The sequence below is a fragment of the Mesorhizobium sp. WSM4829 genome (genome assembly GCF_055811475.1).
Genome location: NZ_JBVVQJ010000018.1, coordinates 1 through 44,733 on the forward strand (window position 1 = coordinate 1; position 44,733 = coordinate 44,733).

Below are 44,733 nucleotides of genomic sequence, written 5' to 3' on the forward strand. Positions count from 1 at the left end.
GGGGGGGGGGGGGTGTGTTTTGGGTGGTGGGGGGGGGGTGTGGGTTTTTTCTTCGCTCCCCCCCCCCGGGGGGGGGGGGGGGGCGGCGGGCGGGGGGGGGGGGGGGGGCCGCTGCGGCAGTGCTCGACGTTCTTGTGGTGCCGTCTGAGGCGACCCCACCCGGCGGCTTCGCCGCCACCCTCCCCTCGAGGGGGAGGGAAAAGACCGGCGTCACCACCGTAATGTCAGGCAGATGTGTGCCGCCATTATAAGGCGCATTCAGTGCGAAGACGTCGCCGGGGTGGATGTCGCCGGAGTTCAGCCGGATGATGGTTTCCACCGAACGGTCCATGGAGCCGAGATGCACCGGCATGTGCGGCGCATTGGCGACCAGCGCGCCATTGCGGTCGAAGACGGCACAGGAGAAATCCAGCCGTTCCTTGATGTTGACCGAATAGGCGGTGTTTTGCAGCGTCACGCCCATCTGTTCGGCGATCGACATGAACAGGTTGTTGAACACCTCCAGCATGACCGGATCGGCCTCGGTGCCGAGTGCCGCCAGCCGGCGCTTTTTCTCGATGCGACGCAGGAGCACGTGGTTCCTGGCGGTGATTTCGGCCTGCCAGCCCGGCTCGACGACGATGGTCTGGTTCGGTTCGATGACCAGGGCCGGGCCGCCTAGCTTGTGCCCCGGTTTAAGCGCCTCGCGGCGGAAAATGCCGGCGTCTTGCCAGGTGCTGTCGATGAAGATTTGCCGATTTTCCGAAGGGCTTGCGGCGATGTCCTCAAGGATTGAATCACTTTCCTCGCGGCCGGCGGCGCCGCTGTCGATACCTTCGACGCCGACCGATTCCACGATCATCGGCTTGTCGTCATAGACGAAGCCGAACTGCGCCTTGTGGGCGGCTTCGAAATCCGCCTTGGCCCGTGCGATCGAACCGTGCCCGAAATTCACCGGCAGCGCGGTGTCGGTGCCGTCGTAGCGGATCTGCAGCACCGGTTTCGAGGCGACGGCGTCCTCGGCAATGCCTTGCGCGGCAAGTTCGTCGATGACGGCTTTGCGCAGCGTCGCGATGAGCTCGTCGATTGCCGGCCTGGACACTTCCGCCAGCGGTTTCAGCAGCGCCTGCTGGCGCGACGAAAAAATCGAGGACAATCCAATGCCATAGGCCGACAGCAGGCCGGAGAAGGGATGGATCAGCACCGCCTCCATGCCGAGTGCGTCGGCAACGAGGCAGGCGTGCTGGCCGCCGGCGCCGCCAAAACAGTTCAGGAGATACTCGGTGACGTCGTAGCCGCGCTGCACGGAAATCTTCTTGATGGCGTTGGCCATGTTTTCGACGGCGATGGTGACGAACCCTTCGGCGACCGCCTCCGGCGCGCGGCCGTCGCCGATTTCGGCGGCGAGTGCGGCGAATTTCTCGCGCACGGTTTGCACGTCGAGCGGCTCGTCCTGGCCGGGTCCAAAAATGGCCGGGAAGAAGTCGGGCTGCAGCTTGCCCAGCATGACATTGGCGTCGGTGACGGCCAGCGGGCCGCCGCGTCGGTAGGCGGCCGGGCCGGGATTGGCGCCGGCCGATTCCGGCCCGGCGCGAAAACGGCCGGCCTCGTAGTGCAGGATGGAGCCGCCGCCGGCGGCGACGGTGTGAATGCGCATCATCGGCGCGCGGATGCGCACGCCGGCAACCTCGGTGTCGAAGGCGCGCTCATAGTCGCCGTCATAATGGGCGACGTCGGTTGAGGTGCCGCCCATGTCGAAGCCGATGACCTTGTCGAAACCGGCGAGCTTTGCTGTCTCGACCATGCCGACGACGCCGCCGGCCGGACCGGACAGCAATGCGTCCTTGCCCTGGAACATATCGGCGGCGGTAAGGCCGCCGGACGACATCATGAACATCAGGCGGGGAGATTCCCTCCCCCTCGAGGGGAGGGTGGCGGCGAAGCCGCCGGGTGGGGTCGGCTCGACTGGATTCGACGCTCTGGCGGTGCCTTCTGAGATGACACTCTCTGGCTGCTGCGCAGCCTGCCCTTCGCTATGGCTCCGGGCGTTCGTCGCTGAAAAAGCCAAATCGTTGGCTTTTTCTCGGCCTTTGGCCGACCGCTCCTCACCCCCCTCGAGGGGGGAGAGGACGCCCAGCTCTTCCGCCACCCCCTGCACATAGCGCGACAGAATCGGCGACAAATAGGCGTCGACCACGGTCGTGTCGCCGCGGCCGACCAGCTTGATGAGCGGCGAGACCTCATGACTGACCGAGACCTGCGAAAACCCCAGTTTCCTGCAGACTTTTGCAACCGCTATTTCGTGGTCGGGATATTTCCAGGCATGCATGAACACGATCGCCACCGCGTCGATGCCGTCGGCCCTGGCTTGTTCGATGGCCGGGCGCATGGCGGCGATGTCGAGCAGCCTTTCGACGCGGCCGTCGGCGCGCACGCGCTCATCGACCTCGATGACGCGCTCGTTGAGCTGTTCGGGAAGGATGATCTGCTTGGCGAAGATATCGAGCCGCGCCTGATAGGCGATCCTCAGCGCGTCGCGAAATCCCCTGGTGATGAGCAGCAGCACACGGTCGCCCTTGCGCTCCAGAAGCGCGTTGGTGGCAACGGTGGTGCCCATCTTGATGTCGCCGATCAGGCCGGATGGGATCGGCGCGCCGGATTTTAGCCCGAGCAGATCGCGAATGCCCTGGATGGCGGCGTCGGCATAGGCTTCGGGATTTTCGGATAGCAGCTTGCGCGGGTGCAGCCCGCCTTGCGGGTCCCGGCCGATGACATCGGTGAAGGTGCCGCCGCGGTCGATCCAGAAATCCCATTTGACGGTCACGGCAGCTCTCCCGGGCATTTTATTGATTCAAATATGCTAATTCGCCATGGTCTGGTGTTAATTCGCCATGGCTTCGCCGGCAACGCAAAAGCAGATGATGTTACATACGGAAATGCAACGTTATGAAACCCATGGGGCATTTGGTGCATTCTGTCCTCGATCGTCACCGGTAGCGGGGGCGTGATCAGAGGAGAGATGTCATGAAGAAACTCATTCTTGCGTCGGTTTCGGCGCTTGCCCTGCTTGGCGTTGCTGCTTGCAGCGACAGCGGCACGGGCGGGGACGCCACCACCACGCAGAGCACCAATCCGCCGGCGAACGAACAGCCGATGCAGCCGGCTCCCGACGCGACCAAGCCGGCCGAGCCGGCTCCGGCACAGCCATCTGCGCCGGCGCAGTAATTCTTATGTGATGAACAGAAGGCCGGCATCCTGTCGGCCTTCTGACTTGAGGACAGTCTTCTTGCGGCCGCCGCCGCAAGCTCGGTTTCGCCTGTCACTTTTTGGCCCAGCAGAAGGGGCCGAAATGGCGAGGTGACGAAGGCTTGCAGTTTCGCGCGCCATGGCCGTTGCTGCCTGCCAATTTCCATGATCGACGGTTGTGCCAGCTGCTCAGGGAGGCCGCCTGCTCAGGAGGGCGCGAAATCGGCTGGGCCGGCCCTGCGGCATTGTCTTCCGCTTATAGCTGTGGGCTTGATAGCGGCGGCCAGTTAGCCCTAATAGGTGCCCATGTCGATTTGGGATCGCCTCGGCGACTTCATCACCCGCGTTTCGTCCTCAACCTCGTCCGGCGTCGCCGACGTGGTCGAGGCTGTGCGCACGGTTTTCTCCGGCGACCCCGACCTGCGCCGGCGCGTCGCTTTCTCGGTGGCGATGATCGCGCTGTCGGCCAAGATGGCCAAGGCCGACGGCATCGTCACCCAGGACGAGGTGCGCGCCTTCCAGCAGATATTCGAAGTGCCGAAGGAGCAGACGCGCAATGTGGCGCGGCTCTACGATCTGGCCAAGCGCGACATCGCCGGCTTCGAGACCTATGCCGCGCGCATGGCGCAGCTTTGCGGCTCCGGCCATTCGAACTGCGCGATGCTGGAGGACATTCTCGACGGGCTGTTCCATATCGCCAAGGCCGACGGGCTGGTCCACGAGCGCGAAGGTCAGTTCCTGCATCGCATCGCCGAGATCTTCCGGATCGAGGAGGCGCATTACCAGAGCATTCTGGCCCGGCACGTCGATCTGGGTGCGGCCGATCCCTATGTCGTGCTCGGCATCGAGCGGGGAAAAACCTTCGAGGAGGTCAGGAAGCGTTACCGCAAGCTGGTTTCGGACAACCATCCCGACCGGCTGATCGCACGCGGCCTGCCGCAGGAATTCATCAAGATCGCAACCAGCAGGATAGCGGCGATCAACGCGGCCTATGAGATGATCGAACGGGGCCTGCGGCACGCATGAGCGGCTTCCTGCCCGACGAGCCGAGCGCCGAGGTCAGGGTATCGCCGAATTTCGGTCCACGACGCGAGACGGTCGACATGATCGTGCTGCACTACACCGGCATGGAGACCGGCGCCGGCGCCGAAGCATGGCTGTGCGATCCCGCCAGCGAGGTTTCGTCGCACTACCTCGTCCATGAGGACGGCCGCATCGTCCAGATGGTCAGGGAAAGCGACCGTGCCTGGCATGCCGGCAAGAGTTCCTGGTTCGGACGTAGCGACATCAACTCCTGTTCGGTCGGCATCGAGATCGTCAATCCGGGACATTCGCTGGGCTACCGGAATTTTCCGAAACGGCAGATCGAAGCCCTGATCGGCCTGTGCAAGGGGATTGTTCAGCGCCATTCCATCCCGGCTCAACGGGTGCTCGCCCATTCCGACGTTGCGCCGGGACGCAAGATCGACCCGGGCGAGAGATTCCCCTGGAAGGCCCTGTTCGAGGCCGGTGTCGGCCATCTTGTCGAAGCGGCACCCGTCAGGCGCGGCGCGGTGCTGAAGGCCGGCGACGCGTCTGCCGAGGTCGAGGCGTTGCAGTCGATGCTGGCGCTCTACGGTTATGGCGTGGAGATATCAGGCGCTTTCGATCGGCAAACCGAAATCGTGGTCGAGGCTTTCCAGAGGCATTTCCGGCAACGCAAAGTGGATAGCGTGGCCGACGGATCGACAATTCGCACGCTGGAACGGCTGCTTGGCTCGGTGAGGGCAGTTCCGTCCAAGTAGTCTTTTCCTGGCTGTAAGTTACAGCCTGTCATTTAAAGTGACTTGCCCCGCCTTTTTTGCCACCAATTCGACCGTCAAAGGCGATCCGTGCAAATCGTCGGACCTACAGCCTCCCAAATGTTCCGACGTTGATTGGCGTAGCTGCGTGAAGTTCTTCGCGCGGTTCAAACAGAACAGGATACCATGCAGAAATTGACCGTTTTAACGGCAGCTGTTGCTGCCGGCGTAATGACTTTTGCCATCGGTGCGGCCAATGGCGCGCCTTTGAGCCAGCGGGCCGACCAGGGTTTCATGACCGCGTCCGATAAGACTGCCACGCCGAAAGCCGGGCAAGATGCCGGAGAAAAAAGGACAGCCTCCGCAAAGGCGAAAAAAGTTGCTGCGGTGAAAGCGAAAAAGCCAGCATCCGCAAAGGCGGAAAAGGTCTCTGCAAAGAAGGCAGTCGTTGCAAAGAAGGCAGTTCTTGCAAAGAAGCCAGTCCTTGCAAAGAAGCCAGTCCTTGCAAAGAAGGCAGTCTCCAAGCGGCATGTGAAGCGCAACAGGACCCGCATCGACCAGGCGACGACGGCGTCGATCGGCCGGCAAAGCCGGGCGGCAGCGCCGAAGCCGGCGGCCGCTGGCGATAGCGGCCAGTATTCGACGATCATCGAGCGTCATGCGGCCAGCAATGGTGTGCCGGTCTCGCTCGCCAAGGCCGTCATCATGATCGAGAGCAGGTTTCAGCCGAACCAGGTCGGCCGCGCCGGTGAGATCGGCCTGATGCAGATCAAGCCGTCGACGGCGCGGATGATGGGTTACAGCGGCTCGATCAAGGGTCTCCACGATCCCGAGACCAACATCAAATACGGCATGAAATACCTCGCCATGGCGCGCAACCTCGGCGACGGCACGACCTGCGGCACGATCCTGAAGTACAATGCCGGCCATGGCGCCAAGCGGATGAACCCGATTTCCGCGGCCTATTGCGGCAAGGTCAAAGTGCAGCTGGCCGCGCTTGGAGCGCCGGCGTAATAGACGTAATAGATCGTAATAGACTGGGACCTGCTTTTTTGTTTGCGTTTTCGAATGTGAATCCCTTTATACGCCTTGCCAGCTGGCCGGGCGGCCGCACCCGCGAAGCCGAAAGGCTGCGGGTGAGGAAAGTCCGGGCTCCATGGAGACACGGTGCCGGTTAATGGCCGGCGGGGGCGACCCTAGGGAAAGTGCCACAGAAAGCAAACCGCCACGATCCGTCGTGGTAAGGGTGAAAGGGTGGGGTAAGAGCCCACCGCGCGACTGGCAACAGGAGCGGCACGGTAAACCCCACCGGGAGCAAGACCGAATAGGGGCGGTGCGAGGGGAAACCCTCGAGGGCTGTTTCCGGCTCACCGCCCGGGTAGGTTGCGTGAGGCGCATGGCAACATGCGCCCAAGATGAATGGCCGCCACGTTCTCGCGCCGCAAGGGGCGAGGGCCATACAGAACCCGGCTTACAGGCCAGCTGGCAATTTTCGTCCAGATTTTTACAAGGAAATTCCCTGATATCAGCAGGTTGCGTCTTCGGGCGTGCTTGCTGGTTCAGGCGCTTGATTGACTGAATCAGCTTTCACTGGCTGTGCGTAAAGCATGCGTTTCTTGAAACTGGTACGATTAAATCGTACCTTCCTAGGTGCGGGTGATATCAGGAGCGCACCATGGGTCAGGTCGACAAACGCAGCATCACGCTTTCGCCGGAATTGGCGGCGGCGGTCGACGATGTGGTCGCCGCCGGCGAATATGCTTCGGCGAGCGAGGTGATCCGCGACGCACTCAGGCAATGGAAGGACCGCCGTGACTTGCACGGCTACACGGTCGAGGAGTTGCGCAAGCTGGTGCAGGAGGGGATCGACAGCGGACCGGCGCTGGACGGCCCGCCAATCATGGAACGACTGCGCGCCAAATATCTGAAAATGGCTGAGGCCAAAGGCCTTGAGGAGTGAAATACCGCCTGCTTCCCCAAGCAGTAATCGACCTCGAACGTATCGGCGACTACATTGCCGAACACAACCCTGATGCGGCGATCCGCCTCGTGAATATCCTGGAGAGGCGCTGGGATTTGCTGACCCTGCATCCTTTCTCCGGCGCACCGCGCGAAGACATTGCGCCCGGCATCCGCCATCTGGTCGTCGGCGAATACCTCACACTGTACCGTGTCGGCGAGGATGCAGTCGAGATCCTGCGTGTGCTGCATGGCCGGCGCAATATCGAAGCCGACGATCTCGCTTCGTGATCGGTTCGCTCAACCGTCGACGCTGTCTAGCCCCCGGGCCAGCGACGCATCGATCGCCTGCCAAAGCGCTTCCACCGGCTCGCAGCCGACCGACAGGCGAACAAAGCCGGGCGGCACCGCATCACCCCAACGGGCGCGCCGCTCGGCCGAAGAGTGGACGCCGCCGAAGGAGGTCGCCGGCTGGATCAGCGCGCAGGCGCCGATGAACGCTTCGGCCCTGGCTTCACTCCCCAGGTCGAGGCCGACAAGGAAGCCGAAACGTTGCATCTGGGTGGTCGCCAGATTGTGCGAAGGGTCATCCTCCAGTCCAGGAAAGCGGACGGATTCACGGCCCGATGATTTGTCAGGCGTCGGGCGATCAGCTCGGCCGATTTGCACATGCGCTCGAAGCGGACTTCCAGCGTCTCGAGGCCTCGATGGACCAGCCAGGCTTCGAATGGTCCGGGGATCGAGCCCGACAGTTTGCGCCACTCGCGGATGGCGGAGATGATGCCGGCGTCACGGCTGGCGACATGGCCGAACAGCGCGTCGGAATGGCCATTGGGCGCCTTGGTGTCAGCGGCAACGACGATATCGGCGCCGAGGTCGAGCGGGCGCTGACCGTAAGGCGTCATCGTGGTGTTGTCGGCGACGACCAGCGCGCCGGCCTCGTGCGCAAGGCGCGCCACGCCGGCCAGGTCGCAAATGTCCAGCCCAGGATTGGATGGGGTCTCGACGAACACCAGCCGGTAGCCGGAAAAACCGCCATCCACAAAGGACTTGGTCGGTCGTGTGTCGAACGGGAGGTCGAAAGGTTTGAGGAAGCGCTCGGCAAGCAGGCGCGGCGTGTAGTAACCATCGGACGGCAACAGGATGCGATCGCCCGCCTTGAGCAGCGCGAAGAAGACCGCAGCGATCGCAGCCATGCCCGACGGGAACGCTACGGACGGCGCGTCCTCGAGGTGGCCGAGCATGTCTTCCACCGCTTCCCACGTCGGATTGTCGTAGCGCCCGTACTGGCTGACGCCGGCCGGATTGCCGGGCAGATGGAAAGTGGTCGTCATTGTCAGCGGCAGCGAGACCGGATCGCCCTTGGCGAGCTTGACGCCACGCAAATGGGCGAGGGTGGCGGCGCGCGACTTGGCTGTTTCGGACATGTATTTTCAACCTTCTGACCGAGAAAAGAACCTGTTTCTGACCGAGAAAAGACAGGCCAACGCTATGCGTGGTGGCGCTCCGCGGCAAGTCGCCTCCGGTTAGGCCAATCGGCTCTAAACGGTTCGTTAGGCTTAATGGAGCATAAACACGGGAGTGCCGTCAAAGCTGCCCTCATCGGTTGTGGCGCGCGTTTTGTGAAGCCTGTTCCCGTTGACGCCCATAGTGCCCCATGATATCCCATTCAGATATTCAAGCCTTCGTTCCGCGTCAGGGTGAAGCGTACGCCAATCGGGCAGCCGCGGCGGCTGCGCGTTCGCCTGTTTTTGCCATCTGGAACGAAGTGAGTTTTGGGCAGGGACCGCGCTGCGGCGGCGCGGGCGGGAAGATGCAGAGGGGTGCGGCGGCGCAAGCGGCCGTAACGCGTAATGGACCGGTTTCTGTCAAGCGCGGTGAACAGGATCGATGCGAAGGGGCGGGTGTCCGTTCCAGCGCATTTCCGTGCGGTTGTGCAGAAGCGCGGTTATTCGGAACTCTATGCGCTGCGCTGCCTGGACCGTCCGGCGATGGATGTCGGCGGGCTCGACCTGCTCGACCGCTACGAGCAGCGCATCGCGCAGGAAGACCCCTTCCTGCAGACCTCGGACGACATGTCGTTCTTCTGCCATGGCGATGGAACCTTTCTCAAGCTCGATCAGGACGGCCGCATCTCGATGACCGATTTCATCCGCGAGCATACCGGCATTTCCGCGGAAGTGGCTTTTGTCGGCCGCGGCAATTTCTTTCAGATCTGGGAACCTGGACGGCTCACCGCCTATGGGGCGGAAGCACGCGCCCGGCTTTTGCAGCTTCGGCAGGGGACGAAGCCTGGGGAGCGGCCGGAATGATGGCGGGCTACGGCGATGACCCTCACGCCGTTGGCGGACCAGCCCGTCACATTCCGGTCCTCCTTGCCGAAGTGCTGGAGGCGCTTTCGCCCAAGACGGGCGAGGTGGTCGTCGACGGCACATTCGGCGCCGGCGGCTACTCCAAAGCCATTCTGGCGAGCGGCGCCTCGGTTGTCGCGATCGACCGCGATCCGGATGCGATTGCTGCCGGTCGTGTTCTCGAGCAACAATCGGGCGGCAGGCTCCGGCTTGTCCAGGCGCCGTTCTCGACATTGGACGAGCATGTCGAAAGCGCTGACGGCGTCGTGCTCGACATCGGCATCTCCTCCATGCAGATCGATCAGGCGGAGCGCGGTTTTTCGTTCCGTGCCGACGGACCGCTCGATATGCGCATGGCGCAGGCTGGCCTCAGCGCCGCCGATGTCGTCAACTCTTTCAAGGTGGGCGATCTTGCCCGCATCTTCGGGTTTCTTGGCGAAGAGCGCCATGCCGGCCGCATCGCCCGCATGATTGAAAGCCGTCGCGAAAAACATCCGTTCGAGCGCACGCTCGACCTTGCAGACGCCATTGAGACGCATATCGGCCGCGCGCCGAAGGACAAGATCCATCCAGCGACCCGCGTCTTCCAGGCGCTGCGCATTTTCGTCAATGACGAACTCGGCGAACTGGCCAAAGCGCTGTTTGCGGCTGAACGCGTGCTGAAACCGGGCGGACGGCTGGCCGTGGTGACGTTCCATTCCCTGGAAGACCGCATCGTCAAGCGCTTCATCGCCGATCGCGCCGATGCGGCGACCGGATCGCGGCACCTGCCCGAGGCGCAGGCGCGCAGCGCCACCTTCAACAAGGTGGGCAGCGGCGTGACGCCCGGTGAGGCCGAGATATCGGCCAATCCGCGGGCGCGCTCGGCAAGGCTGCGCGCGGCGATCCGCACCGACGCGCCGGCGCGCGCCGGCGATTTTTCGATTTTCGGGCTTCCAAAACTTCCTGATCCAAAACTTCCCGGTGCCGAGCGGCCGAGAGAGAGGTGAGCACGTGTTTCGTACCAGCGACATAGTCCTTATCGCCGTCATGGTTTCGGCCGCGGCCTTGACCTTCAAGACCAAGCGCGAGGCCGAGGAACAATTGGCGGCGGTGCACAAGATCCAGGCGCAGATCCGCTACGAGGAGGATACGATCGATCTCCTCAAGGCGGACTGGAGCCTGCTTACCCAACCGTCGCGCCTGCAAAAGCTGGCCGAGACCTATAAATCGCAACTCGAGCTCGAGCCGGTCAGCGCCCGCCAGATCATCGGGCTGGACGATCTTCCGGCAAAACCCCTCACCATCGAGGACCTTTCGTCCGAGCGGCTGGGCGGCATGGCCGACAGTTCCAGCAAGGAACCGATGGGCAACGACCCCGTGGTCACCGGAGGCATCGTCCAATGATCGCCAGACTTCCAGTGATCACCAGTCTGCTGACGCGCCGCGCCAAGTCCGGCGACGACGGATCGATTGTGGTCGAAGGCGCCCGCAAGGCGACCGGCGGCAAGGGCAGGACCCGCGTCGTGATGACGATGGCGGTGTTTTTGGGCATCTATCTGACCATCACCGGGCGGCTGGTCTATCTCGGTTTCCAGAACCCCGACCTGTCCGGCGGTCCGCAGAGCCGGGTGACGGCGTCGCGGCCCGACATCGTCGACCGCAACGGCGAAGTTCTGGCGACCGACATCAAGACGGCGTCGCTGTTTGCCGAACCGCGCCGCATTGTCGACGCCGACGAGGCGATCGAAAAACTGGCGACGGTGCTTCCCGAAATCGACTACGAGCAGACCTATCACAAGCTGAAGAGCGGCGCCGGCTTCGTCTGGCTGCAGCGGCAACTGACGCCCAAGCAACAATCGGAGATTCTGCAGCTCGGCATTCCCGGCATCGGCTTCCGCACTGAAAAGCGCCGCTTCTACCCGGCCGGCGAAACCTCGTCCTACATTGTCGGCCTCACCAACATCGACAACCAGGGCATCTCCGGCATGGAGAAATACATCGACGAACAGGGGCTGAGCGATCTTCAGGCGTCCGGTCTGGCGGTGGCCAAGGATCTGAAGCCGGTGCAGCTCTCGATCGACCTGCGCGTCCAGCATATCGTGCGTGACGAGGTCGCCAGCGGCATGGAAAAATACCGCGCAATCGCGGCGGGCGCCGTCGTTCTCAACGTCAAGACCGGCGAAGTGGTCGCGATGGCCTCGGTTCCGGATTTCGATCCGAACAACCCCTATAATGCGCACGACAAGGACCGCTTGAACCGCATGTCGGCCGGGCTCTACGAGATGGGCTCGACCTTGAAGAGCTTTACCACCGCCATGGCGCTCGATTCCGGCAAAGTGACGCTGGAAAGTCGTTTCGACGCTACGCGCCCGATCAGGATCGGCCGCCAGACCATCCATGATTTTCATGGCAAGTCCCGCGTGCTGTCGGTGCCCGAAGTGTTCATCTATTCGTCCAACATCGGTTCGGCCAAGGAAGCCGAAGCGGTCGGCATCGAGGGGCACCGCGAATTCCTGCATCGCCTGGGCATCCTCGAGAGAATGCAGACGGAACTGCCTGAGGTCGCCCGCCCGACCGAGCCAAAGGTCTGGAAACAGGTCCATTCGATCACCATCGCCTTTGGTCACGGTGTGTCGACGACGCCGCTGCAGACGGCGGTCGGCTGTGCCGCGCTGATGAACGGCGGCTATCTGATCCAGCCGACATTCCTGAGACGGGCGCAGGAACAGGCGATGTCGGTGGCCAAGAAAGTCGTCAGCGACAAGACATCCGAGAACATGCGCTATCTCTATGCACTCAATGCCGAGAAAGGCTCAGGCAGGAACGCCAGGGTTCCAGGTTATCGCGTCGGCGGCAAGACGGGAACGGCCGAGAAGGTTGTCAACGGCCGCTACTCAAAGGACAAGAACTTCAACGCCTTCGTCGCGGCGTTCCCGATGGACGATCCGCAATACATCGTGCTTACCATCGCCGACGAACCGAAGCCGGAAAAACCCGGCATGGGTGCGACGGCCGCCTCGAATGCTGGCGCCATGGCTGCAAACATTATCCGACGTTCGGCTTCCATGCTTGGCGTGAAGCCAGATTTCAGCCATGAAAATGGCGCAACGCTGGTTTCCTATCAGTGATTCTGAGGGCGCGCCGGCAACTGCGCGCTATTTTGTTGCTATGAACGGGGTTCGATGAAGCTGAAAGACCTAGCCGGTATCCTGCCTGTCGAGGGGACAGCGTCCTTCGATACGGAGGTTACCGGGATTTCTTCGGATTCCCGCCAGGTAGGACCGGGCGTGGTCTTCTTCGCGCTCGCTGGCACCAGGACCGATGGCGCGGCCTATGCCGCCGATGCCGCCAAGCGCGGCGCCGCAGCGATCGTGACCGGCAAGGGCAGCGGCGCCGTCACCGGACTGCCGGTGCCGGTTTTCGCTGTCGACGATCCGCGCCTGGCGCTGGCGCTGAGTGCGGCCCGCTACTTCGGCAGGCAGCCGCAAACCATGGTCGCGGTGACCGGCACCAGCGGCAAGACATCGGTTGCGGCTTTCACCAGGCAGATCTGGGAGCAGTCAGGCTTTGCCGCTGCTTCGATCGGCACGACCGGCGTGGTGGCGCCGGGCCGCAACGAGTACGGCTCGCTGACCACCCCCGACCCGGTCGACCTGCACAGGCTGCTGCGCGAACTGGCGGATGCCGGCGTCACCCACGCATCGATGGAGGCCTCCAGCCATGGTCTCGATCAGCGCCGGCTTGACGGCGTGAAACTCGCTGCCGGCGGGTTCACCAATCTCGGCCGCGATCATATGGACTATCATCCGACAGTCGAGGACTATCATCGCGCCAAGCTGCGCCTGTTCGACGCGCTGCTGCCGAAGGGCGCGCCGGCCGTCATCTTTGCCGACGATCCCTGGTCGGAGCCGACGATCCAGGCGGCAAGGGCCGCGGGACTGGATGTGCTGACGGTCGGCCGCCACGGCGAGTTCCTGACACTGAAGCGGGTCGAGCACGAGCGCCACCGCCAGCGTGCCGAGGTGGAAGTCGATGGCGTTCTCCACGAGATCGACCTGCCGCTGGCCGGCGATTTCCAGATCGCCAATGCCCTGGTTTCGGCGGGCCTCGCCATTTCTACTGGAACACCTGCCGCCAAAGCCCTGATGGCGTTGGAGAAATTGAAGGGCGCCCCGGGCCGGCTGGACCTTGTTGGCACCGCTGCCAACGGTGCGCCGGTCTATGTCGATTACGCGCACAAGCCGGACGCGCTGGAAAACGTGTTGGCTTCGGTGCGGCCGTTCACCACCGGCCGCGTCATCGTCGTGTTCGGCTGCGGCGGCGACCGCGACCGTGGCAAGCGTCCGATCATGGGCGAGATCGCCACGCGGCTCGCCGATGTCGTCATCGTCACCGACGACAATCCGCGCTCGGAAGTGCCCGAAACGATCCGTGCCGCGATTCTTGCCGCTGCACCCGGCGCCATCGAGATCGGTGACCGGCGCAAGGCGATCCACCAGGCAGTCGCCATGCTCCATGCCGGCGATACGCTGATCGTGGCCGGCAAGGGGCATGAGGAAGGCCAGACCGTCGGCGCCGAAACGCTGCATTTTTCCGACCATGAGGAAGTCCGCGCCGCGCTCCAGGAGCACGCCGCATGAGCTTCCTGTGGACCTCAGAGGATCTCGTCGCCGCCATGGGCGGACGACCGCTCGGTCCGATGCCGGAGGGTATCAGCGGCATCTCGATCGACAGCCGCAGCCTTGAGCCGGGCGATGCTTTCTTCGCGATCAAGGGCGAGGCGATGGACGGCCATGATTTCGCGACCGCCGCCATCAAGGCCGGCGCCGGCGTGCTGGTCGTCGCCGAGGGCAAGCTGCCGTCGCTCGGGCGGCTGACGGCGCCGATGATCGTCGTGCAGGACGTCTTGGCCGCGCTGGAAAAGCTGGGGCTGGCCGCGCGCGCGCGCTCGAATGCCAAGATCATCGCGGTGACCGGTTCGGCGGGCAAGACCACCACCAAGGAAGCGCTGCGCCATGTGCTGTCAGTAGTCGGCAAGGTGCACGCATCGGCGCAGTCTTTCAACAACCACTGGGGCGTGCCGCTGACGCTGGCGCGGATGCCTGTGGATTGCGACTATGCCGTGTTCGAGATCGGCATGAACCATCCCGACGAGGTCCGGCCACTGGCAAGGATGGTCCGGCCGCATGCCGCCATCGTCACGCTGATCGCCGCGGCACATCTCGGCTTCTTCCGCAATCTGGACGAGATCGCCAAGGCCAAGGCCGAGATTTTCGAAGGACTGGAACCGGACGGCGCCGTCCTTCTCAACCGCGACGACCCGCGCTGGAAGCTTCTGGACAAGATGGCGAGAGCCGCCGGCGTCGAGCACATCTACGGCTTTGGCGAGAATGCCCGTGCGACCTTCAAGCTGCTGACATGCGCGCTGCATGCCGATCATTCCGTCATCACTGCCAAGATCGGCGGTCAGGAGATCACCGCCAGGGTCGGCGCGCCGGGCCGACACATGGTGCAGAATGTGCTGGCCGTGCTCGGCGCCGCGCACCTGGTCGGCGCCGACATCGCCAGGGTGGCGCTGGCGCTGGCCGATCTTTCGGCCGAACGCGGACGCGGCAAGCGCCATGTGCTGCGCCACCCCAAAGGTCCGATCACGCTGATCGACGAGAGCTACAACGCCAATCCGGCGTCGATGAGCGCAGCGATGGCGCTGCTCAATGCGACGCCGGTGTCAGGCGAAGGCAGGCGCATCGCGGTGCTCGGCGACATGCTCGAGCTCGGCGATCATTCGGCGAAGCTGCACGCTGCCCTTGCCGATCTCATCATCGGCACCGAGACGCGCACGGTGTTTCTCGCCGGCCCGCAAATGCGGGCGCTGGCCGACATCCTGCCTGATGAGATCGAGACAGAATATCGCGCCGGCGCGGAGGATCTGAAACTGGTGCTTCTGTCGGCGCTGAAGCCGGGCGACGTGGTGATGATCAAATCGTCGAAAGGCATCGGGTTTTCCAAACTGGTCGACGCACTGCTCAGCAAATTTCCGGCGGCAGCCGCAACCGCTAAACAGACCTAGAGCCAGGTCCGGGGACCGAATCGCATGTTCACACTGCTCGTCGAATTCGCGGACAAGATCTCGGTCTTCAACGTCTTCCGCTACATAACCTTCCGCACCGGCGGCGCGCTAATCACCGCGGCGCTGATCGTCTTCATCTTCGGTCCGGCCATCATCAATTCGCTGAGGCTGCGGCAGGGCAAGGGCCAGCCTATCCGTGCCGACGGGCCGCAGACGCATTTCAAGAAAGCCGGCACGCCGACCATGGGCGGGCTGATGATCCTGTGCGGCATCATCGGCTCGTCGCTGCTGTGGGCGAACCTGTCCAGCATCTATGTCTGGGTGGTGCTGCTGGTGACCCTGGGTTTCGGCTCGATCGGCTTCTACGACGATTATCTCAAGGTGACGAAGCAATCGCATCTTGGCTTCTCCGGCAAGGCGCGGCTGGGGCTTGAATTCGTCATCGCCGGCATCGCCGCCTGGGTGATCATGCACAATGGCCAGGCGCCGTTCTCATCGTCGCTGACCTTCCCCTTCGCCAAGGAGTTCCTCATCAATCTCGGCTGGTTCTTCATCCCGTTCTCGTGCTTCGTCATCGTCGGCGCCGGCAACGCGGTGAACCTGACCGATGGCCTCGACGGCCTGGCGATCGTGCCGATCATGATCGCGGCGGCGTCCTTCGGCGTCATCGCCTACCTGTCCGGCAATGCGGTGTTCGCCGAGTATCTGCAGATCCATTTCGTGCCCGGCACCGGTGAACTGGCGGTGGTCCTCGGCGCAGTGATCGGCGCCGGCCTCGGCTTCCTGTGGTTCAACGCACCGCCGGCGGCGATCTTCATGGGCGATACCGGCTCGCTGGCGCTTGGCGGCCTGATCGGCACGGTTGCGGTTGCCACCAAGCACGAGATCGTGCTGGTCATCGTCGGCGGCCTGTTCGTCGTCGAGATCCTGTCGGTCATCATCCAGGTCGGCTACTTCAAAATGACCGGCAAGCGGGTGTTCCTGATGGCGCCGATCCACCATCATTTCGAAAAGCTCGGCTGGACCGAAAGCCAGGTGGTGATCCGCTTCTGGATCATCGCCGTCATCCTGGCGCTGGTCGGCCTGTCGACCCTCAAGCTGCGATAGGAGGCTGCTTGATCCCCGCCGCATCCTTCGCAGGCAAGCGCGTTTCACTCTTCGGGCTCGGCGGCTCGGGGATCGCCACTGCGCGCGCGTTGATCGAGGGCGGGGCGGAGGTGCTCGCCTGGGACGACAATCCCGGCAGTGTCGCCAATGCCGCGGCCGTCGGTATCGCGACCGGCGACCTGCGTGGCGCCGACTGGGCGAAGTTCTCGGCCTTCGTGCTTTCGCCCGGCGTGCCGCTGACGCATCCGAAGCCGCACTGGACAGTGGAACTGGCCCGCGCTTCAGGCGTCGAGATCATTGGCGACATCGAGCTGTTCTGCCGGCAGCGGACCTTGCTGGCGCCGGCTGCACCCTTCATCGCCATAACCGGCACCAACGGCAAATCGACGACCACGGCGCTGACGGCGCATATCCTGAAATCGGCCGGACGCGACACGCAGATGGGCGGCAATATCGGCCGCGCGGTGATGACGCTCGATCCACCGGAACCGGGGCGGCACTATGTCGTGGAATGCTCGTCCTACCAGATAGACCTGGCGCCCTCGATCAATCCGACCGCCGGCGTCCTGCTCAACCTGACGCCCGATCATCTCGACCGTCATGGCACGATGCAGCACTACGCCGCGATCAAGGAGCGGCTGGCGGCCGGCAGCGAAACGGCCATCGTCGGCGTCGACGATTCCTGGTGCGCCCAGCTCGCCGACCGGCTGGAGCGGGCAGGCCGGCACGTCATCCGCATTTCGAAGCGCCTGCCGCTGACCGACGGCTATTTCGCCGACGGCACCGATCTGATGGAGGCGGTGCACGGCCGTTACAGCCGGGTCGCCTTTCTCGAAGGCATCGGCTCGCTGCGCGGCCAGCACAATGCGCAGAATGCGCTGGCCGCTCTCGCCGCCTGCCTCAAGGTCGGGCTCGAGCTGGGCGAGATCCAGTCGGGGCTGGAGAGCTTTCCCGGGCTGGCGCACCGTATGGAGCAGGTCGGCCGCATGGGCCATGTGCTGTTCATCAACGATTCCAAGGCGACCAATGCCGATGCGGCAGCGCCCGCATTGTCCAGCTTTCCGCGCATCTACTGGATCGCCGGCGGGCTGCCGAAAGAGGGTGGCATCGAGCCGTTGCGCGGCCTCTTTCCGCGCATCGCCAAGGCCTATCTGATCGGCGAGGCCGCACCAGCCTTCTCGGCGACGCTCGGCGAGGCGGTGCCATACGAGATCTCCGGCACGCTGGCCGCAGCAGTCGAGCATGCGGCAAGCGACGCGGCCAGGGACGATGGCAACGGCGAGGTGGTGGTGCTGCTTTCGCCGGCCTGCGCCAGTTTCGACCAGTTCAAGAATTTCGAAGTGCGCGGCGAAGCCTTCAGGCAAGCTGCGAGCACTATCGATGGCGTGAAGCTCATCGGAGGGGCACGATAATGCAAAGCCGTCTCGACAAAAGCCCGGTTGCCACCTGGTGGTGGACGATCGATCGCTGGTTCCTGGCTGCGTTCCTGTCGCTGATGGGGCTCGGCATCGTGCTGTCCTTCGCGGCAAGCCCGGCGGTGGCCCAGCGCATCGGCCTGGACAGTTTCCACTTCGCCACGAGGCAGATCATCTTCACCATTCCCGCACTTGGCGTGATGCTGGCCGTCTCCTTCCTGGAATCGCGGCAGATCAGGCGCATGGCCCTGGCGATGCTGTGCATCACGCTGGTGCTGATGGTGGCGGTGCTCTACATCGGCGTCGAGGTGAAGGGCGCGCGTCGCTGGGTGTCGCTCGCCGGCGTGTCGCTGCAGCCGTCGGAATTCCTGAAGCCTGCCTTCGTCGTCATCTGCGCCTGGCTGTTTGCCGAACACAAGCGCCAGCCCGACATTCCAGGCAATCTGTTCGCCATGCTGCTGCTGGCCCTCGTCATCTCGCTGCTGGTGGCGCAGCCCGATTTCGGCCAGACCATGCTGGTGCTCGGCACCTGGGGGGTGATGTTCTTCATGGCCGGGCTGCCATGGCTGTGGATCATCGCGCTGGGCGCTGTCGGCGTCGGCGGCGTGTTTGCCGCCTACACCGTGTTCCCGCATGTCGCCGGCCGCATCGATCGCTTCATGACCGGCGAGGGCGACACGTTCCAGGTCGATATGGGCCGCGATGCGCTGATCAATGGCGGCTGGTTCGGCGTCGGGCCAGGCGAGGGCACCGTCAAGCGGGTGATACCCGACAGCCATGCCGATTTCGTCTACTCGGTGGCCGGCGAGGAGTTCGGACTGATCATGTGCTTCTTCATCATGACCATCTTCGCCTTCATCGTGCTGCGCGGCCTCGGCACCGCGCTCAAGGAGCAGGACGATTTCACACGCTATGCGGTCGGCGGCCTGGTCACGGTCTTCGGTCTGCAGTCGGTCATCAACATGGCCGTCAATCTGCAGCTGATGCCGGCCAAGGGCATGACCTTGCCGTTCATCTCCTATGGCGGCTCCTCGCAGATCGCCATCGCCATCTCGATGGGCATGGTGCTGGCGCTGACGCGCAAGCGGCCGGAAAAGCGCAAGCAATTGGGCTTCGCGCCGTCGCGGCGCGCCATGCCGGCGGAGTGAAATGTCGAGGGGCGCGATCCTTCTGGCGGCCGGCGGCACGGGCGGGCATCTCTTCCCGGCCGAGGCGCTGGCGCACGAGCTGATCAGGCGCGGCTGGACGGTGCATCTGGCCGCCGATGATCGTGCCGAGCGTTTTGCCGGCCAGTTTCCGGCGGCGGGCATCCATCCGATCCAGTCGGCGACCATTGGCTCGAAAAACCCGTTCGCCGTGCTCGCCGCCTTCTGGAAGATCTGGGGCGGCGTGCGGCAGGCGTCGGCCGTGATCGGTCGGGTCAAGCCAGCCGTGGTGGTCGGTTTCGGCGGCTATCCGACGCTGCCGCCGCTCTACGCCGCGACGCGGCGCAAGGTGCCGACGCTGATCCACGAGCAGAACGCGGTGATGGGGCGCGCGAACCGGGCGCTCGCCGGCCGTGTCGATGCCATCGCCGGCGGGTTCTTGCCGGAAGATTCAAGCGCTGCAGGCGCCAAGACGGTGACGACCGGCAATCCGGTCAGGCCGCAAGTGCTGGAGGCGGCAAGGACGCCCTATGCGGCGTCGACCGGGGAGCAGCGGTTCCGCTTCCTGGTGTTCGGCGGCAGCCAGGGCGCACAGTTCTTTTCCGATGCGGTGCCGGCGGCGGTTCGACAGCTTTCCGATGCACAACGCGGGCGGCTTGATATCACCCAGCAGGCGCGTGCCGACGATGTCGAGCGGGTGAAGGCGGCCTATGCCGCCCTTGGCGTCGAGGCTGAGGTGTCGCCCTTCTTCACCGACATGGCGGCGCGCCTGGCTGCGGCGCACCTGGTGATGTCGCGGTCCGGTGCATCGACCGTATCGGAAATCGCGGTGATCGGCCGGCCGGCGCTGCTGGTGCCCTATCCGCATGCGCTCGACCACGACCAGGCCGCCAATGCCGCGGCATTGGCCGCGGCAGGCGGCGCCGAAGTGCATCCGCAATCGACGCTTTCGCCCGAGCGCATCGCTGCGCTCGTCGGAGCGCTGATGGACGATCCGGAGCGGCTGACGACAATGGCAGCGGCGGCGAAATCGGCCGGAAAACCGGACGCGGCACGGTTGCTCGCCGATCTGACAGAGGCTATTGCGTCGAAGAAAAGCGTATCGGAATTCAGGAAGGAGACGCACGTATGAAGATGCCGCAGACGATCGGCCTCGTGCATTTCATCGGCATCGGCGGTATCGGCATGAGCGGCATCGCCGAGGTGCTGCATAATCTCGGCTACCAGGTGCAGGGATCCGACCAGGCCGACAGCGCCAATGTGCAGCGGCTGCGCGACAAGGGCATCGAGTGCTTTGTCGGTCATCATGCCGACAATATCGGCGATGCCGAAGTGGTCGTCGTCTCGACGGCGATCAAGAAATCCAATCCGGAGCTGAAGGCGGCACGCGAGAAACTGCTTCCCATCGTCCGTCGCGCCGAGATGCTGGCGGAACTGATGCGCTTCCGGCAGGCGGTGGCCATCGGCGGCACGCATGGCAAGACGACGACGACCTCGATGGTGGCGACGCTGCTCGAGGCCGGCGGGCTCGATCCGACCGTGATCAATGGCGGCATTATCAATGCCTACGGCACCAACGCCCGCATGGGCGATGGCGAATGGATGGTGGTGGAGGCCGATGAGAGCGACGGTACGTTCCTGAAGCTGCCGGCCGAGATTGCCGTCGTCACCAACATCGATCCCGAACATCTCGACCATTACGGCTCCTTCGACAAGGTGCGCGAGGCCTTTCGCCAGTTCGTCGAAAACGTGCCGTTCTACGGCTTCGGCGTCATGTGCACCGACCATCCCGAGGTGCAGGCGCTGGTCAGCCGCATCGAGGACCGGCGCGTCATCACCTATGGCGAGAACGCACAGGCCGACGTGCGTTTCATCAATCACCGCATGGATGGCCCGACCTCGGAATTCGACGTGGTGATCCGCGACCGCAAGACCGGCGGCCAGTCGACGATATCAGGCCTGCGCCTGCCGATGCCCGGCCGTCACAACGTCGCCAATGCGACGGCGGCGATCGCCGTCGCGCATGAACTCGGCCTTTCGGCCGAGGCGATCAGGAAGGGCCTGTCGTCCTTCGCCGGCGTCAAGCGGCGCTTCACCCGTACCGGTTCGTGGAACGGCGTCGATGTGTTCGATGATTACGGCCACCATCCGGTCGAGATCACAGCGGTTCTCAAGGCGGCGCGCGATGCCACCAAGGGCCGCGTCATCGCCATTGCCCAGCCACACCGCTTCACCCGGCTTCACGACCTGTTCGACGAGTTTTCCGTCTGCTTCAACGATGCCGACACGGTGATGGTGGCGCCGGTCTATGCGGCAGGCGAAGAGCCGATCGACGGGGTGACGTCCGAGGCATTGGTGTCGCGCATCCGCTCCGGCGGCCATCGCGACGCGCGCTACATCGAAGGCCCCGCGGCGATTGCGCCGGTTATCCGCGACCTGGCCAAACCAGGCGATTTCATCGTCTTCCTCGGTGCCGGCAACATCACGCAATGGGCCTACGCGCTGCCCAGGGAACTCGGCGGTACTGCCTCATGATGCGTGGCCAGGCATTGATCGACAAGCTTGGCGGCCGGCTTGCCGGCCTGCGCGGCCGCATCACGCCGAATGCCGAGATGGACAAGATCACCTGGTTCCGCGCCGGCGGGCTGGCCGACGCACTGTTCCAGCCGGCCGACGAAGACGATCTCGCTGCGTTCCTGGGAGCAGTGCCCGAAGAGATACCGCTGACCACCGTCGGTATCGGCTCGAACCTGCTTGTCCGTGACGGCGGTATTGCGGGCTTCGTCATCCGGCTTTCGGCCAAGGGCTTTGGCGAAGCCGAAGTGATTGCGCCGACCACAATCAAGGCGGGTGCGGCCACGCCCGACAAACGCCTTGCCGCTGTCGCCTATCAGGCTGGCATAGGCGGCTTTGAGTTCTACCACGGCATTCCGGGCGCCATCGGCGGTGCGCTGAGGATGAATGCCGGCGCCAACGGCGTCGAGACGCGCGAGCGCGTTGTCGCGGTGCGGGCGCTCGACCGCAAGGGCAATGTGCATACGCTGAGCAACGCTGATATGGGCTACGCCTATCGCCATTCGGCAGCACCTGCCGGGCTGATCTTCACATCAGCCGTGTTCGAAGGCGTTTTGGCAGACAAGGCCGCGATCAAGGCGGCAATGGACGCCGTCCAGCACCATCGCGAGACCGTGCAGCCGATCCGCGAAAAGACCGGCGGCTCGACCTTCAAGAATCCGGAGGGCACCTCGGCCTGGAAGGAGATCGACAGAGCGGGCTGTCGGGGGCTGATGATCGGCGGCGCGCAGATGTCGCCGATGCATTGCAACTTCATGATCAACACGGGAACCGCGACCGGCTACGACCTTGAATATCTTGGCGAGACGGTGCGCGCGCGCGTGCTCGAACGGTCGGGCATCCGGCTGCATTGGGAAATCAAGCGCATCGGCAAATTCCGGCCGGGGCACGAGGTCCAGGAATTCCTCGGACAGTTGCTGTAAGGACTCAACAACACAGTTTTCGCAGCTGTTTTTGCGGAAAGTGAATCTCGCGGAATCGTAAGGACTTGCCAGCGATTCAACTCTCTGATTCTCTGCCCTGAAGCGTTTCCTGATTTGAGTCGTTTCGACGCGTCACCAGCGTTTTTCCGTCAGGGGCTGCCTGCCGGGAGGCTTGGGGACTCGATGGTGCAGAAATCGTCAGAGCAGGGGCTGCTCCGAGCGTTTGAGTGTATGGCCCTTTCCGGGGGCGTGAGATGCAGACCCGCCGTGAAAGGGCCCGCCGTGAGAGGGAATGACGGGAAATGAAAAGCAAGCACGTGGCCGTCCTTCTGGGTGGATTCTCGTCCGAGCGGCCCGTGTCCTTGTCCTCGGGGAAAGCCTGTGCTGATGCGCTCGAGACGGAAGGCTACCAGGTCACTCGCGTCGACGTCTCGCGCGATGTTGGATCGGTGCTGGCCGAGCTCAAGCCTGATGTTGTCTTCAATGCGCTGCATGGTCCTTTCGGCGAGGACGGCACCATCCAGGGCATCCTCGAATATCTTGCCATCCCCTACACCCATTCCGGCGTGCTCGCCTCCGCGCTTGCCATGAACAAGGAGCAAGCCAAGAAGATCGCCAAGTCTGTCGGCATACCGGTCGCCGAATCGAAGGTGGTCAATCGCTTCGCCATCCAGAACAAGCACCCGATGAAGCCGCCCTACGTCGTCAAGCCGGTCAATGAGGGGTCGAGCTTCGGTGTCGTCATCGTGCACGAAGGGCAGTCGCATCCGCCGCAGGTCATCGGTTCGTCCGACTGGAAGTATGGCGATACCGTCATGGCGGAGCGCTATGTGCACGGGCGGGAGTTGACCTGTGCGGTGATGGGCGATGTGGCGCTTGGCGTCTGCGAGATCATCCCGACCGGCCATTCCTTCTACGACTATGATTCAAAATACGTCGCGGGCGGATCAAAACACGAATGCCCTGCAAAAATTTCACCGAATATTTACCAAAAAATACAGACACTGACGCTCAGGGCTCACCAAGCTATCGGCTGCCGGGGCGTTTCCCGGTCGGACTTCCGTTATGATGATCGACACTCCGAGAACGGCGAAATTGTCTGGCTCGAGGTCAACACTCAGCCCGGCATGACGCCGACATCCTTGGTGCCTGAGATCGCCGCGCAGGCGGGACACTCGTTCGGCGATTTGTTGAGTTGGATGGTGGAGGACGCTTCGTGTCTGCGTTGAGGTGGGGACAGGGCAAGGGGAAGGGCGCGGCCGGGCCGACGCTGTTCGGTGTGGCGTTGTCGTTCGACCATTTCGTGCTGCCGCGCCTGCTTCGCCGGCCGGCGCGCATGCTGGCGCGTCTGGGCGAGGACGACTTCGAGGTGCCGCCGTTTTCCGCAGCCGTGCTGTCGGCGGCGCTGCTCGTATCGAGCGGTGCCTATGGCGCCTATCTCGGCGGGCATGTCGACGCTATCGTCCAGGGCATCACCGCCCGCACCGGGTTTGCCGTCGATCAGATCAAGGTCGTCGGCAATCGCGCAACCTCCGAGATCGATATTCTCGACAGGATGCAGCTCGATGGCTGGACGTCGCTGATCGGCTTCGATGCCGAAGCCGCGCGGGAGCGCATCGCCACGCTGCCCTGGGTCGAGGTTGCGGCGGTGCGCAAGGTCTATCCGCACACGCTGGAGGTGCGCATCGAGGAGCGTGAGCCCTTCGCGCTCTGGCAGCAGGGCAGCGAGCTTTCGGTCATCGAGCGCTCCGGCGCCGTGATCGCGCCATTCTCCGGCGGCAAGCAGTCGCTGCTGCCGCTGATCGTCGGCACCGGCGCCCCGGCCAAGGCGCCGGATTTCCTGGCCAGGATCAAGAAATACCCAGAGCTTGCCGCACGGATCAAAGGCTACATCCGCATCGGCGAACGGCGTTGGGACCTGAAGCTGGAAAACGGCATCACGGTCAAGCTCCCCGAGGATGGCGAGGACCAGGCGATCGCCGATCTGCTCAGGATGGACCGAGAGAACGGGCTTTTGACGCGCGATATCGCCGCCGTCGACATGCGCCTTTCCGATCGCCTCGTCGTCCAGTTGACGCCCGAGGCGGCGACGCAGCGTCAGGCCGCGCTCAATGAAAAGCCGAAAATGCCGAAGCGCAAGCCGGAGACGAAGATATGAGCTGGCTTGGCGGCAACAGCGATGCCTCATCGCGCCGGTCCGGCATCATGACGGTGCTGGATGTCGGCTCGAGCAAGGTCTGCTGCGTGGTGGCCAAGCTCAAGCCGCGCGAGGACGGCATGCTGCTGCGCGGGCGCTCGCATCGCATCCAGGTGATCGGCATCGGCCACCAGAAATCGCAAGGCGTGAAATCGGGTGTCGTCATCGATCTCGACAGGGCCGAGCACGCCATCCGCCTTGCCGTCGATGCCGCCGAGCGCATGGCCGGGCTGACCGTCGATTCGCTGATCGTCAACATGACGGCCGGCCGGCTGAAGAGCGAAAGCTTCTCGGCAACCATCAACCTTGGCGGCCATGAGGCGGACGAGGCCGACATCAAGCGCGTGCTTGCCGCCGGCGCCAAGCAGGCGCTGCGGGCCGAGCGCGAAGTGATCCATTCGCTTCCCGTCGGCTTTTCGCTGGACGCCGAGCGCGGCGTGCGTGATCCGCGCGGCATGGTCGGCGACCAGCTCGGCGTCGACATGCACGTGCTGACGGGTGACGCGGCACCGTTGCGCAATCTGGAGCTTTGCATCAACCGTTCGCACCTGTCGGTCGAGCGCATGGTGGCGACGCCCTATGCCAGCGGTCTTGCCGCACTGGTCGACGACGAACTCGAGATGGGCGCAGCCTGCATCGACATGGGCGGCGGCACCACGACGATCTCGATGTTTTCGGAAGGCAAGTTCGTTCATGGCGACGCCATCGCCATCGGCGGCAACCACGTCACGCTGGACATGGCCAAGGGCCTGTCAACCTCGCTCGATGCCGCCGAGAGGCTGAAAGTGATGCATGGCTCGGCGCTGCCCGGCAGTGCCGACGACCGCGACCTGGTCTCGATACAGCCGATCGGCGAGGACGGCGAGGTGCCGCTTCAGATCCCGCGTTCGGTGATGACGCGCATCATCCGGGCGCGCATCGACGAGACGCTCGAACTGTTGCGCGACCGGCTGAACAGGTCCGGCTACGGCAACGCGGCCGGCAAGCGCGTCGTGCTGACCGGCGGTGCCAGCCAGCTTTCCGGCCTGCCCGAGGCAGCGCGCCGCATTCTCGGACGCAATGTGCGCATCGGCCGTCCGCTCGGTGTAGCGGGCCTGCCGGAGGCGGCCAAGGGGCCGGCTTTCTCGACGCCGGTCGGGCTTCTGATCTACCCGCAGATGGCGAATTTCGAGAGCCATCCGGCGAAAGGAATTTCTGGTCTCAGGATGACCGGAACAGGCGGAAAACTGCATCGAATGAGTCAGTGGTTGAGAGACAGTTTTTAAATTGACGGGGACAGCCCCATAGGCGGCCGCAGCGGCGAAGCGGCGGGAAAGGCAAAGGACGGAGACAATGACCATCAATCTGCAAAAGCCGGACATCACCGAGCTGAAGCCGCGTATCACCGTGTTCGGTGTCGGCGGCGGCGGCGGCAATGCCGTCAACAACATGATCACCGCCGGCTTGCGCGGCGTCGAGTTCGTGGTGGCCAATACCGATGCGCAGGCGCTGACCATGTCCAAGGCGGATCGCCTGATCCAGCTCGGCGCGCATGTCACCGAGGGCCTGGGTGCGGGGTCGCAGCCGGAAGTCGGACGCGCCGCGGCGGAGGAATGCATCGACGAGATCGTCGATCATCTCTCCAACACCCATATGTGCTTCGTCACTGCCGGCATGGGCGGCGGCACCGGCACGGGGGCCGCGCCGGTCGTTGCACGTGCGGCGCGCGAGAAGGGGATTCTCACCGTCGGCGTCGTCACCAAGCCGTTCCATTTCGAAGGCCAGCGCCGCATGAAGACGGCGGATCTGGGCATCGAGGAATTGCAGAAATGCGTCGATACCCTCATCGTCATCCCCAACCAGAACCTGTTCCGGCTGGCCAATGACAAGACGACCTTTGCCGACGCTTTCGCCATGGCCGACCAGGTGCTCTATTCCGGCGTCGCCTGCATCACCGATCTGATGGTCAAGGAAGGGCTGATCAACCTCGACTTCGCCGACGTCCGCTCGGTCATGCGCGAGATGGGCAAGGCGATGATGGGGACGGGCGAAGCTTCCGGCGAGGGGCGCGCCATGGCCGCCGCCGAAGCCGCGATCGCCAATCCGCTGCTCGACGAGACCTCGATGAAGGGCGCCAAGGGGCTGTTGATCTCGATCACCGGCGGCCGCGACCTGACCCTGTTCGAAGTCGACGAGGCGGCGACCCGAATTCGCGAGGAGGTCGACCAGGAAGCCAACATCATCCTGGGTGCGACGTTCGACGAGGATCTCGAAGGCGTCATCCGCGTCTCGGTGGTTGCTACCGGCATCGACAAATCGGCGGCAGACATCGCTGCCGCGCCGATCGCCATCCGCACGGCTCCGCCAAAGCCGGTCAGCCGCCCGGCCGCTCCGGTCACGGAAAGCCGTCCGGCGCCTGTCCAGCAGGGAGGCTACGAGCCGCGCGCCGCCGACCCGGTCGCCGAGGCAATCCAGCTCGCCGAGGCGAATGCGGCGGCGATGGCGCGTCCCGCGCCGGCGGAAGATTTCCGCCCGCAGAGCAAGATCTTCCAGGCGCCGCCGGCCCAGCCGCAGCCGATGCTGCAGCCAATGGTTCAGCAAACGATGCAGCCCGCGCCGCAGCGTGAAGCGCTTCAGCCGGCAGCGCCCCAGCGCATGCCGCGCGTCGAGGACTTTCCGCCGGTGGTGAAAGCCGAGGTGGAAGCCAAAAGCCGTCCGGCCGACCACGAGAACAGCGGACCGATGGGACTGCTCAAGCGCCTGACCAACGGCCTTACCCGTCGCGAAGAAGAGCCTGCACGGCTGCAGCCGGCGCAGCCGCGCGAGCCGAAACTGCGCCAGGCGGCACCCGAAGTGCGCCGCCTTGCCAGCCAGGATCCGCAGCTTTACGCGCCGCGCCGCGGCCAGTTGGACGACCAGGGCCGGCTGACGCCGCAGAGCAGGGCTGTCCAGGAGGACGATCAGCTGGAGATTCCGGCATTCCTGCGCCGCCAGGCCAATTGACCTGTTAACGGTCCGTAATAGTTGTTAACAGGCAGACAAGAAATTGTTTGCCTGTTAATGTTAAAAGTGCTTGTAAAACAAGGAGTTAGGAGACCGCATCCGCTTCGGATCGCGGTTACACAGAGTAAGAAACCGTGATTTGGAGACTTCCTGCCGGACCACTATCTTCGCCGCGATCAATTTCGGTTTGCTGGGATTCGGGGAAGTGGCCCTGCCTGCCGATCAAAGAGCCGCGCCCTTGGGCTTATGAAGCGGACGTAGGCAGTATGGGCTATGGGGTTTGTTTTGCACGACTATCAGACGACACTTAGATCGCGTGCGACGCTGACCGGCACCGGCGTTCACAGCGGCAATTCCGTTACCGTTCATTTCCTGCCGGCAGACGCTGATACGGGTGTCGTGTTCCAGCTTTCGAATGGAAGCGAAGTCCGGGAGTTCCGCGCGCTCGTTTCCGAGGTCGGCGCCACCGATCTGTGCACCATGCTCGGCGATCCGGCAGGCGAGCACATCGCCACAGTCGAACATCTGATGGCCACGGTTTTCGGGCTCGGCATCGACAATGTCGTCATCGAGATCGACGGCCGTGAGGTTCCGATCCTCGACGGCAGCGCCATTGCGTTCGTCGAGGCTATCGACCAGGCGGGCATCGATACGCTGCCGGTCAAGCGCCGCTACATCAGGGTGGTCAAGCCGGTTCGCATCGAGAACGGTGCCTCCTGGGCGGAGTTCAGGCCCTATGACGGCACGCGCTTCGAAATCGAGATCGATTTCGAAAGCCCGGCGATCGGCCGTCAGCTGTTTGCATCCGACATGAACGCCGACATTTTTCGCCGCGATATCGCGCGGGCGCGCACCTTTGGTTTCATGAAGGACGTCGAGCGGCTGTGGGCAGCCGGCTATGCGCTCGGCTCCTCGCTGGAAAACTCCCTGGTGATCGGCGACGACAACCGCGTGATCAACATCGGAGGCTTGCGCTATCCCAACGAATTCGTGCGCCACAAGACGATGGATGCCATGGGCGATCTGGCGCTGGCCGGCGCCCGGTTCATTGGCTGCTTCCGTTCCTATCGCGGCGGCCACAGGCTGAATGCGGCAGCGCTGCGCCGCCTTTTGTCGGACCGTTCGGCGTTCGAGATCGTCGAGACGACACGCCGCGAGCGCGGTCGGACGGTCGAAAAGAGCGCCGTCTATGCACCTGTCTACGCGCCCTGGATGATCTGATTCTTAACGTTTTTCGGGTTTTATGGCCGCCGGCCTGTGTTGCATGAATGCACCATCGGCCGGCGAAATCACGCAAGTGTGCGGGTTGCGCCAGGCTGCCACAAAAATGTGCGAATGGCCGGAGATAGCGTTGCCGGGCACGGCGATTATGGTTATGCCTGCTGCCCCAGGGCGAGATGTCGACTGAAATGACGCCGAAAGGGCGGAATCCAATCATGTTCTTCAAGCGAATTGGTCAATCGAAAGCGCCGCATCGGGCTGTTTTCCTGGCGCTTTCGGTGGTTGTTCCATCGCTGTTGCTGTCGGCCTGCATGTCGTCCGAAAAGGATGTCGACCTGTCGACCTATGTCGAGCAGACCGAGCCGGCAGACGTTCTCTACAATCAGGGCCTCGCCAATCTGAATGCCGGGCGCCTGCAGGAGGCGAGCCGCAAATTCGGCGCTGTCGACCGCCAGCATCCCTATTCCGAATACGCCCGCAAATCGATGGTGATGGGCGCCTTTGCCGACTATCGCCAAGGCAACTATACCGAGGCGATCGGTTCGGCCAAGCGCTATCTCACGCTCTATCCGTCGACCGACGACGCTGCCTATGCCCAGTATATCATCGGGCTGAGCTATTACCGGCAAATCAGGGATGTCACCCAGGATCAGAAGGAAGCGCGTCAGACCGTGCAGACGATGCAGGATCTGGTGACGCGCTGGCCCGATTCCGAATATGTCGACGACGCCAAGGAAAAGATCCGCTTCGCCAACGACCAGCTCGCCGGCAAGGAGATGCAGATCGGCCGCTATTATCTCGAGCGCCGTGAATACATCGCAGCCGTCAAGCGGTTCCGCGTCGTGGTGGAGACCTATTCCAACACGCGCCATGTCGAGGAAGCGCTCGCTCGCCTTACCGAAACCTATTATGCGATGGGACTGACATCGGAAGCGCAGACTGCCGCTGCTGTGCTTGGCACCAACTATCCCGACAGCGTGTGGTACAAGGATTCCTACAAGCTCCTGCAGACTGGTGGGCTCGAGCCGCGCGAGAATGCGGGCTCGTGGATCGCCAAGGCCGGGAAGCTGATCACCGGCGCCTGAGCGGCGCGTCACATGCTTTCCAGACTGTCGATCCGCGATATCGTTCTGATCGAGAAGCTGGACATCGACTTCTCGTCCGGTCTTTCGGTGCTGACCGGCGAAACCGGTGCTGGAAAATCCATCCTGCTCGACGCGCTGTCGTTGGCGCTTGGCGCCCGCGGCGACGCCTCGCTGGTGCGGCATGGCGCGGCACAGGGCCAGGTCATCGCCGTGTTCGACGTGCCGCGCAACCATCCTGCCCGCATGCTGCTTGCCGACAACGCTATCGAGGACGATGGCGACATCATCCTGCGCCGCGTGCAGACGGCGGATGGCCGTACCCGCGTCTTCGTCAACGACCAGCCTTCCAGCGTGACACTGATGCGCGATGTCGGTCACGCGCTGGTCGAGATCCACGGCCAGCATGACGAGCGTGCCCTGGTCGATCCCGGCGCCCATCGCGAATTGCTCGACAGTTTTGGCGGTCATCTCGGCGCTGTGCGGGCGACCGGCGAGGCATGGCGGTACTGGCGGGCCTGCGAACAGGAATTTTCGCGGCATCGCGCCAAGGTGGAAGCGGCGGCCCGCGAGGCCGACTATCTGCGCGCCGCGGTCGCCGAATTGACGAAGCTCGACCCCCAGCCAGGCGAGGAAGCCGACCTTGCCGAGCTGCGCGCCTCGATGATGCGGGCGGAAAAGATAGCCTCGGAAATCCACGATGCGCAAGATGTGCTCTCAGGCCCGTCTTCGCCCCTGCCGCAACTCGCCAGCCTGTTGCGGCGGCTGCAGCGCAAGGTGACGGAGGCGCCCGGCCTGCTCGACGACGTGGTCGAATCGCTCGATGAGGCGATGCTGTCGCTCGACGCAGCGCAATCGGGCGTGGAAGCTGCACTTCGCGCCACCGAATACGATCCGCGGCGGCTGGAACAGGCCGAGGAGCGGCTGTTTTCGCTGCGCGCCGCCTCACGCAAGCACAGTGTGGCGGTCGACGACCTGGCGCAATTGCGCGATACGATGGCCGCAGACCTCGCCGATCTCGACGCCGGCGAGGAGCGCCTGCACGGGCTGCAGAAGCAGGCCGGCGCCGCGCGCGAGACCTATGACATTTCCGCTGCCCAGCTTTCGTCGCTTCGCCATGCGGCGGCGGTCGGATTGACCAAGGCGGTGATGGCCGAACTGCCGGCGCTGAAGCTCGAACGGGCAGCCTTCATCATCGAGATGGCGAGCGAGGCCGAGAGCCGCATGGAAGACGGCATCGATCAGGTCGAGTTCTGGGTGCGCACCAATCCCGGCACAAGACCGGGCCCGATGATGAAAGTCGCCTCCGGAGGCGAACTTTCGCGGTTCCTGCTGGCGCTGAAGGTGGCGCTGGCCGACCGCGGCTCGGCGCCGACGTTGGTGTTCGATGAAATCGACACCGGCGTTGGCGGCGCGGTGGCTGACGCCATCGGGCAAAGGCTGGCGCGGCTGTCGAAGCGCGTGCAGGTGCTTTCGGTCACGCACGCGCCGCAAGTGGCGGCACGCGCGGCGACGCATTTCCTGATCTCCAAGTCCGGCGGCGCCGATCGCGTCGCCACCGGCATCGCCGAGATGGACCGGGCGGCGCGCCAGGAAGAGATCGCGCGGATGCTTGCCGGGGCGACCATCACCGACGAGGCGCGCGCAGCGGCCGAGCGGCTGCTTCGCGAAAACACCGCGGCCTAAAGCGCGTCGCATTTGAACGAATTCATGCGACGCGCTTTAGGTCCTTGTTTTTATGCATGTCGTTGTCGCGAAACCGCTGCGCACCCTCGGGTCGGGCGCGACGGCATGCTTTTGCGCGACATGCATTAGCGGAGCTCATGCTCGGCATTGTGGATCGAGTCAGGATGTGGCTCCATCCTGCTGTTCAGCAATGATTTTCTCAAAATGCTGATCTATTGTGGCGCGCCGCGCGTCCTTCGAACGCGCAAGGACGCTGTAGCAGTTTGATTTCGCGCATGGCCCAGGAAATTGTTCCGGGTCAGCGTCGAGGAGCCGTGCATGCCCGAAAAACCAGTCGATTCGCTCAGCGAGAGTGAAGCAGCCAGCGAGCTGAAGCGGTTGGCCGAGGAAATCGCCGCCCACGACCAGCGTTACCACGCCGAGGACGCGCCGACGATTTCGGACGCGGCCTACGACGCGCTGCGGCGGCGCAACCTTGCCATCGAGCAGCGGTTTCCCGCCATTGTGCGCGAGGATTCGCCGTCACGCAAAGTCGGCGCGGCGGTCTCGGAAAAATTCCGCAAGATCGTCCATGCCGTTCCGATGCTGTCGCTCGACAACGCTTTTGCCGATGCGGACGTGATCGATTTCGTCGGCCGCATTCGCCGCTTCCTCAGGCTCGGCGCCGACGCGCCGTTGGCGATGACTGCCGAGCCGAAGATCGACGGCCTGTCGCTATCGCTGCGCTACGAGGCTGGACGGCTGGTGACGGCGGCAACGCGCGGCAACGGCCAGGTCGGCGAGGATGTGACGGCCAACGCCCGCACCATCGCCGAGATTCCCAATGTGCTTTCGGGGGACTTTCCCGAAGTGTTGGAGGTGCGGGGCGAGGTCTATATGCGCCTCACCGACTTTGCCGAGCTCAATCGCCGCAATGCCGAGGCCGGAAAGCAGGTTTTTGCCAATCCGCGCAACTCGGCGGCAGGCTCCTTGCGCCAACTCGACACCTCGATCACCGCCAGCCGGCCGCTGCGGTTTTTCGCCTATACCTGGGGTGAAGTGAGCGCCATGCCCGCCGACACGCAGATGGGCATGGTGGCGGCGTTCGAGCGCTTTGGCTTCAGGGTCAATCCGCTGATGAAGCTGTTCGACAGCGTCGTGGGACTGCTCGAGCAATACCGGCTGATCGAATCCAACCGGGCGACGCTCGGCTACGACATCGACGGTGTCGTCTACAAGGTGAACAGCCTTGAGCTGCAGCAGCGGCTGGGCTTCGTCTCGCGTTCGCCGCGCTGGGCGATCGCGCACAAATTCCCGGCCGAGAAGGCGACGACGATCCTGACCGGCATCGACATCCAGGTCGGCCGCACCGGCGCGCTGACCCCGGTGGCGCGGCTGGTGCCGGTGACGGTCGGCGGCGTCGTGGTGACCAACGCGACACTGCACAATGAGGACTACATCAAGGGCATCGGCAACAACGGTCAGCCGATCCGCGAAGGCCGCGACATTCGCATCGGCGACACGGTGAGCATCCAGCGTGCTGGCGATGTCATTCCGCAGGTCATCGACGTGGTCATGGAAAAGCGGCCGCCCGACAGTGTGCCATATGCTTTCCCAGTGCTTTGCCCGGCCTGCGGCAGCCACGCCGTGCGCGAGGAGGGGGAAGCAGTCAGGCGCTGCACCGGCGGATTGATCTGCCCCGCGCAGGCGGTGGAGCGTCTGCGCCATTTCGTCTCTCGGGGTGCTTTCGATATCGAGGGGCTCGGTGAGAAGCAGATCGAGTTCTTCTTCCACGCCGAGGATCCGTCACTACGCATCTATTCGCCGGCCGACATTTTCACGCTGAAGAAGCGGCAGGCAGCATCGCTGACCAAGCTCGAGAACGTTGACGGTTTCGGCGCGACCTCGGTACGCAAGCTGTTCGCGGCAATCGACGATCGGCGGCAGGTCGAGTTCTCGCGCTTCCTCTATGCGCTCGGGATCCGCCACATCGGCGAGACCAACGCCAAGCGGCTGGCCCGTCATTTCCTATCCTTTGCCGCCTTCCGCGAAGCCGGGCAGAACGCCGTCATGCCGGCCGGCAAGGGCGACCCTGGCAACGCTGCCTGGCAGGAACTGAACGGCATCAACGGCATCGGCTCGATCGTTGCCGAAGCAGTGGTCGATTTCTTCGCTGAAGATCATAACCGGCAGGCGCTCGATGCATTGCTGGCGGAAGTAACTGTGCTCGACGAGGAGCCGGTCGGTGGCGTGTCGTCGCCGGTCTCCGGCAAGACGGTGGTCTTCACCGGCGCGCTGGAAAAGATGTCGCGCGACGAGGCCAAGGCGATGGCCGAAAAGCTCGGCGCCAAGGTCGCCGGCTCGGTGTCGAAGAAGACCGATCTCGTCGTTGCCGGGCCAGGTGCCGGCTCCAAGCTCAAGCTAGCCACCGAATTCGGCATTGAAGTGATCGACGAGGATGCGTGGTTGGCGCGGATCGGCAAGGCGTGACGGTGGCGTTCAGCGGTTTCGGCCAAAAGGCAATTCCCTTCCTCAAGGCGCTCGATTTTCACCAGAGCCGGGAGTGGTTTCTGGAAAACCGCGACCTCTTCGAAAGTGAGCTGCGCGACCCCTTCGGCGATCTGGTCGAAACGCTCTCCGAGCGCTTCGCGGCAGCGGGGCTGGGCTTGCGCGGCGATCGCAAGAAGTCGCTGTTCCGGATCAATCGCGACGTGCGCTTCGCCAGGGACAAGCGGCCCTACAACCGGCATCTGTCGGCAATCCTCTCGCCTGATGGCACCAAGATGGAACAGGGCGTGTTCTTCATCCATATCGGGCTTGAGCGCTGTTTTGCCGGCGTCGCCTGGTGGCAGCCCGGACCGGCGCTGCTGCTGGCAATGCGCAACGCCATCGCGACGCGGCCGGGTGAATTCCGGGCGCTGATCGAGGCGCTGAAGCAAAACCGCCTCGAACTCGATGCGGAAGGCTGCATGAAGCGCGCGCCACGCGGCTTCGAGCATGTCACGGCGGCCGATCTCGCGGCGGCCATCCGCAACCGGCATTTCGCCGTCCGGCACGAAATCGACCCTGCGGGAATCCACGGGCCGGCGCTGGTCGACGAGCTGGTCGATTTCGCCTTGCGGGCCAAGCCGCTGCTCGACTGGGGCAGGGCGATCGAAGCCAAGGTCCCGGTGGACTGAGCACTGGCCGAAACGCGCACGCCTGGAACCTGCGTCGAGGGATCATTTCCGCTGATCGTCGGCTCAAGCGAATTGGTGTGACAAGGCTGACAGCGCTCCCTACATACCAGCTTTCCCCCGCATCGGCCCGAAAATCGGGATCGATTTTCGGATGGCCCGACGCGTGGATTCAAAGTGTTAGAGCGTCCTTTGCTCGTCCAAAAGGACGAGCGGCGCTCTAAGGAGTGGCTGATGTCGGCGGAAGCAATCTCCGAAAACCGCGTAAAAAGCGATTTCTGGCAAGGCGTGCGGCTCGGCATGCCCGTCGTGGTGGCGGCGGCGCCATTTGGACTGCTGTTCGGGGCGCTCGCCGTCGACAACGGATTTTCGGTGCTTGAAGCCTTGCTGATGAGCGCCATGGTTTTTGGCGGCGCCAGCCAGATGGTCGGCATCGAATTGTTCGGGCAGCATGTCGCGCCATGGCTGATCGTGCTGTCGATCTTCGCCGTGAATTTCCGCCATGTGCTTTACTCCGCGGGCATCGGCCGGCGCATCGCGCACTGGCCGCCGGTGCAGCAGGCGGTCGGCTATTTCCTGCTCACCGATCCGCAGTTCGCCGTGGCCGAGCGCAAGGCGGAGGCTGGCGAGACGGTCGGCTTCGCCTGGTATATGGGGCTTGGCCTGCCGGTCTATGTGTTCTGGGTGACCGAAAGCGCGCTTGGCGCGGTATTCGGCAGGCTTATTCCCGATACCCATGCGCTGGGCATCGATTTTCTGCTGCCGATCTATTTTCTCGGACTGGTTATGGGCTTTCGCAAACGGCCACTGTGGCTGCCGGTGGTCGTCGCCAGTGCTGCTGCCTCCATCATCGCCTACAAGACGGTGGGCTCGCCCTGGCACGTCTCGATTGGCGCCGTGGCCGGCGTGCTGCTCGCGGTCATCCTGCCGCCGCGCCACAGCGGCGTGGAGGCGCGGCCATGAGCACAACCTTGTGGATCATCATCGCCGGTGCGATCGCGACCTATCTGACCCGCATCGGCGGCCATCTGGTGATCTCGCGCTTCGAAAACATCCATCCGCGCGTCGAGGCGGGGCTGAACGCCGTGCCGGCGGCGGTGCTGACGACGCTGGTTGCGCCGGCAGCACTTGGCGGCGGGCCGGCGGAATGGGCGGCTTTGATCGTTGCCGGGCTGGTCTCGCTGCGCGGCGGGCTGATGGCGATGTTTTTGGCCGGCGCCGTCGTGCTGGTGCTGGCCCGGCAGTTCGTCGGGTAACCGGACCGGCTGAGTACGCCAGTCTTACTTGCGCACGATGTTGGAGATCGCGGGATCGAATCGACTTCCTGCAAAGAGCCTGCGCATCGTCTCTTGCGGATCGAGACCAAACGTTTCGGCTGATGTCACCGCAATCAGCGCGTCGAGGTCGAGCGTCGGGGCGAGGTCGCGTCCTTGGTAGAGCGCACCGGCAGACAGTCCCGGCCAATCGGCCAGCACCCGCCCGCCATTCACCGCTCCGCCAGCGATCATCGCAGCCGATGCCGTACCGTGGTCGGTGCCGCCAGTGCCGTTGACGGCGACAGTGCGGCCGAACTCGGTGGCGACCAGCACGGTCGTATCCTTCCAGACATCGCTGAGGCCAACGTGCAACCCATCGATGAGCGCGTCGAGCGCTCTGAGCTGGTTGGCCAGCCTGGCTTGCTGGCCGCTATGGGTGTCCCAGCCGCTGGTTTCGATCATGGCAACGCGCAGTCCGCCGGCCTTGGCGAGGAAGCCCGCGGCGGTGCGGCCGACGCTCGCTGCGTCCTTGCGCTGCGCGTTCACCGCGCCCAACGCCCTTGTCTCCATCGCGCTGCTCCACAGCGCATGCAGCTGTTCGTCGGCGTCATAGAGCTTGCCGACGCGTATCATCAGGTCGTCCGGCGCCTCCGGCAGGGCGGACGGCGCATAGGAGGTGACGTCTGCCTCGCCTCGCAGCGCCAGCGGGATGGTCGGTGCAAAAGCGATTGCTTCGCCGCGAGACTTCGGCAGCATGCCGACCAGCCGGTTCAGCCAACCGTCCTTGCGCTCATAGGGCGAGCTGCCGCCGCTTTCGAGCACATTTTGACCATCGAAATGCGAGCGCTCGCGATAGGGCGAAGCGACCGCGTGGACGAACAGCGCCTGCTTGTCCTGATGCAGCTTGCGGAGACCGGTGAGCGAAGGATGCAGGCCAAACGTGCCGTCAAGCTTTATCGGATCGTCGATGGCCAATGGGCCGCGCAGTGCTCGGTAGGCGGGGTCGGCATAGGGAACGATGGTGTCCACCCCGTCCGCGGCGCCGCGCTGGATGATGAAAACGAAGCGGCGATCGGTTTCCACATTGGCCAAGACGATGCGCGGCGCGATCAGCATCGAGCCGAGGCCGGCGCCGGCGAGAGTAAGGAATTGACGGCGTTCCATCTTGGTCATCTCCTCTGGAAATCATCTTCGCTGAAAGTCATCTTCGTTGGAATTCGGGCGACACGAGCAGCAGCGCGATGCCGGTGCGCCGGCTCTCGGCGCGCTCGATCTCGGCCATCGCCAGGTCGCTGAGCGAGCCGGCAAAGAGTTTTCGCGCGAGATCTCGCGGATCGATATCGCCAACCTGCGCGGCGAGGCGCTGCGCCACCTCGACCCGGCGGACCAGTGCGTCGGGTGCTGCCCCAGCTCCCGGCAACATCGTCATAGCCGGCCGGCGAACGCGGCCGCCATGCCGGTTGGCCGAGTTGGTTGAGCAGTTGCGCCAGACGCGGCTTGCCGAGTTCGCTGCGGCCCAGGCCGCGCAGCGCCGAGATCGTCCATTCCCACGGCGTCTTGAACTTCGCCGCTGCTGGTTGCCAGGCTTCTGGACTGTCGAGGAGCGCGCGGTAGACCGCGACGAGATCGCCCTTTGACCGGCGAAAGGCTTCGGCGAGCCGTGTCACGACCGCTGCCGGCGGTTCGTCTGCAATGAAGTGGCGCGCCAGCTTGGTCGCGACGTGCGTTGCGGTCGCGTTGGCCGCCGCGAGGTCGCCGAGCACGGCGAGCGCCTGTTTGTCGCCGCGCTGGTCGTAGGTCTTGCCGATGATCGTGCGTTGGCCCGGTTCGTGCAGCCCGGGTCGAAAGGTGAAAGCGCCGGCCTGGCCTCGCCCTTTAGCGCGTCCGGTGCTGAAACCGGTCAGCGCCAGTGCGAATTCGGCCACGTCGGCCTGGCTGTAGCCGGAGCGTGCACCGAGTGTGTGCAGTTCCATGATTTCGCGGGCCAGGTTCTCGTTGATGCCGGGTTTGCGCTTGGCGTTGCGTTTTGCGGCGCGTTTGGCAACTTTCGAGTTGGGACCGATCGAGCGCACCTGGTCGAGATAGAACAGCATCGCCGGGTGGCGCTCGGCGGCGAGCAGCATATCTTCGAAGCGGCCGAGCACATGTGGGCGGATCGCCTCGCGCTCGAAGGCGCCGGCGATCAGGGTCACCTGCGGTTTCTCCGCCGAGATGGCGAAATGGTTCGACCAGAAATGCACGAGCCGTTCGACGAAGGGGGTCGATGTTTCGAGCGCTGCGCGTGCTCGCATGTCGACCTCGTCGCGATAAAGCGCTTGAGCCTCCTGGCGCGCCGCCTTGCGGGCGGCCATCTTTGCGGCCGCGTCGGCGTCTTTGGCCTCGAGCATCGCTTCGGCATAGCCGGCGCCGAGTGTGGCCGAGTCCTGCGCGCCGGAAAAGACCGCCGGGTTTGCGTCGTAGCTTTCGAACTGCGCTATCAGCCAGGATTTCGGGTCGGCCGGCGCCTCGTCGTCGGGCCGGGCGCCCAGGCCGAAGCGGTTGAGCGCAACCGCGACATCGCTCGGACTTGCCAATGGTGCCTCCGTCAGCATTGCTTTTGGAAGCTTCAACGCGGCAGCGACTGGAATCCGTCGCTGTTTCCAGCTCTATTTTTCGCCCGCTCGGCGCAGCATGTTGCTGCGGCCGCGCAGGCCGTCGACAAGTCGCGCCCTGTCGGCTGGCGTCAGTCCCGTCGCGAAGGTCACGATTGCCTGTTCGAGCCGGCCGCGCAGCGCCATATCGGCTTGCCGGACCGAGGCGAGCGTCTCATTGACCGCCGCTGCGTCGATCGGCTCAGCCTCGATCAGGCGCGCCACCGCCTCGCGGCTGACCCGAGCCGCTTCGATGTCGGCAGCCGACTGGCGCCGCGCCTCTGCGAGCGCCTGGCGGAACGCCTTGCGCTGGTCGGGCGACAGGCCGGCCGCGGCGAAGCGCAGGCCGCGCTGGTCGCCCGCTCTGTCGCGCTGCCCCTGCTGCGCCTGCCATATATAGCCAGCGCCGGCGGCGGCGCCGAGCACGAAGACGTTCAGTGCCAGCGAGACGGCAAGCAGGATCCTGATGCTGCGTTCGCTCATTGCACGTCCCCCTGCATGTCGCCGAATGCGGTCAGCGCATCGGTGTCGCCATCGTCAGGGGCGCTGTTGGGCGGCAGCAGCACGGCGACTGTCAGCGCCCCGGCCAGCGCGCCCGCCAGTCCGATGCCGGCCAATCCGGCACACCGCCAGACGAGTTGGGTGCGGCGCCAAAGCGCAGACGGCGCCGTGGCGATGATCCTTCGCGCGAGCGCGTCGTCCGGAGCTGCGACGCGATGGCGCGACAGCAGATCGTCGAGCTCCACCGCCGGTGCAAGCGCGGCTTCGGCTTGCACAGGGTTGGCGGCGATGAAGTCCAGCGCTGCCGTGCGCTCGTTTTCAGGCCAGCGCTGCGGCGACCCGCCATAGGCGGCAACGAGCTCGGAAAACCTCTCTGGAGTCATGTCATTTCGTCCCTGTCTCGTCCGAGCCTGGAGCGCAGCTGCCGCCGCGCCCGCGACAACAGGCTTTCCAATGCCTCGATGCTGATGCCCATGACCTCTGCCGCATCGCTGTTCGAAAGCTCCTGATAATACTGCAGCACGATCGCCTCGCGCTGGCGCTCCGGCAACTCGGCCAGCGCGCGTCGCACCTGGTGCTGATCGTCGGCCGCGAGCATATCCGCTTCCGCGCCCGGGCGTTCGTCGGGGCGATCGGGAAGTTCCGCCACCGGCGTCTCCCGCCGCCTGCGCAGCCGGTCGTAGCAGAGATTGAGTGCGACGCGATGCAGCCAGGTGTCGAACTTCGCCTCGCCGGCGCACCAGCCCGGAGCCGCCCGCCAGATGCGCAAGAACGTCTCCTGCGCGACATCCTCGGCCTCGCCGCGGTCGCCCAGCATTCGCGTGGCGAGACGGATCAGCCGCGGCAGCTTGCGCTCGACCATGGCTTCCACCGCAGCCGCATTGTTCTGAGCGATCAGCGCCAGCAGCCGCTCGTCGGTTTCGCCCACGCTCTGCCTTCTCGTTCCACCACGCCAGACCTTGTGCCGACACGACCGTCACCCTGCACCCGCCATGTGTCTTCAACGAGTTTCAAAGCGAAATCCGTCGGCGACCGTGCTTGGTGTGATAGACATGGCTCCGGTCTGGCGGCACACCATTGGCGGAATGTTCGGTTGAAGGACGCCCCACCAATCATTCCTGGAAGGTCGCCTTTCTACGGTATCCTCCCGTCCATCTCCGGGAACAGGACGACGCTTTCCTGAGCGGTCGGTTCGTTGCGGGCGCCAATAAAAATGGCCGGCGTGCTTGCCCTGTTCACTGCAACGTGGAGCACGTTGGCGGGAATATAGAGATAGTCGCCGGGATGCACGACATCCCGAAATTGCAGTTCGTCCCCGCTCCACATCTCCAGCTCCTCTCCGCTCAGCATATAAAATGCTGTTTCGTGACGTGCGTGGACGTGGGCCTTGGTCCGTTTCCCCGGAGGCATCGTGACGACACCCAGCCAAAGCGCCTTCGCGCCGACGGTCTCAGCACTTATTCCCGGCAGATAGTCCGACCCCTGTTCGGCTCGATAAGCCTCGCCACCCCCGACGATTACAGCTTTTCTGTCGCTGGGCGTGACGTTGTCCGCTCCGGACGCTTGCTTCAACATCGTCATTTTGACCTCCATATGTGTTAGTCTGTGCGAAGAATGGCCAAGATGACCGCACGTCCGGCCGGAGTCCTAAAAGGGGAGGCGAAAAGTTCCGAATTCTTCCGAAGCCGGCAGGCGGAGTGTCGCAGCGCCGCGATGCTTAGCGTTCGGCCCGTTCGTGCTCGACATGCTGCGCGGGGGGCTTGTCCGCGAGGGCCGGCCGGTTGCGCTCGGGCACAAAGGCTTGTCGTTGCTTCAAGCCCTGCTGGAGGCACCGGCTCAAGTGCTGAGCAAGACGGCGCTTATGGAAGCGGCTTGGCCCGATACCGTTGTCGAAGAAAGCAATCTCTCTGTGCAGATTGCCGCCCTGCGCAAGCTGCTCGGGCCACAGCCAGACGGCAGCGAGTGGATCGCCACGGTTCCCCGCACCGGATATCGTTTCGCCGGCAGCGTCCATGTGCTGGACGCCGCTGCAGACGGCGCGCTGCCAAGTTCCGGCCAGCCGCCGGGATTCTCCGAAAGACCGTCCATCGCGGTCTTGCCGTTCGCCAATGTCAGCGGCGACAGGGAACAGGCCTATCTGGCTGACGGCATCACGGAGGACATCATCACAGCACTGACGAAGTTCCGCTGGTTCCGGGTGATCGGCCGCAATTCCAGCTTCGTCTACAAGGACAAGCCCGTCGACTCCAAACAGGTGGCCCGCGAGCTTGGCGTCCGTTATGTGCTGGAAGGCAGCGTGCGCCGGTCCGGCCAGCACATCCGGGTCTCGACGCAATTGGTCGATGCGGCCTCGGCCAATCAGATCTGGGCCGAACGATACGAGATGGAACTGACGGAGGCATTCGCCGTCCAGGATGCCATAGCCGAGCGGGTGGCTGGGGCGATCGAGCCCGAACTTCTCAAGACGGAGTCGCTACCAGCCGCCGCACGCAGCAGCGGAAACGCGACGGCCTGGGACCTGGTGCGGCAAGGTACCTGGCATTTCCACCACGTCGGCCGTCAGACTCACTTGAGTGCCCGCAGGCTGTTCCGGGAGGCATGCAGGCTCGATCCTGAACTCGCAGAGGCCCACCTTTGGCTCGGTCGCGTCAGCGCCGGCATCGTCGCTTACGGCTGGAGTGACGAACCGCAACGGGACATCCGGGAAGGCCTCGATGCAGCCTTGAAGGCGGTTCGGCTCGACGAGAAGAATCCCTATTCCCATTACGCGCTGGCCATCTGCAGCATCTACGCCAATGCACCGGAACAGGCTATTCTTGCCGCGGAAAAGGCGATCGAGATCAGCCCAAGCTTCGCCCTTGGTCATCTGGTGATGGGAATGGGGCAGCTTTTCCGCGGCAGTGCATCCGAGGCAATAGCGCCGCTCGAACACGGCCTTATGTTGAACCCTTACGATCCGCAGAACTTCGTCTGGTTCAATATCCTGGCGCTCGCCTACCTGTTTGGAGGACAGGCAAGCGAGGCGCTTGCCGCGGCCATCAAGGCGCGCAAGATCGCTCCGGCATGGCGGCCCACCCACGAAACACTAGCCTGCTGCTACGTTTCGCTCGGCCGCTTGCCGGAGGCTGGATCTTGCGTTGAGCTGATGCGGGAAATGGAAAACCCTTCAGGCGATGCCTTGGCGCCGTTCAGGCTGCGCAATCCACATTGGGCAGACGAGATGGCGCATCTGTTGAAGAAAGCCGGTTGGCAGCGATAAAGCCACAGGCCGTTCCCGGCCTTGCCGAAAATCAGATCTTTGCATCGTGCGCCAGCGGTGCGGTTGCCTTCTCCAGCCAGGCCAGCGTCTCGCCGTCGAGCATCGATCCGATCTCGGCCAGCACACGCTGGTGGTATGTGTCGAGCCAATGCAACTCGTCTCGCGTCAGAAGGTCGGATCGCACCAGCCTGGTGTCGATGGGCGCCAGCGTCAGCGTCTCGAAGCCGTGCATGGCGATGTCGCCGCCCTCTATCGGCTCGGCCGGCGTCACCAGCATGAGATTCTCGATGCGAATGCCGTAAGAACCCTCCTTGTAGTAGCCCGGCTCGTTGGAGACGATCATGCCTGCCAGCAGCTTTTCGGTGCCGGTCCTGGCGATGCGCTGCGGGCCCTCGTGCACGGCCAGATAGGAGCCGACGCCATGGCCCGTGCCATGGGCGAAATCGCAACCGTGTTTCCACAGGGCAAGGCGCGCCACGGCGTCGATCTCGGAGCCGCGCGTGCCCGGGGGAAAGCGCAGCATGGAAATGCCGATCATGCCCTTCAGCACCAGCGTGAAGCGTTCGCGCATTTCCTCGGTCGGTGTGCCGATCGGTACGGTGCGGGTGATGTCGGTGGTGCCGTCCTGATACTGCCCGCCCGAATCGAGCAGGAACAGTTCGCCAGACTGAAGCTTTCGGCTGGTGGCGCGGGAAACGCGGTAGTGCATGATGGCGCCGTTCGGGCCGGCGCCGGCGATGGTGTCGAAGGACACGTCGCGCAGCGGCATCTGTGTTTCCTCGCCGGTGCTGCGGCGGCACTCCTCGAGCTTGGTGACGACCGCGATCTCGTCGAGCTTGCCCGGTTCCTGGCGGTCGAGCCAGCAAAGCAGCTTGGCGACCGCGGCGCCATCGCGGCGGTGCGCGGCGCGGGCGCCGTTGATCTCGGCCTGGTTTTTCGTCGCGCGCGGAATGCGGGCAGGGTCTGGCGCAGTGATGACGGTGCCGCCATTGTCCTCGACCAGCATCCTGAGCTTCTCCGCCGCCAGCACCGGATCCAGCGCGATCTTCGCGCCGCCCTTGGCCAGGGCTGCGATAACAGCTTCGAATTCACCGGGTTCGTGCAATTCGGCGAGCTGCGTCAGATAGGCCGCGACGGTGCGTGAAAACTTACGCTGGTCCATGAAAAGCAGGTGCGATCGATCGGCGGCGAGCACGGCGAAGCCGAGCGCCAGGGGCGTGTGCGGCACATCGCCGCCGCGGATGTCGAAGGCCCAGGCGATGGACGACGGGTCGGTCAGCACGGCATGGGAGGCGCCATCCTTGCCGATCGACTCGGCCAGCCGCGCCAGCTTGTCCTTGGCCAATTCGCCGGCAAAGCCGATTGGATGAAGCTCGACCGGCGCCAGCGGCGGTTCGGGCTGGTTCTCCCAAATGGCGTCGATCGGATTCCTCTCGAGCGGCACCAATGTCGCTCCCGATTTTTCGGCCGACGCTTTCAGCGCTTTCACGTCGCCGATCGTCTGCAGCCACGGATCGAAGCCAAGCCGCACGCCCTTGCCGAGATTGTCCTTGATCCAGGTGGCGGGCGGATTGTCGACCAGGCTTTCGATCGAAAAGATGTCGAGATCGACCTCGTGGCGCACCTGCAGCGTGTAGCGGCCGTCGACGAACATGATAGCACGGTCGCCGAGCACGATGGCGACGCCGGCCGAGCCGCTGAAGCCGGTCAGCCATTTCAGCCGCGCCGAGCGGTCGGCGACATATTCGCCCTGATGCTCGTCTGCACGAGGCACGATGAAGCCATCCAGCCCGTTGGCCGCCAGCCATCGACGCAGCAACGCCACACGCGGCTTGCCGACGGCGGGGTCGCCTGCGGAATCAAAGGTCTGGAACATCATGGCCTCTCCTCGGATGCTGGATGTGAGCGGCGGACTTTCAAGTCGAACCGTGCCGCCGCTCACATCCAGCTTTTATGTTTGAGCGTCGGGTTTTCCCAAAACCGGTTTCCACTTTTGGGCCCGATGCTTTGGCGCGACCGTAGCGCATGACCCCGAAAATCGGAATCGACTTTTGCTACGCCAGGCGCCGGCCGAATTCGGTCCAGCAGGGCAATCGCTTCAGGTCTGCGCTGCCCCTCATTGCCCTGCCGGGCAATGAGGGGCAGCGCAAACCTGGGCGGGGGGGATTGATAGGTATCAGGGGGGGCCGCGGTTTGCGGGAGTGGTTTGCCGGGTAGGGGCAGCAAAGCGTT

Annotated in this window: 40 protein-coding genes, 1 other RNA gene and 1 pseudogene; 31 read left to right on the forward strand and 11 right to left on the reverse strand. The window is 64.1% G+C overall.

Annotated features, from left to right (window positions below; translation table 11 throughout):
- A partial coding sequence (locus tag AC0L17_RS18140) for a hydantoinase/oxoprolinase family protein (protein ID WP_473516841.1) occupies positions 1-2,803 on the reverse strand: 2,803 nt, incomplete at its 3' end.
- 200 nt (positions 2,804-3,003) lie between these two features.
- Between AC0L17_RS18140 and AC0L17_RS18145 the strand changes: the two genes are divergently transcribed.
- From AC0L17_RS18145 to AC0L17_RS18155, 3 genes are all read left to right on the forward strand, one after another.
- Positions 3,004-3,204, forward strand: a complete 201-nt coding sequence (locus AC0L17_RS18145; protein WP_023798723.1) for a hypothetical protein — start codon at positions 3,004-3,006, stop codon at positions 3,202-3,204.
- Positions 3,205-3,531: 327 nt separating this feature from the next.
- Positions 3,532-4,251, forward strand: coding sequence for a J domain-containing protein (locus AC0L17_RS18150; protein WP_023798724.1), 720 nt, complete (start codon positions 3,532-3,534; stop codon positions 4,249-4,251).
- Positions 4,248-5,009: an N-acetylmuramoyl-L-alanine amidase gene (locus AC0L17_RS18155; protein ID WP_473516842.1), complete on the forward strand. Its 762-nt coding sequence runs from the start codon at positions 4,248-4,250 to the stop codon at positions 5,007-5,009. The genes AC0L17_RS18150 and AC0L17_RS18155 overlap by 4 nt, the downstream gene beginning before the upstream one ends.
- 164 nt (positions 5,010-5,173) lie before the next feature.
- Here AC0L17_RS18155 and AC0L17_RS18160 read toward each other — a convergent pair whose 3' ends face one another.
- Entirely contained in the window at positions 5,174-5,530 is a 357-nt protein-coding gene (locus tag AC0L17_RS18160; RefSeq protein WP_473516843.1) for a hypothetical protein, read from the reverse strand.
- Between the two features lie 7 nt (positions 5,531-5,537).
- On the opposite strand from AC0L17_RS18160, the gene AC0L17_RS18165 reads away from it, so the two are divergent.
- From AC0L17_RS18165 to AC0L17_RS18180, 4 genes are all read left to right on the forward strand, one after another.
- Positions 5,538-6,020 carry a lytic transglycosylase domain-containing protein gene (locus AC0L17_RS18165; protein ID WP_329609676.1) on the forward strand — a complete coding sequence of 161 codons (483 nt, stop codon included), beginning with the start codon at positions 5,538-5,540 and terminating at the stop codon, positions 6,018-6,020.
- 78 nt (positions 6,021-6,098) lie between these two features.
- Positions 6,099-6,496: RNase P RNA component class A (rnpB, locus tag AC0L17_RS18170), an RNA gene on the forward strand.
- A gap of 185 nt (positions 6,497-6,681) precedes the next feature.
- Positions 6,682-6,966 (forward strand): type II toxin-antitoxin system ParD family antitoxin, encoded by a 285-nt coding sequence (locus tag AC0L17_RS18175; protein WP_027153799.1) that lies wholly within the window; start codon positions 6,682-6,684, stop codon positions 6,964-6,966.
- The gene (locus AC0L17_RS18180) at positions 6,963-7,256 is read left to right on the forward strand and encodes a type II toxin-antitoxin system RelE/ParE family toxin (protein WP_027153798.1); all 294 of its coding nucleotides are present in this window, start codon (positions 6,963-6,965) and stop codon (positions 7,254-7,256) included. The genes AC0L17_RS18175 and AC0L17_RS18180 overlap by 4 nt, the downstream gene beginning before the upstream one ends.
- Before the next feature lie 9 nt (positions 7,257-7,265).
- Here the strand turns inward: AC0L17_RS18180 and AC0L17_RS18185 are convergent.
- A pseudogene (locus AC0L17_RS18185) lies at positions 7,266-8,392 on the reverse strand (cystathionine gamma-lyase).
- 426 nt (positions 8,393-8,818) lie between these two features.
- On the opposite strand from AC0L17_RS18185, the gene mraZ reads away from it, so the two are divergent.
- The 23 genes from mraZ (at position 8,819) to AC0L17_RS18300 (ending at position 36,111) form a co-directional block, all read left to right on the forward strand.
- Positions 8,819-9,277, forward strand: a complete 459-nt coding sequence (gene mraZ / locus AC0L17_RS18190) for a division/cell wall cluster transcriptional repressor MraZ (RefSeq protein WP_023798730.1) — start codon at positions 8,819-8,821, stop codon at positions 9,275-9,277.
- Positions 9,274-10,305, forward strand: coding sequence for a 16S rRNA (cytosine(1402)-N(4))-methyltransferase RsmH (gene rsmH / locus AC0L17_RS18195; RefSeq protein ID WP_473516844.1), 1,032 nt, complete (start codon positions 9,274-9,276; stop codon positions 10,303-10,305). The genes mraZ and rsmH overlap by 4 nt, the downstream gene beginning before the upstream one ends.
- 4 nt (positions 10,306-10,309) lie before the next feature.
- The gene (gene ftsL, locus AC0L17_RS18200; RefSeq protein ID WP_023798732.1) at positions 10,310-10,702 is read left to right on the forward strand and encodes a cell division protein FtsL; all 393 of its coding nucleotides are present in this window, start codon (positions 10,310-10,312) and stop codon (positions 10,700-10,702) included.
- Entirely contained in the window at positions 10,699-12,426 is a 1,728-nt protein-coding gene (locus tag AC0L17_RS18205) for a peptidoglycan D,D-transpeptidase FtsI family protein (RefSeq protein WP_473516845.1), read from the forward strand. The genes ftsL and AC0L17_RS18205 overlap by 4 nt, the downstream gene beginning before the upstream one ends.
- Positions 12,427-12,480: 54 nt before the next feature.
- Positions 12,481-13,938: a UDP-N-acetylmuramoyl-L-alanyl-D-glutamate--2,6-diaminopimelate ligase gene (locus AC0L17_RS18210; protein ID WP_473516846.1), complete on the forward strand. Its 1,458-nt coding sequence runs from the start codon at positions 12,481-12,483 to the stop codon at positions 13,936-13,938.
- A complete protein-coding gene (locus AC0L17_RS18215) occupies positions 13,935-15,368 on the forward strand; it encodes a UDP-N-acetylmuramoylalanyl-D-glutamyl-2,6-diaminopimelate--D-alanyl-D-alanine ligase (RefSeq protein ID WP_473516847.1) in 1,434 nt (477 codons plus the stop codon). Before AC0L17_RS18210 ends, AC0L17_RS18215 begins: the two co-directional genes overlap by 4 nt.
- Positions 15,369-15,392: 24 nt before the next feature.
- Entirely contained in the window at positions 15,393-16,475 is a 1,083-nt protein-coding gene (gene mraY / locus AC0L17_RS18220) for a phospho-N-acetylmuramoyl-pentapeptide-transferase (protein WP_023798736.1), read from the forward strand.
- 8 nt (positions 16,476-16,483) lie between these two features.
- Positions 16,484-17,887 carry a UDP-N-acetylmuramoyl-L-alanine--D-glutamate ligase gene (murD, locus tag AC0L17_RS18225; protein WP_473516848.1) on the forward strand — a complete coding sequence of 468 codons (1,404 nt, stop codon included), beginning with the start codon at positions 16,484-16,486 and terminating at the stop codon, positions 17,885-17,887.
- Positions 17,887-19,038, forward strand: coding sequence for a putative lipid II flippase FtsW (ftsW, locus tag AC0L17_RS18230; RefSeq protein ID WP_091594150.1), 1,152 nt, complete (start codon positions 17,887-17,889; stop codon positions 19,036-19,038). Before murD ends, ftsW begins: the two co-directional genes overlap by 1 nt.
- A 1-nt stretch (position 19,039) precedes the next feature.
- Positions 19,040-20,167 (forward strand): undecaprenyldiphospho-muramoylpentapeptide beta-N-acetylglucosaminyltransferase, encoded by a 1,128-nt coding sequence (murG, locus tag AC0L17_RS18235; protein WP_473516849.1) that lies wholly within the window; start codon positions 19,040-19,042, stop codon positions 20,165-20,167.
- Positions 20,164-21,570: a UDP-N-acetylmuramate--L-alanine ligase gene (gene murC, locus AC0L17_RS18240; protein WP_023798740.1), complete on the forward strand. Its 1,407-nt coding sequence runs from the start codon at positions 20,164-20,166 to the stop codon at positions 21,568-21,570. The genes murG and murC overlap by 4 nt, the downstream gene beginning before the upstream one ends.
- A complete protein-coding gene (murB, locus tag AC0L17_RS18245) occupies positions 21,567-22,532 on the forward strand; it encodes a UDP-N-acetylmuramate dehydrogenase (protein ID WP_473516850.1) in 966 nt (321 codons plus the stop codon). The genes murC and murB overlap by 4 nt, the downstream gene beginning before the upstream one ends.
- 302 nt (positions 22,533-22,834) lie before the next feature.
- Entirely contained in the window at positions 22,835-23,761 is a 927-nt protein-coding gene (locus AC0L17_RS18250) for a D-alanine--D-alanine ligase (RefSeq protein WP_091594156.1), read from the forward strand.
- A complete protein-coding gene (locus AC0L17_RS18255) occupies positions 23,749-24,690 on the forward strand; it encodes a cell division protein FtsQ/DivIB (RefSeq protein WP_473516851.1) in 942 nt (313 codons plus the stop codon). The genes AC0L17_RS18250 and AC0L17_RS18255 overlap by 13 nt, the downstream gene beginning before the upstream one ends.
- Positions 24,687-25,994, forward strand: a complete 1,308-nt coding sequence (gene ftsA, locus AC0L17_RS18260; RefSeq protein WP_023798744.1) for a cell division protein FtsA — start codon at positions 24,687-24,689, stop codon at positions 25,992-25,994. Before AC0L17_RS18255 ends, ftsA begins: the two co-directional genes overlap by 4 nt.
- Positions 25,995-26,061: 67 nt before the next feature.
- Positions 26,062-27,711, forward strand: coding sequence for a cell division protein FtsZ (gene ftsZ / locus AC0L17_RS18265; RefSeq protein ID WP_473516852.1), 1,650 nt, complete (start codon positions 26,062-26,064; stop codon positions 27,709-27,711).
- 273 nt (positions 27,712-27,984) lie between these two features.
- Positions 27,985-28,932 carry a UDP-3-O-acyl-N-acetylglucosamine deacetylase gene (lpxC, locus tag AC0L17_RS18270; protein WP_091594160.1) on the forward strand — a complete coding sequence of 316 codons (948 nt, stop codon included), beginning with the start codon at positions 27,985-27,987 and terminating at the stop codon, positions 28,930-28,932.
- 215 nt (positions 28,933-29,147) lie between these two features.
- Positions 29,148-30,017, forward strand: coding sequence for an outer membrane protein assembly factor BamD (locus AC0L17_RS18275; RefSeq protein ID WP_473516853.1), 870 nt, complete (start codon positions 29,148-29,150; stop codon positions 30,015-30,017).
- A gap of 12 nt (positions 30,018-30,029) precedes the next feature.
- Positions 30,030-31,700, forward strand: a complete 1,671-nt coding sequence (gene recN / locus AC0L17_RS18280) for a DNA repair protein RecN (RefSeq protein ID WP_473516854.1) — start codon at positions 30,030-30,032, stop codon at positions 31,698-31,700.
- 318 nt (positions 31,701-32,018) lie between these two features.
- Positions 32,019-34,169: an NAD-dependent DNA ligase LigA gene (gene ligA / locus AC0L17_RS18285; protein WP_473516855.1), complete on the forward strand. Its 2,151-nt coding sequence runs from the start codon at positions 32,019-32,021 to the stop codon at positions 34,167-34,169.
- Entirely contained in the window at positions 34,166-34,858 is a 693-nt protein-coding gene (locus AC0L17_RS18290; protein WP_473516926.1) for a DUF2461 domain-containing protein, read from the forward strand. Before ligA ends, AC0L17_RS18290 begins: the two co-directional genes overlap by 4 nt.
- A 231-nt stretch (positions 34,859-35,089) precedes the next feature.
- Entirely contained in the window at positions 35,090-35,818 is a 729-nt protein-coding gene (locus AC0L17_RS18295; RefSeq protein WP_473516856.1) for an AzlC family ABC transporter permease, read from the forward strand.
- The gene (locus AC0L17_RS18300) at positions 35,815-36,111 is read left to right on the forward strand and encodes an AzlD family protein (protein ID WP_091594168.1); all 297 of its coding nucleotides are present in this window, start codon (positions 35,815-35,817) and stop codon (positions 36,109-36,111) included. Before AC0L17_RS18295 ends, AC0L17_RS18300 begins: the two co-directional genes overlap by 4 nt.
- A 24-nt stretch (positions 36,112-36,135) precedes the next feature.
- Here the strand turns inward: AC0L17_RS18300 and AC0L17_RS18305 are convergent, their stop codons facing one another.
- The 6 genes from AC0L17_RS18305 to AC0L17_RS18330 all read right to left on the reverse strand — a co-directional run bounded on the left by AC0L17_RS18305 (position 36,136) and on the right by AC0L17_RS18330 (position 40,823).
- A complete protein-coding gene (locus tag AC0L17_RS18305; protein WP_473516857.1) occupies positions 36,136-37,275 on the reverse strand; it encodes a DUF1501 domain-containing protein in 1,140 nt (379 codons plus the stop codon).
- Positions 37,276-37,280: 5 nt separating this feature from the next.
- On the reverse strand, positions 37,281-38,684 hold the full coding sequence (locus tag AC0L17_RS18310) for a DUF1800 domain-containing protein (RefSeq protein WP_473516858.1): 1,404 nt from the start codon (positions 38,682-38,684) through the stop codon (positions 37,281-37,283).
- A gap of 72 nt (positions 38,685-38,756) precedes the next feature.
- Positions 38,757-39,224 (reverse strand): periplasmic heavy metal sensor, encoded by a 468-nt coding sequence (locus AC0L17_RS18315; protein ID WP_473516859.1) that lies wholly within the window; start codon positions 39,222-39,224, stop codon positions 38,757-38,759.
- Positions 39,221-39,625, reverse strand: coding sequence for a hypothetical protein (locus AC0L17_RS18320; RefSeq protein ID WP_473516860.1), 405 nt, complete (start codon positions 39,623-39,625; stop codon positions 39,221-39,223). Before AC0L17_RS18320 ends, AC0L17_RS18315 begins: the two co-directional genes overlap by 4 nt.
- Positions 39,622-40,170, reverse strand: coding sequence for an RNA polymerase sigma factor (locus tag AC0L17_RS18325; RefSeq protein WP_473516861.1), 549 nt, complete (start codon positions 40,168-40,170; stop codon positions 39,622-39,624). The genes AC0L17_RS18320 and AC0L17_RS18325 overlap by 4 nt, the downstream gene beginning before the upstream one ends.
- Before the next feature lie 206 nt (positions 40,171-40,376).
- Positions 40,377-40,823 (reverse strand): cupin domain-containing protein, encoded by a 447-nt coding sequence (locus AC0L17_RS18330; RefSeq protein WP_236376996.1) that lies wholly within the window; start codon positions 40,821-40,823, stop codon positions 40,377-40,379.
- Positions 40,824-41,043: 220 nt separating this feature from the next.
- On the opposite strand from AC0L17_RS18330, the gene AC0L17_RS18335 reads away from it, so the two are divergent.
- Positions 41,044-42,501 carry a winged helix-turn-helix domain-containing tetratricopeptide repeat protein gene (locus AC0L17_RS18335; protein WP_473516862.1) on the forward strand — a complete coding sequence of 486 codons (1,458 nt, stop codon included), beginning with the start codon at positions 41,044-41,046 and terminating at the stop codon, positions 42,499-42,501.
- 31 nt (positions 42,502-42,532) lie between these two features.
- On the opposite strand, the gene AC0L17_RS18340 is transcribed toward AC0L17_RS18335, so the two are convergent.
- Complete coding sequence (locus AC0L17_RS18340; protein ID WP_473516863.1) at positions 42,533-44,380, reverse strand: aminopeptidase P family protein; 1,848 nt, start codon at positions 44,378-44,380, stop codon at positions 42,533-42,535.
- A gap of 59 nt (positions 44,381-44,439) precedes the next feature.
- Positions 44,440-44,733 (reverse strand): hypothetical protein (locus tag AC0L17_RS18345; protein WP_473516864.1); only part of this gene is annotated, 294 nt, incomplete at its 5' end.

Excerpts from the sequence above, each read along its gene's own strand:
- AC0L17_RS18145 (WP_023798723.1), top strand. The coding sequence starts at position 3,004 with ATGAAGAAACTCATTCTTGCGTCGGTTTCGGCGCTTGCCCTGCTTGGC.
- AC0L17_RS18150 (WP_023798724.1), top strand. The coding sequence starts at position 3,532 with ATGTCGATTTGGGATCGCCTCGGCGACTTCATCACCCGCGTTTCGTCC.
- AC0L17_RS18155 (WP_473516842.1), top strand. The coding sequence starts at position 4,248 with ATGAGCGGCTTCCTGCCCGACGAGCCGAGCGCCGAGGTCAGGGTATCG.
- AC0L17_RS18175 (WP_027153799.1), top strand. The coding sequence starts at position 6,682 with ATGGGTCAGGTCGACAAACGCAGCATCACGCTTTCGCCGGAATTGGCG.
- mraZ (WP_023798730.1), top strand. The coding sequence starts at position 8,819 with ATGGACCGGTTTCTGTCAAGCGCGGTGAACAGGATCGATGCGAAGGGG.
- rsmH (WP_473516844.1), top strand. The coding sequence starts at position 9,274 with ATGATGGCGGGCTACGGCGATGACCCTCACGCCGTTGGCGGACCAGCC.
- AC0L17_RS18205 (WP_473516845.1), top strand. The coding sequence starts at position 10,699 with ATGATCGCCAGACTTCCAGTGATCACCAGTCTGCTGACGCGCCGCGCC.
- AC0L17_RS18210 (WP_473516846.1), top strand. The coding sequence starts at position 12,481 with ATGAAGCTGAAAGACCTAGCCGGTATCCTGCCTGTCGAGGGGACAGCG.
- AC0L17_RS18215 (WP_473516847.1), top strand. The coding sequence starts at position 13,935 with ATGAGCTTCCTGTGGACCTCAGAGGATCTCGTCGCCGCCATGGGCGGA.
- mraY (WP_023798736.1), top strand. The coding sequence starts at position 15,393 with ATGTTCACACTGCTCGTCGAATTCGCGGACAAGATCTCGGTCTTCAAC.
- ftsW (WP_091594150.1), top strand. The coding sequence starts at position 17,887 with ATGCAAAGCCGTCTCGACAAAAGCCCGGTTGCCACCTGGTGGTGGACG.
- murG (WP_473516849.1), top strand. The coding sequence starts at position 19,040 with ATGTCGAGGGGCGCGATCCTTCTGGCGGCCGGCGGCACGGGCGGGCAT.
- murC (WP_023798740.1), top strand. The coding sequence starts at position 20,164 with ATGAAGATGCCGCAGACGATCGGCCTCGTGCATTTCATCGGCATCGGC.
- murB (WP_473516850.1), top strand. The coding sequence starts at position 21,567 with ATGATGCGTGGCCAGGCATTGATCGACAAGCTTGGCGGCCGGCTTGCC.
- AC0L17_RS18250 (WP_091594156.1), top strand. The coding sequence starts at position 22,835 with ATGAAAAGCAAGCACGTGGCCGTCCTTCTGGGTGGATTCTCGTCCGAG.
- ftsA (WP_023798744.1), top strand. The coding sequence starts at position 24,687 with ATGAGCTGGCTTGGCGGCAACAGCGATGCCTCATCGCGCCGGTCCGGC.
- ftsZ (WP_473516852.1), top strand. The coding sequence starts at position 26,062 with ATGACCATCAATCTGCAAAAGCCGGACATCACCGAGCTGAAGCCGCGT.
- lpxC (WP_091594160.1), top strand. The coding sequence starts at position 27,985 with ATGGGGTTTGTTTTGCACGACTATCAGACGACACTTAGATCGCGTGCG.
- AC0L17_RS18275 (WP_473516853.1), top strand. The coding sequence starts at position 29,148 with ATGTTCTTCAAGCGAATTGGTCAATCGAAAGCGCCGCATCGGGCTGTT.
- recN (WP_473516854.1), top strand. The coding sequence starts at position 30,030 with ATGCTTTCCAGACTGTCGATCCGCGATATCGTTCTGATCGAGAAGCTG.
- ligA (WP_473516855.1), top strand. The coding sequence starts at position 32,019 with ATGCCCGAAAAACCAGTCGATTCGCTCAGCGAGAGTGAAGCAGCCAGC.
- AC0L17_RS18295 (WP_473516856.1), top strand. The coding sequence starts at position 35,090 with ATGTCGGCGGAAGCAATCTCCGAAAACCGCGTAAAAAGCGATTTCTGG.
- AC0L17_RS18300 (WP_091594168.1), top strand. The coding sequence starts at position 35,815 with ATGAGCACAACCTTGTGGATCATCATCGCCGGTGCGATCGCGACCTAT.
- AC0L17_RS18305 (WP_473516857.1), bottom strand. The coding sequence starts at position 37,275 with ATGGAACGCCGTCAATTCCTTACTCTCGCCGGCGCCGGCCTCGGCTCG.
- AC0L17_RS18315 (WP_473516859.1), bottom strand. The coding sequence starts at position 39,224 with ATGAGCGAACGCAGCATCAGGATCCTGCTTGCCGTCTCGCTGGCACTG.
- AC0L17_RS18320 (WP_473516860.1), bottom strand. The coding sequence starts at position 39,625 with ATGACTCCAGAGAGGTTTTCCGAGCTCGTTGCCGCCTATGGCGGGTCG.
- AC0L17_RS18330 (WP_236376996.1), bottom strand. The coding sequence starts at position 40,823 with ATGACGATGTTGAAGCAAGCGTCCGGAGCGGACAACGTCACGCCCAGC.
- AC0L17_RS18340 (WP_473516863.1), bottom strand. The coding sequence starts at position 44,380 with ATGATGTTCCAGACCTTTGATTCCGCAGGCGACCCCGCCGTCGGCAAG.